Below are 57,671 nucleotides of genomic sequence, written 5' to 3' on the forward strand. Positions count from 1 at the left end.
GTCGTTTTCAAAGAACGTCTGGGAGCTAAAGTAAAAAAACGCTACGATATTGCTAAAACACCATTACAGCGATTGCTCGAAAAGGATGTGTTAACTGATAAGATGAAAATTAATCTCCTAGATCAGTATCAGAGCTTAAATCCACTTGCTCTCCATCGCCAAATCGAGAGCCTTCTGGCTGCAGAGCTTCACGGCTTTACTATTGATCTTAACCTTGATAAAGAACCAGCTCTTTCTCTTTCTTAGGGTAAGATCCTTATATGAGTGAGCCATCCGCTTAGGGTAAGATTTTTATATGGGTTTACACGGAACATTGATTAAGGTTACAATATTTTTTAGGGCTTATTTAAGAGGAGGCTGACTTGATGTATAAAGTGGTAAACAAATTTGATTTCAGGCTTACGACTGAAGATGTTCTGAAGGGTCAGGGCATAGATCCGGACCGGGCATCTGATCGGTTGATCGAAACGGCAGAATCGGTAATTGAAACAGCGGAAAGCCTTCTTAAACCGGCAGCCATGTATATACTGGCCAGAGTTTCTGATTTTGAACATCAGAAGGTTACCTTTGAAGGAGGAAGCTTCGAAGGATCATTGGTAGCAAGAGCTATGGCCGGCGCTAAACACCTGTATATTGGCCTATGTACTATCGGAGAAGATTTGGAACTGAAAGTTGAAGAGATGATGAATGAAAATCCCGTTCTGGCTATCGCTCTTGATGGTGCCGGTATTTCTGCTGTCCGGAAGGTATCAGAAACGGTTGAAGATATTATCAGTGCCGAAACCTGTGAATTGAAGCTATCATTGGGTATGAGAGCCCAACCCGGCCAGGAAGGCTGGCCCCTCGAACAGCAGCGCCAGGTTTTTGAAATCCTGCCTGGTGAAGAGATCGGGGTAAGGCTAACTGAAAGCTGCCTGATGATCCCCAGGAAATCAGTTACCTTTGTTATACCCAGAGGGAAAGAACTGGGCACCAGCGTTGTCCCCTGCGATTTCTGTTCCAAACGAAACCGCTGTGACTGGAGAAAAGAGAAGCAGGCTGGATAGAACCATTTAGATAAAAAGTGAGGCAGAACTCCATTTGGATGTTCTGCCTTATTTTTTTGGCTCCCCAGGCAGGATTCGAACCTGCAACCTACCGGTTAACAGCCGGCCGCTCTGCCGTTGAGCTACTGAGGAATCTAAACCAGCATTAGTATTATACTGAATGCAAATTGGCCCGTCAAGGACTATTTTGAATCTCTGGCCGCGATCTTCTGCAGAATCTCGTCATACTTTTCTTTTGAAATCGGATAAAAAGAAAGAATAATGATACCGGTTATGAAGAACAGGATCGGTATGGGACCGCAGAGAAGCCTGATTCCGAGCAGTGACAACTCAGTCTGGGGCACATCGGGAATATAGCCGAATGCGCTGAGTGTCCAGCCGCTCAGGGCGATGGCAAAGGCCTGCCCCACCTTGCTGGTAAATGTCCATAAACCGTAAAAGACACCTTCCCTTCTTATACCTTTTTCGGCATAATCATACTCAACAACATCGGGTACTATGGCATAGGGCATTACATACTGGGTGGCAAACCCTACACCAGCTACAGCCATGATTATATACGAAAATTCCATCGGAATCCGGTGGCCGATGAGGAAGAAAAGCAATACGGCAAGAGCCATGATAAACATGCCGCTGTTATAGCTCTTCTTTTTACCCAAACTTTTTGAGATGTGCGTCCACACGGGGATGAAAATCATGGAACTGATAAGCAGTGAGACCAGGGCCAACTGAAAACCGGTCTCATTACCGTACAGATAGACATAGTAATAGAGCAGAGCTCCCTGGATAATCGTTATCCCGGTTATATGCAGGGTCCAGGGGATCAGGCAGGTCAGAAATGTTTTCATGCCGAGAACTTCGGCATAGGATCTGAAAATATTTTGTTTGGTTGGCGCTTCTCTGTGAACCGGTTCCCTTACTGAAAAAACAGTGATCAGAGCAGTAACCATCATTATCGCTCCCATTACAGCGCCCATCAGCCTCCAGCCTGAAACCACCTCACCGGTTAAGCCGACCAGCGGAAGGACCAGGCCGGCTCCGACCAGCGTGCCGACAACTGCGCTGCTCATCCTGAAAGCATTGAGGACAGTCCGTTCGTTATAGTCGGTTGTAAGTTCCGGAGTGAGCGCTCCATAGGGGATATTGACCAGTGTATAGGCGGTGCAAAGCAGGCAGTACATCACGGCAGCCCAGGCGAAGAGGGTCCACTGGTTGATATAGCCGGGTTTGCTGAACATGAGAATCATCATCAGGAATAGCAGGAAAGAGCCGACAAACATGTACGGACGCCTCCTGCCCCAGCGTGTTCTGGTCCGGTCTGACAGGTAACCTACTGCAGGATCGGTAACCGCGTCCCACACTTTCCCGATCATCAGGGCAGTCCCCGCCAGGCCTGCAGCCAACCCGACTATATCAGTCATGAAGAAGAGCAGGTAAAATCCCATCATTGTGAAGAAAAGATTTCCGCCTAAATCACATATTCCAAAACCGAGTTTTGTCTTTAGTGGAAGTTTGCCGCTGAAAATTTCGACTCTCTCAACATTGTCGGGCAATATTGCACCTGCTTTCTTTATCAAAATTATTTACTTATGTTTCTGAAATACCTCTGCAGCCAGTTAATCTTACAGGGCGTAATTTGTCAATACAATTTTACCCCTGCAGTTGCAGGATTTTATTGATCTGAAGCGAAATAGATGATCAATTGTTAAATTATGGTTTTAGTTTATAGGTTGTGGCAGAACCTGTGAGGAGGTTGGCGTAGTGCGTTTAACAGGCGGTGAGTTAATTGCCCGGGCTTTGATTCAAACCGGAGTTCCCTGGGTGGCCGGAATTCCCGGTCACGGTTGTCTGGCTCTTGTCGATGCTTTTTATAAAAATAGAGATGAATTGCCCCTGTACATGGTCCGTCACGAGCAAAGTGCAGCCCATATGGCCGATGGTTATTTTCGCGTAACCGGCAGACCGGCTGCTGCGTTTACATCGATCGGTCCGGGTGCTCTTAACCTGGCTGTCGGACTGGCTACCTCTTTCGTTGATTCCACAGCGCTGCTGGCGCTGATCGGTGAGACCCATACTTATATGTTCGGCCGGGGCGTCCTCCAGGAGATTGAACGACGCCGGGCCGCCGATTCATTAAGCGCGCTGGCCCCGCTAACAAAATATTCACAGCTGATTACCCGGGTTGACCAGCTTCCCCACGCCCTTAACCGTTCTTTTAGAGCTATCCATACCGGGCGGCCCGGACCGGCAGTTATCGCTTTGCCGATGGATGTTCAGGCAGATGGGATGGAAATTGATCCGGAAGCTCTCACTTTTACTTTTCCCGGACCGGCCGGACCGCCCGGCCTGGAAATTTATGAAGCGGCCAAACTGCTGCTTGAAGCAAAACGGCCGCTTATTCTGGCCGGTGGCGGTGTCCTCCGCGCAGGCGCATCCGGAGCGCTGGTAAAACTTGCCGAGAGAATTGGCGCGGCCATGATCACCACCATGGCCGGGAAAAGTTCCGTCCCGGAAGATCATCCCCTTTATGCCTGGCATGCCGGTTCCAAAGGAACATCCTGCGGTAATGCGCTGGCTGCCAGTGCTGATGTAGTCCTTGCAGTTGGCTGTCGTTTCGCTGATGAAACGACATCATCTTACCGTCACGGGATCAGTTTTAAAATACCGCCGGCCAGGTTGATTCACATTGATGTCGATGGAACAGAAATCGGCAAGAATTACCCAGTGGAAATCGGCCTCTGCGGTGATGCCCGTTTGATTCTGGAAGCTCTGGTTGACGAGTTGGGGAAACCGGATAAAAATATGCTTGACACACCTTATGCGGCTGAAATAGCCAAGACCCGTGAACTCTGGTTCAAAGAGCTGGCAGAATTTAACATAACTGCTTCTCCGATTACTGTATCCGGCGCTCTGAAGGAGATCCGTTCTGCCCTTCCACGCAGCGGATACCTGGTTACATCCTCCGGGCACAGCCAGGCCCAGGTTCTGCAGGAATTTCCTTTCTATGAGCCGGGCACTCTGGTCACAACCGGCGGTTTCTCAACAATGGGCTTTTCACTGCCCGCAGCATTCGGTGTAAAACTGGCCAAACCTGAGGAAGCAGTTATAGCCCTGGTCGGAGATGGTGATTTTCTGATGACCGCCCAGGAACTGGCCACGGCAAGACAGTACGACCTGGGAGTGGTTATAGTAGTTCTCAACAACAACGGCTTTTTATCGATCCGGGATCTCCAGACTGATGTTTACGGAGAAGCCCGGCGTTATGCCACCGAGTTTACCAATCGAAAAGGAGACAGTGTTTCTCCCGATCTTACCGCAATGGCCAGCGCTTTTAGCATTCCGGCGGTTAATGTATCGGAACCCGGTGAGGTTGAACCGGCTGTTAGAAGAGCAATAGCCGAAGGTGGCCCCTGGCTGATCGAGGTCACAGTGAACCGCGAATATCCCTGGTCCGGCGGAAAGGCAGCCGGCTGGTGGGATGTACCGGTACCCGAATACCTCGTGGAACAAAGAAAGAATTATTTGAATGCCCGCCGTGAAGAACGGCTGTATCGCTGATTGAGGAGAGGAAACTATGATCAATGTGCTTTTTGCCGGATGCGGCAGGATCTCCGATCTGCATGCCCTGGGCTACGAAAATAACCCGGATGCAAAGATTTACGGACTATTCGATCCGGATACCGAAAAAGCGGAAAATAAATCTAATCAATGGAAGGCAGAAAAAGTATACCCGAGCTATGCGGAAGCTCTGGCTGACCCGGCAATTACCCTGGTTGAAATTTTAACTCCCCATCACCTCCACTGCGAGATGGCAGTAGAGGCAGCTAAAGCGGGCAAGCATGTTTCGCTGCAGAAGCCGATGGCCATGAGCCTGGAAGAAGCAGACAGGATTATTGAAGCTGCCGAAAAAAACAGGATTACCCTCCGCATCTATGAAAACTTTGTCTATTATCCTCCATATGTTAAAGCCCGTGATTTAATCATGGAAGGAGCAATCGGTGATCCGCTTTCTTTTAACCTGCGCGTTCGCTGCGGCTTTAGCCCCAATGCCTGGGATATTCCAATCGATTCCTGGCAGTGGCGTTTTAACCCAAAAACAGGCGGCGGTTGCCCGGTAATGTTTGATCACAATTACCATAACTTTTCACTGGCCCTCTTTTTGCTCGGACCGGTTGAGAAAATAGCAGCCTGGACCGGAGAGACCGAAGTTATCCAAGACAGCGGACTGACCGTGGATACCCCAGCGGCGGTGATCTGGAAATATAAAAATAAGAGCACTATCGGGTTGATGGATGTTGTGATGGCACCCGAGCTTATAATTGACAGCAACTACTATGCAGACGAAAGCAGACTGGAAATTACGGGAACCAGAGGGATAATTTTTGTTAACCGCTGTACCGGACAGCTGCAGAACCGTCCCCCGGTCGAGCTTTATGCAGAAGGAATTACTACATCATATGAGCATATCCCGGCCGGCTGGGAAGAGAGTTTTAAGGCAGCTACCAGGGATATGATCGATTCTATTATGGAAGGCCGGCAACCAAGGCTCTCGGGTAAAGAGGGCAGGGATGCCCTGGCTATGACCCTTGCCGCCGGGAATTCAGCCTCTTCGGGCCAGACAGTTTATCTCGATTCACCGGCTCCGGGAAAGGTGGATCAAGCAGATGACTGATAAAGGGAAAAAGATCAGCAATGAACTAACCGAAGGACTGGAAAGAACCGCGCATCGGGCTTTACTTCTCGGTCTGGGAATGAACCGCAGCGATTTCGGGAAACCGTTGATCGGTATTGCCAATTCACAAACCGACCTGGTTCCCGGGCATATGCATTTAAACGAACTTTCCGCTGTAATCCGTGAGGGAATTGCCGCCGGCGGCGGCATTGCCCGCGAATTCCACACCTGTGCTGTCTGCGACGGGCTGGCCCAAGGGCATGCAGGCATGAACTATTCCCTTCCCAGCCGTGAAAATATTGCCGATACTGTCGAGATCATGACCCGCGCTCACTGCCTGGACGGTCTGGTTCTCCTATGCGGATGCGATAAGATTGTTCCCGGCCAGTTGATGGCAGCCCTGAGGCTGGACATCCCGACTATCATGGTCACTGCAGGCTGCATGACAGAAGGCCGGTGCGGCAGTCATCACAGCTTAACCTTAAGCAGTATGCGTGAACTTGCCGGTGCGGCTGCTTCGGGAAAAATTTCTGCTGAAGAACTTGCAGCGGTTGAAGAAGCAGCAATACCCGGAGCAGGAAGCTGTGCCATGCTGGGTACAGCAAATACCATGTCTTACCTGGCGGAAGCGATGGGGATAACCTTACCCGGAATGGGAGCAGCTCCCGCCCGCAGCGCTTGTAAACTTCGTCTTGCCAGAAGCAGTGGTGAGCAAATCGTCGAATTGGTTAACCGGGGGATTACGACCAGGCAGATTATCAACCGCAGCGCCCTGTTGAATGCCATTGCAGTTGATATGGCCCTGGGTGGCTCAACAAACAGTATTCTACACCTGCTTGCCCTGGCAGCCGAGGGAAACATTGAATTGAAGCTAAAAGACTTTGATCATATATCCGATCTAATACCCCATTTATGTGACCTGCTTCCCGGTGGTAATTACCCCGTATCCGAATTTTACCATGAAGGCGGAGTTCAGGCTTTGCTGGCAGAACTGAAGACCTGCTTACCCGATGGGTCAGTTAAGAATGTCCTGGGCAAATCTGTTAATGAAATGGTCGGGGACTGGAAAAAAGATCGTTCCATGCTAAAAACCGGGAAAGTGATCCATCCCCTCTCCGATCCGATTCACCCCAGCGGCGGTTTAACAGTTCTTTACGGCAACCTTGCCCCGGAGGGCGCAGTTCTTAAAAAAGCTGCTGTAAAAATGGACCAGGAGATCTTTGAAGGCAGGGCACAGACCTTTGATTGTCTTGAAGATGCAATTGAAAAGGCATTGGCGAATAAAATAGAGAGCGGTTCGATCGTCGTCTTACGCTATGAAGGCCCCCGGGGTGGACCAGGAATGCGGGAGATACACATGTTAAGCGCTCTGCTGAGCGGAATGAAGAGTGGTACAGCGGTAGTCACCGACGGTCGCTTTTCCGGTTCTACACGCGGTCTCTGTATCGGTCATGTTACCCCCGAGGCTGCTTCAGGAGGGCCGATTGCCCTGGTTCGTGATGGAGATTTAATCCGCATTGACCTGAAAAAACGTGAAATTTCTATCCTGGTAGATCAAAAGATCCTGAAAGATAGAAAACCCTCTGCACCTGATAAAAATATTTCCCGGGGAATCCTGACCCGTTACGGCAACCTGGCCGGTTCTGCTTCTGAGGGAGCTATCCTGAACTAAAAACGGCAGGCTTTCTTAACAGCCTGCCGCATTTAGTTTACAGAATCATAAACTGCTTATTCGAGATAATCACGAAGCCTTTTACTGCGCATCGGGTGCCGCAGTTTCCGGAGAGCTTTAGCTTCGATTTGGCGAATCCTCTCCCTGGTTACACCAAAGTACTGTCCTACTTCCTCGAGTGTACGGGACCTTCCGTCATCCAGACCGAACCGCAGGCGAAGAACTTTTTCCTCCCGGGCTGAAAGAGTATCGAGCACATCTTCGAGCTGTTCCTTGAGCAGTTCAAAGGCAGCAGCATCGGCCGGGGCCTGAGCTTCATGGTCTTCTATAAAATCTCCGAGATGGCTGTCATCTTCTTCCCCGATGGGAGTTTCCAGTGAAACCGGCTCCTGGGCAATTTTCAGAATTTCCCGAACCCGTTCTTCGCTGATATTCATTTCCTGGGCAATTTCTTCGGGAAGCGGCTCGCGGCCCAGTTCCTGAACAAGCTGGCGCGAAATCCTGATCAGTTTGTTGATCGTTTCCACCATATGAACCGGGATCCGGATTGTTCTGGCCTGATCAGCAATAGCCCTGGTAATTGCCTGACGTATCCACCAGGTTGCATAGGTGCTGAATTTATATCCTTTTCGATAATCGAACTTTTCAACAGCCTTGATCAGTCCAAGGTTGCCTTCCTGGATCAGATCCAGGAACAGCATGCCCCGACCGACATATTTCTTGGCAATGCTGACAACCAGCCTCAGATTTGCCTCGGCCAGCCTTCTCCTTGCCTCGTCGCTGTTATGTTCAATAGCCTGGGCCAGCTCGACTTCTTCTTCTGGAGTTAAAAGCGGAATTTTACCGATTTCCTTCAGGTACATACGAACGGGATCATTAACAGCGACCCCTTCGGGAGCCGTAAGGAGATCTGCGCTCTCCGTTTTCGAATCACCTTCTGTATCACTATCATGATCTGCATCCTGAACATCGGATACGGAATCATCGGTAATGTCGATTCCTTCCTGCACTAATTTATCATAGAAAATATCAAGAGCTTCTACAGAGAGTTCGTAAGGCTGCAAGGTATCAATGATCTCCTTGTAACTGATTGAACCCTTGCTCTTACCACGCTCAAACAGCTCATGCTGTGCATCTTCCAGTGAAATTGTTTTTTCTACATCTTTAGCCATCGAAATCCCCTCCTTTTCCAGGACGGTCAGGGCTTCCGTCTTTGCTGAGTAAAAGGTGCTGATATTTATTCATAAATTCCTTAATTTCTTCTTCAGTTCCCGAGGTTTCCAGTTCTTTCAACTTTTTCTGAATGTCCCTTTTTTGACTTTTCAGCCAGGACTGACGAATTTCATTCATACAATCTTCAGCCATACGCTTCGCGATCTTGGGCTGCAGATCCTGCAACTCAGGATCGGTTACAGCTTCTGTAACCATTTTAACTACCTGAGAATCTTCAAAGCGATTTAGCAGCTTTTCAGTACTCAGGCTTAAGTCTTCTTCAGCAAGCGCCCAGATTGATTCAATCACTTCTCTGATACGTTTATCTTCAAAATATTCAGGTTCTAAGTTATTTCGCCCTTTTTCGGCAATATCCTTGCTCTGAAGCATTAAAGATATTAATATTTTTTCAGCTCTTCTAACCGTTATAGCGGGACCGGCCGCCAAAAAATCAGTCTGTTCCGAATCAGCTGCCCGCCCGGTTTTTTTGCGTCTTATCTTTAGCTCCCTGCGCAGCGCATCTTCATCAATTGCAAGTTCTTCAGCAGCCCGTTTAAGATAAAAATCCTGCTCAACCTGGTTAACAGCCGCCAGAAGAAAAGACATTAACTCTTCCGTATAGTCCAATCTTCCCCGGTCGGAAGTTAGATCAAATTGCTTTTTAAGCTGCAGGAGCCGGTATTCCATTAATGGTGTAGCCTTATCCACCAATGTGAGAAAAGCTTCTTTGCCGTATTCTTTGATATAGCTGTCGGGATCGCTTCCCTCCGGTAGTTCAGCTACATGAACCAGGCAGCCTGTTTTCTGCAGTATACTTAGACCTCTCCAGGTTGCCGCCTCACCGGCTGTATCTGAATCGTAAGCTGTAATTACAGTCTCCGCCTGGTGTCGAAGAATTCTGCCCTGTTCAGCCGTTAGCGCTGTGCCCAGTGAAGCAACTACATTTTCAATTCCTTCCTGATAAGCGGTAATCACGTCGGTATAGCCCTCCATGACCACTGCTTTCTTCTCCCGGCGAATAGCCTCTCTGGATAGATTCAACCCGTAAAGCATTGAACCTTTGTTAAATACCGGGGTTTCCGGTGAATTGAGATATTTGGGTCCGCTATTTTCATTTTCATTCAGGGAGCGGCCACCGAAACCGGCAACTTTACCGCTTATATTAAAAATGGGAAAGATCAGCCTGTCCCTGAAGCGGTCATAATATCCTTTATCCTTGCCCGGAGAAACCAGCCCGGCTTTGACCATCAGGTCTGCCGGTATACCCTTTTTATGGGCAAAATTAAAAAATCCGGTCCAATCAGCCGGGGCATATCCCAGTTTAAATGTTTCGGCAGACTGGGCGTTTATCCCTCTTTTTTGTAAATAACCCAGTGCTTTACTGCCAGATTTGGTTTTAGTAAGGCAGTAAGCAAAAAAACGGGCCGCCAGCTGATTAAGTTTATAGATATTCTCCTTTAAATCCTCTTCTCCTGCCTTTTCTTTTCTGTATTCAGGGATCTTCACACCGGCCCGGTCTGCCAGGAATCTTGCTGCTTCCGGAAAACTCAGGTTTTCCAGCTGCATAACCAGGCTGAAAACATTTCCTGAAGCGCCGCACCCGAAACAGTGAAAAAGTTGTTTTTCAGGAGATACAGTAAATGAAGGAGTTTTTTCATTGTGAAAGGGGCAAAGACCGACCATATTTTTACCTCTTCTTTCAAGTTTGAGATATTCTCCAGTCAGGTTGACCAGGTCGGTATGCTGACGAATCTCGTCTATTATCTCTTCCGGTATACCCTGTGGCATAGCAGAATTCCTCCGGTAAGCTCATTTTCAATGCCTGAGCTGCATTTGACCGCCGTTAAGTAATAAAAACCCCATCTCTATGACTGAGACGAGGTGCTCCCGGTTCCCCGGCCGGTTCGGTTATCTATAAACCCGGGCCAATGTAACCTATTCGACAATTAAGTTTTTATTCCTGCAACAATCAGCCAAGTGAACTCAATGGAAGGTGGCAAAAAAGTACCCCCCGTAATTTATTGTCCCGGGGGGTACATGGTATTTTTTTGTCTGACAGATATTCTTAAATTATTTGATCTTCGCTGCAGCTTCAGCAACGATTTGATCGAACTTTTCAATTTCAGATCCGGCAAGTTCGGTATAGGAAACTCTATCTCTTTCCATGCCTAGTGCTTCCATCATATCACAGGCGTGGCCGACCCTTTTCCCTGTCCAGAAAGTGATATCCTTGTACTGACACTTGTTCTTGTCATCCTCACCGCATCCAACTACTACTACTCCGTCAACACCCAATTCGAAAGCCTTTAGGATGTGTACAGAATCAAGTTTACCAACACAGGGATAGCGGACTACCGCTGTATTTTTATGTTCCTTGTTAACAAATTCCGGCATGGCAAAGGCTCCGTAGGCACAGGTAATGGCCAGCATCACCGGTTCGCCGTTTCGTTTTGCCAGCGCTTTCTGTACTGCAGGCTCGATAGAGTTTACAGCATCTTCAACATAAGGTGCATGGAACTTGATCGCGTAAACAGGGCAGACACTCATACATAAACCACAGGCCTGGCACTGTTCGTTTCGGACACTTACCTTCCCTTCTTCATTAAGCACCGGCACATCGTATGGACAGATGCGCAGGCAGGTCAGGCAGTGCACACAAAGTTCTTCATCCTGGCAGGCTCCTGCCGCACAGGTCAGGCAGCGGCGAGCCTCACTGATAGCTGTTGCCACATCATAGCCCAGTTCGGCTTGTTTGAAGTGGCGAACTCTTTCTTCAGGGGTCATCATCGGAATCTGGTAACGATCAATTTTGCCGACCTCTCCGGCAACCTTCGGATCGAGTTTTTCAAGTTCCGGGATCTCGTTGATATCGGCCTTGTCAAATGGAACTCCCTGCAGGTAACTGGCAATAGCCTGGGCGGCTAACCTGCCGTTCCCCATGGCCTGGACTGCAGTCCCCGGTCCCATAACCATTTCCCCACAACTGAATACACCGGCTCTGCTGGTGGTCATCCTGGAGTCATTAAAAACCACCCTGCCGCGCTCATCAATATCAATTTCGCCGCGGACCGGTTCGGGATCTCCACCCTGGCCGATGGCAAATATTACTAAATCGCCTGAAATAACTTCCTGGCATTCCTCATTCATGGTTGGATTAAACCGGCCCTGATCATCGAAAACGCATGTACATTCAACAACTTCGAGACCGGTAATTTTCCCATTATCCCGGACGATTGCCTTCGGTCCCCAGGATGTATTAAATTCAATACCCTCTTCTTTTGCTTCTTCTATTTCCCATTCAAAAGCCGGCATTTCTTCATCACATTCAAGGCAGGCCAGTTTAACTTTTCCTGCCCCTGCCCTGACAGCGGAACGGGCAACGTCCATTGCCACATTACCGCCACCGATTACAATAACTTCGGGGCTGCCTTCGAATTTAAATCCTTCTCTTTTCACCTGCTGCAGGAATGGCAAAGCATTAAGCACCCCTTCACCCTCTCCGCCGGGCAGGTTCAATCCGCGGCTAACCGGCAGACCCATGGCCAGAAGAATCGCCTGGTAGCCTTCTTTCTCCAGTTTTTCGATGGTAATATCTTTACCCATCTCCACTCCAAATTTAAACTTTACACCCTGCTCTGCAATCTCTTCTATATCCTGGTCGACTGCTTCATCAGGTAGACGGTAAAGCGGAATATAGTGCCTTACTGCCCCGCCGGCTGCATTTTCACGGTCAAATACTGTAACATCTGCTCCAAGACGGGCCAAATCATATGCAGCTGTAAGTCCGGCAGGACCGGCTCCGACAATCGCAACTTTTCCACTGATCTTTGCACCATCTGCAGGCGGGGCGGCTTTAGCCTTCCCGTACTCAACGGCAAATCTCTTTAAAGCCCTTATCGAAGGTGGTTTGTCTACATCATTGCGACGGCATTCGTCTTCACAATGATGAGCACAGATTGTTCCGCAGACAAAAGGCAGTGGATTGGTTTCTTTGATTATTGCCAGCGCACGGTCAAAATCTCCGGTAGCGATAGCCAGCAAATAATCACGACAACCCTGGTGCACCGGACAGGCCGACTGACAGGGTGGTTGAATATTGTGCGAAGCCAAATCATGGTTATGATGCTGGGTCAATTGGATCACTCCTTGCAACTATTTTAACTGATCAACTATTCGCCATAAAATATGGTTCTCCTGTTTATATCAACTGACAATTGCAAGATTGAATCTTCTTATTATTCAATCCTCAAACTTACTTACCCTTTACAGAGTCGCCCGTGCAGCTGCCAACCTGGCAACAGGTAATCTGAATGGCGAGCAGCTGACATAATCCAATCCGGCAGTGTTGAAAAACTCAATTGATGCCGGATCCCCCCCATGCTCCCCACAGATACCGACTTTCAGGTTAGGTCTGGAATTGCGTCCCTTTTCTATGGCTATTTTTATTAACTGGCCTACGCCTTCCCGATCTACTTCTGCAAAGGGATTTACCTTTAAAATTTTGTGCTGAAGGTAAAATGGAAGAAACTTGCCTTCCGAATCATCCCGGCTGTACCCGAGTGTAGTCTGGGTTAAATCATTGGTTCCGAAGGAAAAGAAGGAAGCAGATTCTGCCAGATGATCGGCAACGAGGCAGGCTCTGGGCAGCTCGATCATAGTCCCGACCAGGTAGGGAACCTGCCTTCCCATTTCTTCAAAAAGAGTCCGGGCTGTTTCATCAACCAGTTTTTTCATCAAATCCATTTCCTCACGATGACCGACCAGGGGGATCATAATTTCCGGCTGCAGCTGGTCGATGGAAATCCCTTCGTTTAACAGTTCAAAAGCTGCCATGAAGATCGCCCTGATCTGCATACGATATATCTCAGGATAGACCAGCCCTAACCTGCAGCCGCGGTGACCGAGCATGGGGTTAAATTCGGATAAAGACTGCACTTTGTGCAGCAATACTTCTTTAGCCTTTAACTCTCCGGCATCCCCGTTTTCTCTTCTTAACCGGTCAACTTCAATTAAAAGCTCTTCGCGATCCGGTAAAAATTCGTGTAGGGGTGGATCAAGTAACCGGATGGTTACCGGATATCCGGCCATTTCCCTGAGAATTCCTTTAAAATCACCTTTTTGCATCGGCAGTAACTCGGCCAGCGCAGCTTCACGTTCTTCCAGATTTGTGGAAAGAATCATTCTCTGGACAACCGGAACTCGATCTGCGGCCATAAACATGTGCTCTGTCCGGCACAGGCCGATTCCCTGGGCTCCCATTTCAACCGACCGGCGGGCATCTTCCGGATTATCTGCATTCGCCCGGACTTTCAACCGGCGAATTTCATCGGCCCACCTTAAAAGCTCGTGAAAATCATCGGTAAATCGGGGCTCAATAAGCGGAACCTCGCCCAGGATAACTTCGCCGGTACTGCCGTCAATTGATAATATTACTCCTTCTTTGTATTCAACTCCCTGAACCGTAAAGCGTCCCCCGCTGATATCTATTTTTAAATCTTCACACCCGCAAACACATGGTTTGCCCATTCCCCTGGCTACAACTGCAGCATGACTGGTCATGCCTCCCCTGCTGGTCAGAACACCCCGGGCTGCAATAATTCCGTGTATATCATCAGGCGTGGTTTCTGGACGGACCAGCAGAACATCCTTTCCTGCCTGAGCCATATCCTGCGCACGGTCTGCATCAAAAACAACAATTCCGGATGCAGCTCCCGGCGAGGCCGGCAGTCCGCGGGCGATAACTTTCTTCTCAGCATCGGGATCTATCCGCCAGTGAAGCAGATGCTCCAGTTGAGCCGGTTCTATTCTCTGCAAGGCTTCCGTCTTGGTGATTAAACCTTCTTTAACCATTTCAACTGCAATACGGACAGCCGAAGAGGCCGTCCTCTTGCCGGTCCTGGTTTGCAGCATGTAAAGTTTACCCTGTTCAATGGTAAACTCAATATCCTGCATATCACGGTAATGCAGTTCAAGCGTCCGGCAGTGCTCTACAAACTCCCTGTAAACTTCCGGCAAATCGTGCTCCAACTCATCCAATGGGTGGGGCGTTCTGATTCCGGCTACGACATCCTCCCCCTGTGCGTTCAGAAGATATTCGCCGTAAAGTTTATTTTCTCCGGTTGAAGGATCCCTGGTGAAAGCAACACCTGTTCCGCTATCCTCACCAAGGTTACCGAAAACCATGACCTGCACATTTACCGCGGTTCCAAGTGTTTCAGGTATTTTATGTGCCTGGCGGTAGACTACTGCCCGATCCGTATTCCAGGATTTAAATACAGCCTCAATTGCCATGATTAATTGTTCCATTGGATCGGTGGGAAATTCTCTGCCTGTTTCCTTACGGACGATAACCAGGAATTCTTTAACAACATTTTCAAGATCCCGTTCATCCAGTTCAGCATCGGTCTGGACATTTTTCTCGTGCCTGACCCTGGTTAGAACATTTTCAAACTGGTAGTGGCCGACTTTTAATACTACATCGGCAAACATCTGGATAAAACGACGGTAGCAGTCAAGGGCAAATCGACGGTTTCCCGCTTCACTGGCCAGATATTCAACTGTATCTGTTGTAAGCCCGAGATTGAGAACAGTATCCATCATACCGGGCATGGAAACCACCGCTCCCGAACGGACAGATAGCAGTAATGGTTTTTTCCCTCCAAATGTGCGCCCGGTTCCATGCTCAAGAGCTTTAAGGTTAGATTCTATTTCCGACTCAAGCTCCGGCCACAATCCATCCCCCAGACTCAGGTAGCGGTTGCATGCTTCGGTGGTCACAATAAATCCCGGCGGAACGGGCAGACCAATGCGGGCCATCTCGGCCAGATTGGCGCCTTTTCCGCCCAGTAAACTTTTCATCGATTTGTTACCCTCTGCAAAGGGATAAACATATTTGCCGCTGTTCATTATTTATGACCTCCCCTGATAATCTGGATAATCCTGTTGGCAACTTCTTCAACAGCTTTGTTGGAAACATCAAAAACAGTACAGCCAAGTTTTTTCATAATGCGTTGGGCATATGCCAGCTCTTCCTCGATCCGTTCACCAGAAACATAATTGGCGTCATCCTCAAGCCCCAGTGATTTGAGCCGTTCCCGCCTGATCTGCTGGAGCTGATCGGGGTTGATGATCAGGCCTATAATTTTATCGCTGGGAATCCAGAAGAGTTCTTCCGGAGGCTCGACCTCCGGTACAAGAGGCAGGTTGGCAACCTTTATTCTCTGGTGGGCGAGATACATGCTGAGCGGAGTTTTTGATGTTCGGGATATCCCGATCAAAACAACATCCGCCTGAAGCAGCCCCCGTGGATCTTTGCCATCGTCATGTTTAACGGCGAATTCCACAGCGGCCACTCTTTTGAAATAATCTTCATCAAGCTTTCTGACCCGTCCTGGTTCACTTCGCGGTTCTTTCGCCGTAATGCAACTGAAAGCATTCATTAATGAACCGAGAATATCCGCAGTGCAGATATTATAAAGTCTGGATTCTTCTTCCATAGCCTGCCGTAGTTCAGGAACGACCAGGGTATAGGCAACAATGGCATTGCTCTCGGCGGCATCCTTAATAACCTGGTAAACCTGGTTTTTATCCTCAACAAAAGGGACCCTGCGCATTTCCACTTTACCTGAATCAAACTGGCTGGCAACAGCTTTGACTACAAACTCGGCGGTATCACCGATTGAGTCCGATACGATATAGACAATCGGCTTGTCAGTAATAAAATTCATCCATAAACCTCCCGCACACCTTAAATCAATAACAAATCCTGCTGTTATTTAACATTACAAGCTTACTATACTGTATAAACCTTCGTTCTTCCTGCCTGAATAATGAATTAAGGAGTTTGCAACCGGGAAAAATCAGCAACCCGGTTGAATAGAGCTTTTATCCTCGCTAACAGGTTTAGTCTGTTGTCCCTTATGGCCCTATCCTCGACCATAATCATTACGCTGTCAAACAAATTATCAATTGACGGTTTCAAAGTCTGCAGTTCTTCCAAACTGTGAGCAGTATCCCCGTTCCCTTCAATTGCTGTTTCCACAGCCAGCATGCTGTGATAAAGTTCTCTCTCCGTATCATCAACGAATAGATTCTCATTAATTACTCCACCGGAAGTTTTTCCGGCCAGATTGGCAACACGATTATAGGCAATGACAACATCATCAAGCAGCGGACCTTTAACATATTCATCCAAAACTACTGCCCGGTTAAACATTTCGTAAATTGAATTGAAGGGAACTGCAAGTACTGCTTCAATGACATCAAAAGTAATACCCTGTTCCTGCAGGGCAAATCTGATCCGCTGAGTAATAAAATCGGTCAGGTTTCCGCTGATTTCATCTACCTGCTTCGGGGTTAGATTCAAAGTCCCGGTCAGGTTATTCAAAGCGATCCCGATGAAATCTGCAATAGAAAGATCTAATTTCTTGCCGAGCATGATTGAAACTGCCCCCTGAGCCTGACGCCTCAGGGCATAAGGGTCCTGGGATCCTGTAGGCTGTATCCCGATGGCAAAGCATCCGGCCAGGGTGTCAATGCGATCAGCCAGCGAAACCAGAGCTCCTACCATGCCGGCTGGTATATCATCACCGCTGAACCGTGGAAGATAATGCTCATATATACTCACAGCTACTTCTTCTGTTTCACCGCTCAATCGGGCATATTCCCTTCCCATTACACCCTGCAATTCGGTAAACTCCTTGACCAGGCTGGTTACCAGATCTGCTTTGCAGAGATGAGCGGCTCTTTGGGCAGCTTCTATTTGATCCCGGGGAAGGCTCAAAGCTTTTCCGAGCTTTTCAGTTAGCTGTACCAAACGATCCCGCTTCTGATCGAGAGTACCCAGGGACTCCAAAAATATTACACTGGAAAGCTGCTCCACATAGTCTTCCAGGGCCTGTTTACGGTCTTCATTAAAGAAAAAGCGGGCATCAGCAAGCCTGGCCTGCAGTACCTTGGCATAACCTTTCCTGATATTTTCATGAAACCGATTATTGCTGATTCCAACAAAATAGGGCAATAAACCCGAACCGTCTTCTTCCAAAATGGGGAAATACCTCTGATGATGCTGCATGGTGGTTATGAGCACTTCCTGCGGTAGATCGAGATAAGCTTCATCAAAATAGCCATCAACGGCTACCGGATATTCAACCAGATGAATAACCTCTTCCAGAAGATCGGGATCGATCAAGGCTTTTCCACCTTTTTCGGCAGCTTTCTGTTCAAGCTGTTTACGGATAATTTCACGTCGTTTATCCTGGCTGACCACAACGAAGTTCTCTTCCAGGGTTTTAAAATAGCTTTCTATATCGTTAATCTTCAGAGGTTCCTTTGTCAGAAAACGATGACCTAATGTGAATTTACCGGAAGTAACTCCGGCATATTCAAAGTGAATTTCCCGGTTGTCGTACAGCGCCAAAAGCCAGCGAATCGGACGGGCAAACCGAATATCTTTACCTTGCCAGTACATGGGCCGTGGAAAATTTAGTTTTTGAATCAACCTGGGCAGCAGCAGGGTTAGTAGGTTGGCTGTAGGCCGGCCGGCAATTTCTTTTTGAATTACTACATAGCGGGCATTTTTTATAACCTCTTCCCCAACCTGATCAATGGAAACACCCTGACCCTGCATAAAGCCGGTGAGCGCTTTTGTCGGTTTGCCATCTTCATCATAAGCCCTGTCTAAAGGTGGCCCCTTGACAGTTTCAACCAGATCAGGCTGTGCCGTTTCGAGATTTCCGACTACCATAACCAGTCTTCGCGGGGTGCCCCAGGTCTCGATATCCCCATGTTCCAGGCGATTATCTGCAAGCAGCGCTGCCGCTTCAGTCTTAAGCTGTTCAAGAGCACCGGCCATAAAACGGGATGGAATCTCTTCGCAGCCTATTTCAAATAAAAGGTCGGCTGTTTTTGTCATTTCGTCATTCCTCCTTTGGCCAGCAGCGGGTAGCCCGCATCTTCACGTTGTTTAAGATAGCACTCTGCACACATCCTGGCCAGCGTTCTCACCCGGCCGATATATGCCGCTCTCTCACTTACACCGATCGCACCCCTGGCGTCAAGGTTGTTAAATGTATGAGAACATTTCAATATATAATCGTAAGCGGGGTAAACCAGGTTCAACTCGAGCAGCCTCTTTGCTTCAGCTTCATAATCTGAAAATAATTTAAAGAGCAGATCGCGATCTGCATAATCAAAGCTGTAGCTCGACTGTTCCCATTCCACCCGTTGAAAAACCTCTCCATAGGTAATATTGCCGGTCCAGATAAGATCAAAAACATTATCGCAATCCTGTAAATACATCGCTATTCTTTCCAGGCCGTAAGTCAGTTCAACCGGAACCTGCTCAACATCGAACCCGCCAACCTGTTGGAAATAGGTAAACTGGGTTATCTCCATCCCGTCCAGCCATATTTCCCAGCCCAGGCCCCAGGCTCCCAGGGTAGGCGCTTCCCAGTTATCTTCAACAAAGCGGATATCATGCTCCAGCGGATCAAGGCCTAAATAGGCCAGACTGTCCAGATACTGCTGTTGAATGTCCGGTGGCGCCGGTTTGATTATTACCTGGTATTGGAGGTGCTGGTATAACCTGTTGGGGTTTTCTCCGTACCTTCCATCTGCCGGACGCCTTGATGGTTCAACATAGGCAACAGACCAGGGTTCGGGACCCATTGATTTAAGAAAGGTTGCCGGGTTCATTGTCCCCGCCCCTTTTTCCACATCATAGGGCTGCCAGATCAGGCACCCTCTCGAAGCCCAGAACTCCTGAAGTTTGATCATAATCGTTTGTAGATCCATCGCATTTCCTCCACTTCATGCCAATTATTCTGCTGATTTCTATAAAGGCCATTTTGGATATCAAAAAACCTCCTGCCCCCGGCTGTTTCTGCCATAGGGACGGGAGGTATTCCCGCGGTTCCACCCTACTTGATCCTCATTAATCAGGATCCTCTCACTTGTAAATAACTCGGGAACGCCATTCACCGGGCCTTCTGCCGGGCTTACACTCTCCCCGGCTCGCTGTGCAAAGGTCACTTCCGGTTACTTCTTTCCTTCATCGTAGATACTCTATTCAATTATAAGCATACTAACAACAGCCTGCTTTTTTGTCAAGTTTCACTCGGGCTTTAGCAAAACGATCCCTGTTTCAGTATGATCAATATCTAATTTTTGGGTTTTCCCTGATTTTTCCTGTAGGCTCTCCAGGTTGAAGCAAACTTCTCAGCATTAACCAGAGGATCCGGATCAATCTGGCCAATTGGGCAATTATGGGGTGCATTAAGAACCAGATCTGGATTGTTACAGGCTTCGCCCGCAACCTGTCTGATGATTGCGGCGTACTCATCCAGGTCATCTTTCGAATACGACTCAGGCGGCTCGGGGGTGAATGGCTCAGGAATGATTCGCGGATGATGACTCGTGAAATATGTTTGCAGGCCATAGTCCAGAATGCGGCGATTAATATCATCAGTTCCCACCCCGGTTTTATCCTTCAGATCGATCCAGCTTAACCTGGCCTGCTCTATTCTCTGCCGGCCCTCACCCATGGGACAGCTAAGGCCCGGAATATCAAGCAGCTTCGCCAACAGGTAGTTGTTATTCAAGATTGAAAGCAGCGCTGCCATTTTCAAACCATCAGCACCAAGGCTTCTGATGAAAGCATAAGCCCTGACGAAAACGGGAGGAACCCCATGAAACTTTCTCAGTTTCCCGATAGAATCCGGCCGGTTATAGTCGAGGAAGTATTTTTCGCCGTCAAATTCAACGGTCGGGAGAGGGAGGAATTTTGCCAGTTTATCAACCACTCCCTGTGCGCCGGCACCCGGCCCATGGCTGCCGTGAGGTGATGAGAAAGACTTATGCAGGTTGTAATGACATAAATCAAAACCCATATCCCTGGCTCTGACAATTCCCATCAGGCCGTTTGCATTGGCATGGTCATAACAGCAGAGCCCCCCAGCCGAATGAACCAGATCGGTGTATTCTCTGATCCGTTCATTAAATATGCCTGTATCTTCGGGGTTTGTAATGAAAAGTGCCGCAGTTTTACCTGAAACCGAGGCCTTAAGCGCTTCCAGGTCGGGTAAACCGCTTTCATCCGGCATAAGAGTAATTACTTTATATCCTGCTGTACTGGCAGCCCCGGCATTACCGGGATGAGATAGAATGGTTGTGATAACCTCGTCTCTGGAGTTTTCCCCTTTTTCCCGGTGATAGGCCCTGATCACTGCGGCATTGGCATAGATCGCCTGAGAGCCTGACCCTGCCTGGAAGGAAAACTTATCCATACCAGATAGCTCTTTCAGGTATGATTCCAAACTATGGGTTAATTCCAAAATTCCCTGTAGGGTCCGATCATCCTGGTATGGATGCAGTTCGGCTAACTTATGATTGCGGACAAATGTTTCATGTGCTTTGGGGCTGTACTTCATAGTGCAGGTTCCCTGGCCGAAATCGATAGCCAGATCGGCCCCGATTGTTTCCTGTGAAAGCCGCAAATAATGTCTCAACACCTGCATCTGCCCCAGCTCAGGCAAAGCAGGTGATTTTTTTCGTCTTAACCCGGTCGGTATAAGTCCTGAAGGATCCCCGACAAATTCTTTAACCCCGGGTTCCGCTTCGGGTACCAGAATACCGCGCTCCCCGGGAGAGCCCATCTCCATTATTATCGGTTCATCCCACATGGCTGCATGGTAAGCTCTCAACCTCTTGCTTCTATCGGTGTTTTTCATCAGGCCTTCCCCCTGTTCCGGGTAACAATAGACTTCAGGGCTTCGGCCAGTTTCTTGATATCCGTTTCGGTGATCATCTCAGTTATACAATAAAGTGCTGTCTGACCCAATTCAGGAAATTCAGATGAAAGATCTTTTCCTCCAAAAATTTCATACTCAAGTAGTCTGGTATTGATCTCCTTTACACTCAAACCGGTGGAATCAAAATTAACAGGAAATTCTTTGAAAGATAATGACTTGAAGGATGTGGTATTGATTCCACCGATACTGGCAAGAAACTCTTTTGCATAGTATGTCCGGCTGATGATTGTCTCTCCGATTTCTTTCATTCCCTGCGGCCCCATCAAAGCAAGGTAAACAGCAGCTGTAATCGCCCAGAGGCCTGCTGCCGTTCCCATATATTCTTTACCCTTCTCCCTGCTGCCATGAGAAGTACGCCAGTTAAGGGCCCGGCCCCAACCGAAACCCCGACCATTTTTGGTCTCCGCAAGCCCGATCAGGTAGGTGGGATATTCGTTGATAATGCGTTCTTCGTCACGGGAAGCAATAAAACCGGCACAACCGCCGCCAAAGTGCATATGAATACCTAAAGGTTGAATATCGCCACATACCAGATCGGCTCCATAAGAAGAAGGAGGCTCCAGAATTCCAAGTGAAATCGGATCGGTGTAAACTATACTTAAGGCATTTTTTTTATGGGCAATATTAATTATTTCCCTGCCCTTCTCTTCCAGAAAACCGAGATAAGAAGGGTTTTCGAAAAATACTGCTGCTGTTTGATCAGTTGCATTTCTTTCCAGATCCTCAATGTCGAGCTGTCCTGTTTCAGAATCATAGTTAACCAGTTTAATTACAGCATCTTTTCCACAGTAATCAACGGCCTGGGAGAGTATTTCAGGATTCATGGTCCGCGGCAAGAGCAATTCCCGCTTTCCGGTTATCCTCATGGCCATCCTTAATGCAGAACATACCGCCTGGCCGCCGTCAAATGTTGGGTAACTAACCACGTCCATATCTAGCAGTTCGGCCATCATACTGCAAAATTCAAAGAAAGCCTGAAATTTGCCATGATCAGAGTAGGTATCACCAACATAGGCAGTCAAAAACTCGGACCTGCTGTTAATTTCGTCGCAGACTGCAGGGACATAATGCCGGTAGCATCCGGCCCCCAAAAAACTTAAATAATTCGAGCAGGAAATATTTTTATCAAGTATACCGTCAACGTGCTGTTTCAGGTCTGCTTCTGCATTTAAAGGCCCGGGTATGTCCAAATGACCTTTATAGATAAGAGCTTCCGGAATAACTTTTATTAAATCTTCCAGTTTTTCCAGGCCAAGGGTTTCAAGCATCTCATCCCTTGTAGCAGGCACACTGGTCGGCATGTAAGGATGACTTTTTGAGCCGGGTTTAATTTCCAAACCGTCTCCTCCTGTTTATATACTGCATATTATTAACTCTTTTCAAAATCATCTCCAGTTCCACCAGGGGTTTGAACTGTTAAAAATACTTGCCCATATTTTCGATACATTGTTTGGTTGTCTTATCTCTTTTTGATTCTGCCCAGACGACAATATCTGTTCCGACTAAATTGGCTCCCCTTGATTCAACTTCTTTTTTCATCCTGGCGATAGCACCCGTTCCGCCGACGAAGAGCAGGGGAAGCTGCTTGGTTACGAAACAGGCAACCTTTTTGCCGCTTAACGACGGAAGCTGACTCATATAGGCAATCATTGCCGGATTTAATGAAAATGCCTGGACCGGAGCACCGAATATAACGGCTTCGTAGCCTTCAACCGCCGGTACATGGTTTAACTGAAACTGTCTCGGCTGGGCCGGGCTTTTACCGGTGATGGTGATTTCATCAAGGGTAACTTCATGACCGGAATCTACCAGCTTATCTTTAATTTTTCCTGCTACCTGCCTCGTATTCCCTGATTGTGAATAATAAACCAAACCAATTTTCATTTTCCTTCCTCCTTCACTTAATACTCAGTTGGCTATTCCGGGCCTCGATTCCATTAATTCCCATTCTGGTAAAGAAACTTATACTTAATTGAGCTCTGCGGGCAGTTATCAATACATGAACCACATAATATGCATTCACTATCATCTTCTATTCCCGATTTAACCAAATAATTAACATCAAGACTCATCGGGCATACCTTGTTACACCGCTTACAGTCATTGCATGAATCCGGATTGGCTGAAAGGTGAAGGGATGGCCAAAAGCGAAGGCTTTTTATCTTTGTCCCGATGATCATAAAAGGGGCCATCCAACACACGTAGTGGCAAAAAGCCCGTTTGCCCGCCGCTAAAGATAGAACCAGGATAAGACCGACGAAGAAGTAATAAACAAAGTAATCGCCGGGTTGGGAGACAGATATTCCTCCCGGTATATGGAATAACATATCAACTTGCGGAATGCTGCCGCTTCTGAACAGCATGATGACCATCAGAATCAACCAGGGGACCCAGATGAAGTATTTAATTAAGTTCGCTTTTCCTCCGCGAGCCGGTTTTCCCGATATATAAAAACAGGCTTCCTGAAGTCCTCCACCCGGACATAACCAACTGCAGAAGAGGCGCCCGACAAGCATTGATGTAAAAAACATCAAAATAAAAATAACCAGGCTGCCGGCAATTATACCTTCATAGGCACCCATAAGAACCAGTACCGGGGATAAAAAATAAATGGTGATGGGGAAAAAGAGAAAAGAGATAAAGATAACGGTCCGTCTGATTTTTTGCCTGGTCATTTAGACAACATCTCCAAGATTAAGAATCTTCAGCCGCAAATATATCTGCTGCAACCAAAACTATTATAACAAAAACCTTAAAGTTCAAAATACTTCAGAGCCTCGTATACCAGAAAAGCGGGCCAGACAAGCGCTTTCAGAAAACCTAAAACACCTGTCCAGAATGTAGCAGCCTGCCCGATAAAATAAATAGCCGCTCCTATAAAGCCAAGCCCGTAAACCGCACCTGCAGCACCACTATGGTGATATTCCCTGGCCATTTGCACTACCTCCTGATAATTTTATTTTTGCATTACCTTTCGCTTTTCAGCATATCCTGAAGTAATCTTCTCGATTTTATTTCTCCCAGGTCAAGATGATAATTTATAAATGAAGTTGTTATTCTGTTAAGCTCTTCTTGCTGGCGAACTGATGGCCTGATCAACTTCACCTGTGACAGAGAACTTTCAATTAGCCGTTTCGCCAGGGCAAGAGTTCCCGGCTCAATCGATATGGCATCGACGCCACAACAAAGAGAGCAAAGCATCCCCCCCTGCCTGGGACTGAAGGATGAAGTTTTCTCCACACCGCAGTTCTGGCAGCATTGTAAATTAGGGTTATACCCGGAAAAGTAGAATAGTTTTAATTCAAAAGCTCTGCATATAAGATCACGATCAACATCTTCACCCAAAGCCGTCCAGGCATCGAAGAGCAGATGAAATATATCAGGGCATGATTCCTCACCCGACAGAAGCCGGTCAGTTAACTCTGCCAGGTAAAGACCGTAGGGATATAAATCGGGGTCATTGCGAAACCAGAGGAATCTTTCAATTGCTTCCTGACCGGTTATGATCGGCCAGGTTTTACCCTGGTGGAAAGTATAATGTCCGTATGTAAATAGATCGACCCCGGCTGCCAAACGACTCTTAATTTTTCGTGCACCCTTAGCCAGAGCTTCCAGTTTTCCTTCCTGTTCAGTCAGGATAGTTATTAAACGATCAGCTTCACCTAATATCCTGGTTTTTAATACAAGGCCATCTGCTTTAAATAAACGCTCTCTCAAATAAATCCCTCGCTATTTGTCCTATAAAAGCATCTACCGGTATCCTAACCTGCGCAATTCATCTTCCCGATTGCGCCATTCGCGCTTAACTTTAACCCTCAAATCAAGAAAAATATGCTGCCCCAGGATAGCTTCCAATTCCTGCCTGGCCTGAATTCCAACCTCCCTGAGCAGCAAACCTCCCTTGCCGACAACAATCCCAACCTGCGACTTGCGTTCAACATATATTTCCGCCCGGATATCAAGTAAATTGCCCGATTCACGGGGTCTCATCTCTTCAACTACCACGGCAACTGAAAAAGGGATTTCCTGCCTGGTTAGTTTAATAATTTTTTCCCTGATTATCTCTGCGGCAATAAATCGTTCAGGTTGATCCGATATCATATCCGGTGGATAGTACTGAGGTCCTTCAGGAAAGAGACCAATTGTAGATTCGATCAACGGCTCGAGATCCAACCCTTTCAGGGCAGAAAGTTTGAATGTGGCTTTAAAGGAAAGCAGCTTTTTGTAGAGTTCACCGTTGGAATTTACTTTTTCAGGCGATGTGAGGTCCGTTTTATTGATCACCAGGTATACAGGGCTGTCAGTCGCTACCAAAATATCAGCAATATATCGATCCCCTGCACCAGGTGCTTCATTGCCTTCAACAATAAAATAAATAAGGTCCACTTCCTGCATGGTCGCTCTGGCCATGTGAACCATTGAATCGCCCAGCAGGTGCTTCGGTTTGTGCAGACCTGGAGTATCTATATAAATCACCTGAGCGTCAGATCTGGTCAAAATAGCGCGTATCTGGTTCCGGGTCGTCTGCGGACGATCAGAAATAATCGAAACTTTTTCCCCTACCAGGGCGTTCAATAAGGTTGATTTGCCCACGTTGGGACGGCCAATCAGTGCAACAAATCCGGAACGATGCATAAAATACCTTCCCTGGGAATTACCGTTTCAATTGCCCGGTAAAACCGTTTTAATATCGAGCACCGGAGTACCATTAATCAGGTCAAGCCCTTTTACCGTAATAACATTTTCCCTGACTGTGATCAGTTCAACTGTTGACTGGGCCAGAGCATTAGGCCGGGATGGAGTTCGACAGGCAAATACTCCATATGTTTCATTGCCCCGGCCACTGCGCTTATCCTTCAGGATATAGTCGCCGACCCGGTGCAGGTAAGCGATAATGATCAGCTGTTCTTCTTCATCAAGCCTGTAGAGACCCTCTTTCATTTCCCTGTCAATTACTATACTGGACAGTTTCTCCCTATAGTTCTTTGGTATAGCTGAGGGTTCGCTATATTCGTTTACCACGTATCCTACCGGATGAAAAAGAATCGGCAGGCGCCATGTTTCTTCCTCTCCGGGATCCAGATAATTAACGGGATTCTCAATCCATTTTTCGGAACCGAACGGTACGGGTAAAAGCTCCGAAAGAGACATTACAATTGAATTATCTTCAAGATTACCCATGTATACATCTATATTTCCAGCCAATTCCCAGAGAACCTGCCGACAGGCACCACAGGGACTGGGAGGCGGTTTAGAATCTGCTATAACCGCAATACTTTTAAATTTTCTGTAACCGGCATGAAGAGCATTCCAGACAGCAACTCTTTCCGCACAGACTGTTAATCCGTACGAAGCATTTTCAATATTTGCCCCGGTAACTACTGCCCCTTCTTCAGTTAACAGAGCAGCCCCCACAGCAAATTGTGAATAAGGGGCATAAGCTTTAAGTCGTGCCGCTCTTGCTATTGTCAGTAAAGATTTTGCTGTCAATTCGTCACCTCTTCTCTTTCAATCAAAACTTTTATAAGCCGGTAAAAGGATAAATCCAGACTGACTTACCTCAAAGATCAGCCCCCGTCGTGTTTCCAGATCATTTAAAATAATTTTTAAACCGCTGATCAATAAGTCAGGATCACCGACTGCCTGAATAACAACCGGATTCGATGCTATCTGCCTGTAATTGACCATAATTAGCGGGCCAGTACACCGGATACCGCTGGTAGCTGTGAGGCGTTGTCCTCCGACAGATATACCCTTTGCCCCGGCACTGAAGAGCTCATTAACGATGTCCCTGACATCAGCATCATGAACCAGCGAAGCAGAAACCTGCGTATCGGGAGCATCATATAGATAAAGTGTAATCCCCGGACCAGCCATATCAGCTAAGCCGGCCTCTACCCTGGTTTCATGCAGCTGCTGACGCAGGGCACTTAAATCTTCGTTTAGAATTGATAATTGTTCTTCGGGAGTCTGAGGCAGGGCCAGCTTGCAATCTCCTTCAAATATCTCCAGATCAATATGCTGATTACCGTAATGGCGGTTTGGAACCAGCAAAGCATTGATCCGTTGCAAAGTTGCTGATTCAAGATATTGGTCAGGATAAACGGTATAGTTGCCGTTCTCGATTCGAATAAACAGATGCATCCTTTCGACTGTTCCTCTCACCTGGTTGTCACTCCGCACCGCCTGCAGTATATTATCCCGCAGCCGGGCATCAGACTCCCGGTATATTGTCTCCTGAGCCCACTGACCCTGCTTTAAAATGACCTGGATCAAATCTTCGCTGTTCCCGGCCTGATCAAGCGCATAGTTGTATTCTGCCAGTGCTTCCCGGACTGACGAAAGATTATTTACCCCGAGATCTTTTGCCAGGCGGTGATTATAATCAGCTATATCCCTGGCCAGTTCCTGTTTATAGGCCAATAAAGTATCGGTGCTGGTCAACCGGTAGATCAAGAAATAATATCCTAAGGCAATTAATGCCGTATTAACCAGGACAATAATCAAGATAATAAGCTGTATTTTACCTGAACGGTAAATGTGGCGAGCCGAGTTATCTGACAAGACGCTCTCAATCCTTGTAAATATTTATTATTTGTCTCAAACCTGGCGCTCGTTTACTGGTCACTTCAATAGTGCCCATAAAGGAGGTCCGAGGATAATTACCCCGACAATTACTGCGAATATAGAAGTTAATAATACCGCGCCGGCAGCAACGTCCTTAGCCGTTTGGGCAAGATGGTTACGTTCCCGGGTATAGAGGTCAATTGTCTTTTCCAGGGCAGTATTAAACGATTCGGCGACCAGAACCAGAAATACTGCAGCAATCAGAAAAAGAAATTCAGCTACTGACACAGAAAGAACCAGGCCGGAAATAAGTACAATCACTCCGACTATGGCATGAATTGTCATATTGCGTTGAGTTACAAAACAGTATCTCAACCCAATAAATGCATTCTTCAGACTGTTGATTACCCCATTCATTCAGGAAACCTCCGGGGTTTCAGGATAAAATCTATGCAGAAGATCAATTTCATGTTGCTCCATCAATGCTGCATCCTGATCATTTTCATGTTCAAATCCCAGTAGGTGGAGTAATCCGTGAACGGAGAGCCTGGCGATTTCACTTTCAAGCGAATGTTTCATATCTATTGCCTGTTCAGCAGCCCGATCCAGAGAAATATAGATATCTCCAAAAGCGAACTCATCATTGTCTGCGTCTGCCAAATAATCTTCCTTTTCATTCGGCTCAAGGTAATTAAAAGAGAGCACATCAGTCGGACCAGATTTCCCTCGATATTTTTCGTTCAATTGTTCCAGGTGAAGATCATCGGCAAAGATTAACCCCAGTTCGCCTTTCTGCAACTCTCTCTCTTCAAGTATAGAACTGATCATCTCTTCAAGTTTTTCAAGAAACTGAGTGGTCAATTTTTTATCCTGATGTATGATCGCAATATTTATACTCACTTAACTCCGGTACTCCTCTCAAACTCGGCCTTAAGTTCTTTTTCAGGATACTCGATCCTGGAGTGATATATTCCGGACATTATATAGACAAAAGCTCCGGCGATCTGATCCAGCTCTTTTAAGGTCAGATCACTCTGATCCAGCTGGCCGTCGTCGAGTTTTTCTTTAATCATCCTGCGAATCATGGTTTCGACCCTGTTGCTGGATGGTTTGGAAAGTGACCGCACTCCAGCTTCGACTGCATCTGCCAGCATAATTATAGCAGCTTCCTTGCTTTGAGGCTTCGGACCTTCATAGCGGAACTTTTCTGATGCAACATCCTCACGACAGCTGTTTTCCAGCGCCTGCTGATAGAAGAAAGAAATCATGCTTGTTCCATGATGCTGAACGGCAATATCAAGAATAGTATCCGGAAGACGATGTTTTCTACCCAGTTCAACCCCGTCCTTCGGGTGGGCTCCGATGATCAAAGAACTCAAATTTGGCGACAGCTTGGAGTGCGGGTTTTCCCCGGAAAGTTGATTTTCCGAGAAAAAATATGGTCGCTTCAGCTTTCCTATATCATGATAATAGGAACCGACCCTGGCCAGAAGTGTATTGGCATTTACTCTTTCTGCTGCAGCTTCAGCCAGGTTGGAAACCATCATGCTGTGATAATAAGTGCCTGGAGCTTTCATCAGCATCTCTTTAAGCAGTGGATGATTGGGGTTGGATAATTCGAGCAGGGTAATTGCTGTTGTAACCCCGAATATACTCTCAAGGTAAGGCAGCAGGCCGATAGCAACAACCGAAGAAAAAATCCCGTTTCCAATTCCGGCAACTATACTGTAACCCAAATTTATAAGCGAATCATATTCAAAGCTTACATTGCCGTAAAAGAGGTATACAGCGACGATCACAACGGCATTTGTAACGGCAACATAAAATCCTGCCCTGGCAAGATCGCTGCGCTGGCTAAGCCTGGTAACTGCATAAATGGAAACCAGGCCGCCCATCATTGCAACAAGAACAAATGAGAAGTCCCCACCGGTTATCAACCCAACCATCAAGGCAAGGACCAAATTAATGATTACTGCAAGTTTATACCCGAAAAGAACAGTTAAGAGGATAACACCCATGGCAACCGGTATGAGATACCCTGAAAAATATATGGCTGCAATCGAAAAAATCAGGGTTATAATGAATACCAATCCCATTAATAGCAATAAGGCAGGGCTTGAATAAACATTATTGACAAATATATAAATATAGATACCAACCAGGACAAAGATGACAACCAAGAGGAAAAAAAGGCCAAAATAACCGGGGTAATCAGCCTGCTGTCCCCTGATCAAACCAAGATCTTCAAGCTGTGCGTACTGCTGCTCGGTAACCGGCTCACCCTCGCTGATGATCAGTGTATTTCTCAGGATTATAACCGGTTCAACCTGGCTCCTGGCTGATTCACGGTTCTCTTCTGTTAACTGAGCGTTGTAAAACATGTTCTGGTGAATAAGTGAAGTAACCAGAATTTCTGCTATTCTTTTTAAATCTGAACTAAAGGGATAGAGGGCAATTTCCTGGGTTAACCGCCGGCGGGCGAGATCATTATCATTTTCTCTAATGCCCTGTTCAAAGACTTCCCGAATAGAAAAATTTAAGCGCCCCTGAAGATCCCGCAGGGTGAGGCTGTCGGTAAGCAGTGAAGCCAGGGTTGATTCGGGCAGCTCTTCGTCAAGCAGAGCCTGCAGGAGATCAAGTTTTTCCTCTTGCCCAAGGTCAGGGTTATTGTTAAGCGAAATAACCTTATCGAAGAAAAGTCCGACCTCCCCAAGCGCATCTTCCAAAGCCTCGGGGTCATAATCATAAACATCGGGAACGGCATCTGCCGCTGCCTGCCTCAAACGCTCGGTTGAATATTCGTCGATTGCATCACGGGGTGCAAAGACCGTTCGCGGACTTGGTCTGCCGATAGTGAGATCCAGGCGGGCCGGCATGCTTACGAATATGAGGAGAAGGTAAATTACAACGAATAAAATGGATACCAGCACTATCTTTTGCAGGCGTACATTATCTTTAAATGCGATTGGCCGCATTAGGTAATCCCTGATCCGATTCTTTTTATTCATTGCCGTTCCTTTCTCTGAGATTTTCATATATTTCGTAAGCTTTAATAATCGACTGGACCAGAGGATGCCTGACTACATCTTTTTCTGTAAGATAAACCAGCGCTATCCCCTCGATCCTGGATAGTATACGCGGAGCTTCCTCCAGACCTGAATATCGCCCCTTCGGAAGATCGATCTGGGTAATGTCTCCGGTGATAACCGCTTTGGACCCAAAACCAAGGCGGGTTAGAAACATTTTCATCTGTTCCGAAGTTGCATTCTGCCCCTCGTCCAGGATAACAAACGAATCGTCTAAAGTTCTACCGCGCATATAGGCCAGGGGGGCGATTTCAATAATACCCTTTTCCCTGTATTTCTGAAAAGCATCAATACCTAACAAATCATATAATCCATCGTATATGGGTCGCAGATAGGGATCGACCTTCTCCTGAAAATCTCCCGGTAAAAACCCCAGGTGTTCACCGGCTTCAACAGCCGGGCGGGTCAGGATAAGTCTCTGAATCTGCTTGTTCTTCAGGGCATCAACAGCCATTGCCAGGGCGAGGTAAGTTTTTCCTGTCCCGGCAGGACCGATCGATAATACTATGTCATGACAGCGAATAGCCTCAAGGTATCTTTTTTGACCAACTGTTTTCGGACGGATCTGTTTTCCCCTGGGAGTGACCAGAATTAAATCACTAAATAGGGAGCGGATCATTGATGCTTCTCCCTGGGCAGTAAGTTTAAGCGCATATTCAAATTCACGCCCTGTCAGTAAATGCCCCTTGCGAATATGGATCAGCAGTTCTTCAAATAAGCCGTACACTGCCTCAACTTCTTCAGGCTGCCCTTCGATTATCAACTCATGCCCTTTGGGAATCAGCCTGACATCAAATTTATCTTCTACCATACTGAAATGCCGGTCATGTTTACCCAACAGTTGAACTGATTCGTCGCCACTGGCCAGCAATATAGTCCGGCTTAATATGCTTTCAGTCAATAAATGTATATCTCCCTTCAGTGTCCTGATTATCAGTTTATCCCGGTCTTCCGGTACTTCGACAGGTGGAACAATATTCCTTTCACTGCCAAGGGTGCCGGAATCCGGAACAGTGCCCATTATTTATTATATCAGTACAATTATTTTCTATCTTCTTGTTTTAGACATGTATGCTGCAAATACTTCATAGATAATTTTCAGGGCAGCCCAGGAGGTAATGTCGGAATGGTCAACCGGTGGTGCTACTTCTACCAGATCCATTGATTTCACCGGTAAATTTATAATTAACTCTCTCACTATCTCTATTACTTCCCTGGTCATCAGACCTCCGGCCTCGGGAGTACCGGTTCCCGGAGCAAAAGCTGGATCAAGAACATCTATGTCAAGTGATATATATACAGCTTTTACATCTTGCATAGCCTGATAGACTGTTTCGAGAGTATATTCCAACCCACTATAGTGGAATTGCCTGGCTCCGATGACCTTGATTGAAGGGTTTTCTTTAAGAAACTCGCGTTCCTCCGCTTCGTATGATCTAATCCCGATTAAAACCAGGTTATCGGGTGATGTATTATCAAGTTCAAGAAAACGCCTCTGCGGACAAGCATGTGACCAGTTTCGCCCATCATAGGTATCCATCAGGTCGCAGTGAGAATCCAGGTGGATCATACCCACTTTATGAGGATGGTAATGTTCGGCAAACGCTCCTGCCAAGGGTATGGTTACCGAATGATCGCCGCCCAGAAACAGGTTAAACCGTTCACTGGCGATTAAATCGAAAGCCTCTTTTTTTACTTTCCGGTAGAAAGAGCTCCAATCATCGGATGAACAGGCATTGCCCTGGTCGGCAATAATTAGATCGCGCAGGTCGGTCCCTTCCTCAGAAAATGGAGGTAATATCGCGGATAGTTTCCTGATCCGGTTCGGGGCTTCTGCTGCGCCGGAAAGATTGCTTACAGCTCCATCAAAAGGAACTCCATAAATAATGATATCGCTCTTCTGCGGAGCGCCGGTTTTTATTTCCCGCCATGGTTCTTTTTTCTCCACAACCGCAATCTCCTCTACTGCGTATTAGGGGACACGTTATTTGAACATGTCCCCGTAAAAAGTTTTAATGCTTATTAATTTCTTATTTAATTCTGACTAACTGATCAACGCTTCTTTCTTATAGCGTGCGGTGGTCCCAGTATTTCACTGAAAATAAATGCCGCCACAAGTGGATCTTTCCGGGTCAGCACATTTTTCAGGTTCAATTCCAGTGCAGAAGGCCTTACAGTTCTGCTTACCGGCAAAATTGATTCCGGCTTGCTATATTCAGGAGTATCTTCTACAATCTCTTCTTCTTCATCTTCAATAGGCTCCGACTCGATATACTCGGCTTCAATTACGGGTCTATCTTCTTCAAACTTCCCCATAAGTCGGTATTCAAGCTCTCTTAATTCTTCCGCCCATGCTTCTTTACCTTCAGGTTTGGTAAAATCCCCTTCCACCACCGGGGATTTTCTTGCAGAAGGTTGATTCTGCGCACCCTTGATAACCCTCATTATGATATTAAAAAGGTTAAAAAGAACCACAATTATAATTAAAGTTATTATGCTTTCCAAAAGAAAGCCTCCCGTTTACTTGGTTTCGCCCTGCTGTTGATCCTGCTCACCAAGTTTGCTGATGCTCTTACGCATATCTGTATCGGCCATTACATTTTTTAGCTGGTAATAATCCATAACACCAAGGTTTCCATCTCTCAAAGCCTGGGCCAGTGCCTTTGGCACTTCAGCTTCAGCTTCAACAACCTTCGCCCTCATCTGTTGAACTGCGGCGATCATCTCCTGCTCCTTGGCGACAGCCATTGCCCTTCTTTCTTCTGCCTTGGCCTGGGCAATGCGTTTGTCAGCTTCAGCCTGATCGGTCTGGAGTTGGGCGCCGATATTCTTGCCTACATCAACATCGGCAACGTCGATGGACAGAATTTCATATGCGGTTCCTGAATCGAGCCCTTTATTGAGAACAGTGTTTGATATTTTATCGGGATTTTCCAGAACCATCTTATGGTTATCAGCGGAACCGATGGTCGTAACGATTCCTTCTCCAACCCTGGCAATGATTGTTTCTTCTCCGGCTCCACCGACCAACCGATCGATATTCGCCCTGACTGTAACTTTTGCCTTGGCCTTAACTTCAATGCCGTCTTTAGCTACAGCAGCAACTATGGGGGTTTCAATTACTTTCGGGTTTACACTCATCTGAACAGCCTGTAGAACATCACGGCCGGCAAGGTCTATTGCAGCAGCCCGCTCGAAGGGCAGCGGTATTTCTGCGCGCTGTGCGGCGATCAATGCGTTAACAACACGGTCAACATTACCGCCTGCCAGAAAGTGACCTTCCAGTTTATTGACATTCAGATCAAGTCCGGCCTTAGTTGCTTTAATCAGGGGAACAACGATCTTGACCGGTGCTACCCTTCTCAGGCGCATACCGATCAGGGCAAAAATACCAACCGGAACCCTTGCCGCAAGGGCCGATATCCACAGTCCGATCGGTACAAAGCTGAAAATTACGGCTAAAAACAGGATAATCAGAGCAACAAAAATTAATAAAGTAATTAATTCAGGCATTTAATAACCTCCCAGTGAATTTAATTTGTCTATTTGTGGAGAACCGCTTAACATTTATCCGGTCTCCTTATCTATGCGGTTAACTATAACACGAACTCCCTCTACCCGATCGACTACCAGGGATTCACCGGCAGGGATAAAGGCGCCCTCGCTGATGACATCTACCCTCTTCCGGTCGATCAGGGCTGTTCCCGATGGTCTCAGAGATGTGATCGCAATTCCTTCCTTGCCAACCAGGCTTTTCTGATCAAGAGGTGCAACGTATCCCTGATCTGCTCTTTCTTGCTCTGACAGAATAATATGGCGCAGAGCACCCCGCTTTGCAAAAAACCTGAAAGACAGGTATGAGAAGACTCCGGCCAGGATAATTGAAACCAGGAGCATGACCATCCCGGTTTGAACCGAAGCTGCAGCCAAAACAATGGCCACTACAGTTGAAACCAGCCCGGAAATACCGAATACCCCAAATCCGGGCATGAACGCTTCAACAAGCATCAGGACAACTCCCAGAACAAAAAGGATCAAAACCCAGTATTCAGCCATTCCGGCAGCTATATTACCGCCAAAATAGAGAGCAAATGCAGCAATGCTGATTATCCCGGCAATGCCGAAACCGGCCGAAATCACTTCCGCAATCAGCCCCCCGATACCTATCATCAGCAATATGGTCCCGATAATCGGATTTGTGGTATAGCTGACCAGGGAATCACTGATTCTCGGCTCAATAACCTGCCTGGGAGCATCCGGCAGACCAACCGCTTCCAAAAGTCCCGAAAGATCGCTGACGGTTGCTTCACTGTAGCCAACTTCAAGAGCCTCATTGGCAGTCAGGGTTAGCAGGACTCCTTCTTCAACCAAACCTTCAATAGAAATATCGCGGCGAACCATAGCGGAAGCTATTTGAGGGTCCCTGTTCCGCCTCTCTGCCATTCCGGCCATCTCTTTTTCCCAGAATGAAACAGATTTTTCATCTGCCTCTCCTAACCCCAGGAATCGGGGTTCAGCCGCTCCCATGGTGCTCCCGGGCACCATAAATATCTCATCGGCAGCAAGAGCCAGATATGCTCCGGCAGAAATAGCGTTGGGATGAACAAAGGCATAGATCGGTTCGGAAAAATCATCCATCCGGCGCCGAATTTCTTCTGCTGAATTAATAAATCCTCCCGGGGTATCCAAATCAAGGATTATGGCAGAAGAACCTCTTCTTTCTGCTTCTGCTACTGCATAGTTGAAATAACTGACTGTTCCGGGATCTATAGTCCCCTTAATTTCTATGATTACAACTGAACTGTTAGACTGCGAATCTACCGCGCCGGGCATATAAATAACCAGCCCGATTAACAGGAAGGTTATCCAGATAAAAATTCTTTGCACTCTATTCACTATCCGGCTCTCCTTGTATAAAAACCCAGCCATGCCGGCCGGGCTTTTACTGCAGATTTCTTTCAACTATCTGACGCACCAAACCACCGTCAGCTTTGCCCTTTACACGGGGCATGAGCAGGCTCATTACTTTACCTATCTCACGTTTTGATTCTGCCCCGCTTTCTTTAATCGTTTCTATTACTATTTTTTCCAGTTCATCTTCCTCTAACTGCTTGGGAAGATAGCTTTTAATGATCTGGATTTCCTGCTTTAGATCTTCAACTATATCCTGGCGTCCTGCTTTTTCAAAATCCCCCAGGGCCTCCTGCCTTCTTTTTAACTCCCGGGTTAATACGGTGAGTTCTTCCTGGGTATCAAGAGGAGCTTTTTTGGCAATAGAACTATTTTGCAGTTCTGCCCGCAGCATTCGGATTACCGAAAGCCGAAACCGGTCTTTGGCTTTTGTTGCATCCTTTTGGTCGTTAAATAATAAATCAGCTAATGTCTGTTCAGGCATAAGCAGCGCACCTCCGTCTAGTATATACTAACGGCGCCTTTTCCGCGCAGCTTCAGCTTTTTTCTTACGTCGCACGCTTGGTTTTTCATAATGTTCACGCCGTCTTGCCTCGGACAACACACCCGAGCGGGCGCACTGTTTCTTAAACCTCTTTAAAGCCTTATCCAAGGTTTCATTTTTCCCAATTTTAACTTCTGCCATTAATGTTCCCCCCTCTCCTTGACACCATGGCCTGAGGGCTCCAGTATGTTCAATTTAAACGCCCCTACCCTTAGCTATGGTTTGCAACAAAGGCCTTCCTCCCAGGAGGTGGAGGTGAAGATGAAAAACGATCTGCCCCGCATCCGGACCGCAGTTTATTACGACGCGGAAGCCTTTTTTATCGAGCTTAAAAGCCCTGGCAACTTCATTGGCCACCCTGTGCATATGACCGATCAGGGCTTCATCGTCTTGCTCCATATCAAGCAAACATGGGATGTGCTTACGAGGAACAATTAAAATATGAACCGGTGCAGCCGGGTTGATATCTTTAAAAGCAATGACTTTATCGTCCTCATAAACTATATCGGCATCCAACTCACGATCAATTATCTTACAAAATATACAATCAGCGGACATATCAATTCCTCCTGACCGGTATTATAACATAGCCCATACCCATTGAGAAGCAAAGAAGGCACAAAATACGCTATATTCTCAAATATAGTTCGCTATAATATTCACTAACACCTTTTAACCGGTAAAAAGTTTTTACAGCCAGCGGGCTATCAGCTATAATTATAAATAACCATGAGATAGTTTACCGGAAGTGAGGCTGGAACGCAAATGGAAATTGATATAGATGATGCAATAAGGCGTTCCGATCTGATCTTTATCGATGTCAGGGCTCCAGGGGAGTATGCTTTCGCTTCAATACCGGGCGCAGTGAATATCCCCCTCTTCGATGATCGTGAGCACCGCCAACTGGGCATTATTTTTAGACAGCTTGGTGAATCAGAAGCCCGGAGGGTTGCTCTTGATTTTGTTTTACCAAAATTGCCGTTTCTTATAACACAAATAGAGAAATCCTGTGGAGGTAAATTACCACTTCTATATTGCCGCAGGGGCGGTTTACGCAGCCTGAGCCTCTACCAGGTCCTAACTCTGGGCGGCATACCGGCTATGAGATTAAAAAAAGGCTACAAAGCGTACCGACAGTATGTAAATGAACGTTTGGCCGGATTTACAATGAGCAGCAGGCTCTTTGTACTGCACGGCTTAACCGGGGTAGGGAAAACTGCTGTCCTGAAAATTTTGGGAGATAAAGGTATGCCGGTAATAGATCTGGAGGAACTGGCCCGCCATCGCGGTTCGGTTTTCGGTAATTTAGGGCTTGATGCACCTCGCTCCCAGAAAGATTTTGACGCACTTTTACTTAAAGAGCTGGATCAGTTAAGTCATGAACCTTCAATTTTTATCGAGGGCGAAGGCCATCGGATTGGCAATGTATACCTTCCACGATTCTTAACCGAAGCGATGGATCAGGGCAAGCAGATTCTGCTCACGGCGCCGCTCGAAATCAGGGTTCAACGTATTTTGGACATATACAGCCCCCTGCTGATGCCTGGAAACAGGATTATCCAGATAAGAGATGCCCTACGCTCGCTGGAAAACCGCATGGGCAGCAACAAAGTAGAACTGCTGCTCAAAATGCTGGATAACAGGGAATACGGAAATTTAGCCCGAATGCTCTGTACCGATTACTATGATCACTTTTACCATGATTCCAGGCCGGAATATTCAAGATTTGACCTGCTGATTGATGCCACAGATCTGAACCAGACTGCAGGCAATATAATCGATTATAATAATTCTTTCTACAGAAAGGAGACTGCTTATGATGAATCCTTACGATGCCGCTCACAATCTGGCTAAAGCCCTGCGGGAATCTCAGGATTTCAAGGATTTAAAGGATACACAAACAGCCTTGAAAGCAGATGAGTCAGCCCGCAAAATGCTTCTTGACTTCCGGAATGAACAGCTTGAACTACAGAAACAGAAACTATCAGGAGTTGAGGTTGCTCCTGAACAGGAAGAGAAGCTGGAAAAGTTATTTGAAGTCGTTAACATGAATACCACAATCAGGCATTTTCTGCAGGCAGAATACAGGGTTGCTGTACTTCTGCAGGATATTCACAAAACCATTGGTGAAGCAACCAGCGAAATTATTGATCCGGAACTGATGGCTCTGCCTGATGAATTCGAAGAGGATGAAGAATGAGTAAGAAAGAAAGAGAAAGCTACAAGGCATTGTTCCTGGATCTTGATGGCACCCTGCTGGATCTCGATATAGAAAAATTTATCCCGGCTTATCTTGAAGCGCTTTCAGAGAGGTTTGATGGCATGATCAGTAAAGAATCATTCATCGGACATCTTTTTGCTTCTACCGCCAAAATGGTTCAGAACAGTGATCCCGGGAAAATCAATAAGGCGGTATTTTATGAAGATTTCTGCCAAAGGATAGGTTACACATACGATAGTATCAAACCGATCATCGATGATTTTTACGAAAAGGATTTCCCCAAATTAAAATGTTGGGGGAAAGAGCATCCCCATGCTGAAAAATTACTGAATACCGCCCGGGATAAAAACCTGACACTTGTTCTGGCCACAAATCCGATTTTTCCGGCAACAGCTGTTCTACAACGCCTATCATGGGGTGGTATTTCTGATGAATATTTCAGCCTGATCACAACAATGGAGAATATGCATTTCTGCAAACCGAACCCTGAGTATTACCGGGAGATTATTGAGCAGCTGCATCTTGAACCCGAAGATTGCCTGATGGCCGGTAATGATACCCTGGAAGATACGAGCGCTTCATTGATCGGGATTGACACTTACCTGGTCGAAGATTTTATGCTGCACAGGGGTGAAAACTCCCTGCCTGCCAAATATAGCGGAAATCTGAGGGATCTGGCAAATTTCATTGATAATCTTGAATAAGCCTGACCTGATTATTACCTGACCCGGACGGCCTTGATATAAGGGCCGTCTTCTTTTTCAAGCAGCGCATTTACTATTTTGCCCCGCCAGTGGACTGCCTTCAGATCAGTATTAACCTTTACCCGTAAATAGTGTGGGGTAAACCCCTCACCGTAGGAATAAGGTTCAACTTTCTCAACAAGTACCGGTACTCTTTGACCGATGAACTGTCTTCGATATTCTGATGCCATCTTTTCACCGAGTTCAATCATTTCCCTGCTGCGCCTCTCTTTTATTTCATTCGGCAAAGGTGAAGGTAACTCTGCAGCCCTGGTTCCCGGTCGTGAAGAAAATTTAAAGACATGCAAACGGCTAAAACCTATAGCTTTAATCAGAGCCATACTACGCCGGTGATGTTGCTCAGATTCCCCGGGAAACCCGACAATAACATCGCTACTGAGTGACAGCCCGGGGATTTCCTGTTTAAGCCATTGGGCAAGATATAGGTACTCAACAGGTTCATAAGGGCGGTTCATCAAACGTAATATCTCTCCGTCTCCACTCTGAAGAGGGATATGAAGATGGGGACAAACAATTTTTGATCCGGCAATCCGTTCAACCAACTCCGCCGTAACATCAGAAGGTTCCAGGGAGCTTAAACGCAGCCTTAATAAACCGGTTAGCGATTCCATCTCACCGATTAGTTCTGTCAGGGTTGTATCAAAGAGATCAACCCCGTATAATCCCAGATGAATACCGGTTAGAACTATTTCCTTGCAACCTGAATCTATCAGGGTTTTTGCCCTTTCCAGGGCATCTGCAGGAGGGAGGCTGCGCAGCGGCCCTCTAACCGAGGGTATAATGCAGTAACTGCAAAACTGGTTACAGCCTTCCTGGATCTTGAGAAATCCTCTCGTTCTACCCCGGCGTTTTGAAGGAGGAAGGATTTCGAATTTATTTTCCGACCGGTGAGCCCTGACCAGTTCCAACTGCGAGCCGGGCAAAGCAGATTCAATAATCTGTGGCAAGTTCTCACGGTTGTTATTACCAATGATCAAGTCAACCCTGTCCAGCTTTTTCAACTCTTCGGGATTTCCCTGGGCGTAACAGCCGGTTGCAACAACAATTGCGTCAGGATTATTTCGCCTGGCTCTGCGGATTGCTTTCCTTGACTTGTGATCACTGGATCCGGTTACAGTACAGGTATTGATTATATAAACATCTGCATAGTCTTCAAAATCAATAATCCTGTAACCGGCACGTTCAAATAGAACCTGCATCGATTCAGTTTCACAGAAATTTACTTTACATCCCAGTGTATAAAAGGCGGCCTTCTTTTTCAATTACGGTCCACTTCCCCTGAATAATCGCCCCAGAAAGCTTCAATAAGCGCGACAGTGACGACTGAGGCAGTTTCGGTTCGCATGATTCTCGGACCCAGATGGACGGTTACGGCTCCGGACTGTTGAAGTACTTCAATTTCCCTGCTGCTGAAGCCTCCTTCCGGTCCGATAAAAAGCGAAACAGCCTTATCGTCAGGGCAAGGCTGTTTAAGTATTTGAGGCAAAGACTGACACTTTTCCAGCTCCCAGGGGACAATTGTTGTCGTCCCCCTGATGGTATTTACCGCATCATCAAAACCCATCAGATCTTCTACCAAAGGGATGAAAGCCCTGCGTGACTGAGCCGCAGCCGACCGGGCAATAGATTGCCACCTTTGAAGCCTCTTCAATCCCTTTTTTTCATCCGGCAGCGGGATGCTTCTTTCTGACTTTACAGGTATAATTCTGCTCACACCGAGTTCAACCGTCTGCCTGATAACCTGATCCATTTTTTCTCCCTTGGCCAAAGACTGCAGAAGCGTCAATTGGAGAGATGATTCGTTGGATGCAGTCAACTCTTTCAGCAGAACAGTTACCTTTTCAGCCGAAGCAAAAACAACCTCTGCCCTGAAGGCTTTTCCCCGTCCATCAGAAATGATAACTGGATCATTTTTTTTTAAACGCAGAACCCGAAATGCATGGTTAATATCTCCGGAATCAAGCTCAATGTCCATACCAAGCCCAAGATTGCGGTTATCAATATAGAAATAATGCATTTAAATCTCCAATCAGTCCGGAATTATGCCCCGCTGAATGCATCCTTGACACGATCAATTATTCCCTTGTGATCCAGCCCCGCTTCTTCTCCGCTTACACGGGCCAATTCAGCCAGCAGCTCCTTCTGCCTGGGATTGAGCCGTTTTGGCACATTTATCTTAACTGTTACCCGCAGGTCTCCCCTGCCGGATCCCCGCAGATATGGCATCCCATGTCCTTTAAGTCGGAAAGTTGTTCCATGCTGGGTCCCTTCCGGTACGCGCAAGTTTGCATTACCTTCAAGAGTCTCCACTTCCATTTCAACTCCGAGTGCAGCCTGGCTGATACTGATCGGTACTTCCTTCATCAGATCAGGTCCCTGTCGTCTGAATATCTTATGCGGTTTGACTCTTACAACAACGTATAGATCACCGGGAGGGCCTCCACGCAATCCTGCTTCACCTTCTCCGGCAATCCGCAGTTTTGCGCCGTCCTCAATACCTGCCGGAATCTTTACATCAATTTTCTTCTCTTTTACAACCCTGCCCTGTCCGCTACAAGACGGGCAGGGATCTTTAATAACTTTACCTTCTCCGCGGCAGGCAACACAGGGATGCATACTGACAAAACGTCCAAAGGGAGTACTGCGGGTTTGCTGCTGCTGGCCGCTGCCTCCACAGGCGGAACAGGTTTCAGGCCTGGTGCCTGCTTTAGCTCTGGTACCATTACATTCGGAGCACGTTTCAGTCCGCGGAATAGTAATCACTTTTGACTTGCCTTTAAAAACCTCCTCAAGAGTGATTTCCAGATCATAACGTAAATGATTGCCCTGTTCCGGTCCGGGAGGACGGCGTCTGCCACCCATACCTCCGAAAAATTGTTCGAATATGTCATCAATCCCACCGAAACCGAAACCGCCGAAACCCTGGCCGCCAAATCCACCGAACCCTCCGGTTCCACCGTTAAAGTCAGATTGATGGCCAAATTGATCATACTGCTGGCGTTTTTGCGGATCGCTTAAAACGTCATAGGCTTCCTTAATCTCTTTGAATCTTTTTTCTGCTTCCTTATCATCTTTATTGAAGTCAGGGTGATGCTGTTTCGCAAGCCGCCGATAGGCTTTCTTGATTTCTTCAGCCGTAGCGCTGCGCTGCAAACCCAAAACTTCGTAGTAGTCTCTTTTACTCATATCTGGAAATCATCCTCATTTTTTATGGTCAGCATCCGGTAATATAACCGTTTATTCTTTATTTTCTTCTTCCTCTTCCTGAACATCGTAATCAGCATCTACAACATTTTCACTTTCTGATTGAGCTGGTTCGCCTGCCTCATTCTCAGGTTGCTGTTGTGCTTTAGCCTGCTCATATAGCTTGGAAGAAAGTTCATGCATGAACCCGTTCATTTTCTCAGTTGCGGCCTTTATTCTTTCCAGATCTTCACCTTTGGCTGCATCACGCAGTTCTTCGACCGCTTTATTGATTTCTTCACTCTTTGCGGCATCAACCTTGTCACCCAGATCCTTAAGTGACTTCTCTGCACTGTAGGCCAGGCTGTCAGCCTGGTTACGCGCTTCCGCCAGTTCCTTCCTCTTACGGTCATCTTCTGCATGTTTCTCAGCATCGTTGACCATCTCATCGATATGATCTTTCTCCAGGCCGCTTGATGCAGTTATTGTTATATTCTGTTCCCTGTTTGTAGCCAGATCCTTGGCCGAAACATTGACTATGCCGTTGGCATCTATATTAAAACTGACTTCAATCTGGGGAATACCCCGCGGTGCCGGAGGAATTCCGTCCAGCATGAAACGACCCATTGTCTTATTGTCTGCAGCCATGGCTCTTTCTCCCTGCAAAACATGGATATCAACACTGGTTTGATTGTCAGCTGCAGTTGAAAATATCTGCTTCTTCTCGGTTGGAATTGTGGTATTACGTTCGATGATCTTGGTAAAGACACCACCCAGCGTTTCAATACCCAGGGAGAGAGGAGTTACATCCAGAAGTAAAACGTCTTTTGCTTCGCCACCGAGAACGGCTGCCTGGTATGCAGCTCCGAGAGCGACAACTTCGTCGGGGTTTACGCCTTTGTGGGGTTCCTGACCGAGCAGCTTTCGGATAGCTTCCTGCACGGCAGGAATCCTGGTTGAACCTCCGACCAGGATAATGCGATCAATCTCTTTAGCTGTCAGCCCGGCATCAGAAAGGGCTTGTTTGGTCGGCCCCATTGTTTTTTCAACCAGATCTGCAGTCAGTTCATCAAACTTTGCCCTGGTCAGTGTAACATTCATGTGTTTCGGACCATCCTGGGTTGCTGTAATAAACGGCAGGTTTATGTCTGTTGTCGTTACGGAAGATAGTTCCACTTTTGCTTTTTCAGCGGCTTCAATCAGTCTCTGAAGAGCCATCCGGTCATTACGCAGGTCTATTCCCTGATCTTTCTTAAATTCTTCTGCTACATAATCAACAACCCTCTGGTCAAAATCATCTCCTCCAAGACGGTTGTTTCCACTTGTCGCCTTCACCTCTACAACATCATCACCCAGTTCAAGAACCGATACATCGAAGGTTCCTCCACCGAGGTCAAAAACAAGAATTTTATGATCTCCCTTCTTGTCCAGACCATAAGCAAGGGCTGCAGCTGTGGGTTCATTAATGATTCTCAAAACCTCCATGCCGGCTATAGTCCCGGCATCCTTAGTGGCCTGACGCTGGCTGTCTGTAAAATAAGCCGGCACCGTGATAACTGCCTGGGTTATTTTCTCGCCCAGAAAGCTTTCAGCATCTGCTTTCAATTTTTGCAGAACCATTGCTGATATTTCCTGTGGGGTATACTCTTTGTCATCAATATGAACCTTGTGACTTGTCCCCATTTCCCGCTTTATAGACATGATAGTCCTTTCAGGGTTGGTTATCGCCTGGCGTTTGGCTACCTGACCGACCAATCGTTGACCATCTTTGGTAAAAGCAACAACTGAAGGTGTCAACCTGCTTCCTTCCGCATTGGCTATAATCTCTGGTTCACTTCCCATTAATACTGCAATTACCGAGTTGGTTGTTCCAAGGTCAATTCCTACAACTTTTCCCATTTGTTAGCCTCCTAACTTTTTTCTGTAAGTAATTAATATTTAACCACCGATTATTCGCGGCAAACTTTAACCATCGCCGGCCGCAAAATTCTTTTCCGGTGTTTATATCCTTTCTGTAGTTCTTCAATAACTGTCCCCGGTTCACTGTCTTCGGCTTCAACCTGGATAACTGCATGGTGACAGTGTGGGTCAAAAGGCATACCCTGCGCTTCAATTGCGCTGACACCCTCTTGTTCCAAAATTTGAATAAGCTGTTTACGAATCATCTCCAACCCCTCGACATAGGATGAAGGGATATTTTCATCTGCCCGGGCAGAGTCAAGCCCTCTCTCCAGGTTGTCGAGTACAGGTAAAAGCCGGCATAGAAACTCATATAACGCGTATTCCCTTGCTTCCGCCTGCTCCATTTTGCTTATTCGTCTCAGGTTATCGATATCAGCCTGTTTTCTTTTCAACCGGTCAAGCAGTTCTTCATTTTCCTGCTGCAGGGCATTTAGTTCTTCTTTAGAATCGACATCTTCAGGCATCTCTTCCTGTGTATCAACCATTTCGTCATTTACCTTCTCCGCCTCGTCTTTTCTTTTTTTACCACTCATCAATCATATCACCTGCTTTTTCTGTTTTCAGCATTTACAATATTCAGGAGCTTAGACTCTGGTTAAGATGATCAACCAATCGGCGCATTACACTGATTACACGGCTGTAATCCATTCTTGTCGGACCCAACACACCGACCGCCCCGATTGTTTTATCATGTATTTTGTATGTCCCTGTAATCAGGGTGCATTCCCTGATATCTTCAAAATCATTTTCTTCCCCTATTCTGACAACAATATCATTGTCGCTGGAATTATCTTCCAGTATCCTGAACAGGAGCGGTTCCTGTTCAAAAAGATTGAGCATCCTTCGAATCTTATTGACATCTTTAAACTCCGGCTGGTTTAGTATGTTGGTCGTGCCTCCGAGAAAAACCCTGATCTGCTTCTCTTCTTTTAAACTTTCCTCAAGCAAAATAAATGCCTGCTCCAATATTTCCAGACGCCTGAAGAGGTCACGTTTTAACTCGTTGATCAACGAAGTAGTTACCTGATCTATGGTCAGGCCGTAAAGCTTCTGGTTGAGATAATTTACAACCTGCTGCAGTTCAGATGGGCTTAACTGCTGTTGAAAATCGATAACCTTATTTTTAATAAACCCCGTATCAGTTATGAGCACAACGAGTCCGCGTTTTTCATCCAACGGTAATATGCGCAGCTGACGAAAAGCGCTTTTTCTAAACTGCGGCCCCATAATTAGCGATGTTTGATTTGTAATAGAAGATAAAACCCGGGCTGAATTGACGATAATCTGTTCAATCTCACGCATCTTTTCCGTGCTAAGTGAACTCATCAAGACAAGCTCATCGTCATCACTTAACTCTCCGGAATCCATGAGGTTATCAACATAAAAACGGTATCCAAGTTGTGAAGGTATTCTGCCGGCCGAGGTATGAGGTTGGATCAGGTAACCCATTTCTTCCAGGTCGGCCATTTCGTTGCGGATTGTGGCTGAACTAAGACCCATACGGTAAAGTCTGGCAACAGTTCGTGAACCAACCGGTTCTGCCGTTTTTATATAGTTGGCAACTACTGCTCGCAGTATTTGCTGTTTTCTTTCATTAAGTGGCGCTGACATTTCATGCCCCCCGTTTCAAATCATTAGCACTCTGACCTTTAGAGTGCTAATGCTACTAAAAAAATATCATCCTTTGGAGGGGTTTGTCAAGCGGCTAATCTAAATTCATCTGATCTATTTAACTACCTAAACTGCTTCATGGCTTTTTCGGTAATTGTTAATCGCGTCATGCAGGGCATCCGCTGCAAGATTTGAACAATGCAGTTTAAGGGGTGGTAAACCGCCTAACCGATCAGAAACATCTTTATTTGAAATCTCCATTGCCTCATCCAGGGTCTTCCCTTTGACCATCTCGGTCATCATGCTACTGCTGGCAATTGCTGCACCACACCCGAAGGTCAGGAACTTAATATCCTCGATCCGGTTATCCTTTACCTTCAGAAATATTTTCATCGTATCCCCACATTTAAAACTTCCTGTCTCACCGATAGCATCCGCATCAGTTAATTCTCCAACATTACGGGGGTTGGTAAAATGATCCACTACTTTTTCATTATACATTTCACTTGCTCCTTTCTACTGGCGTGAATGATAAGTGGGTGATATATTACGCAATCTCTCAACAATCAATGGTATTTTTTCCAGCGTATAATCCAGATCGGCATCACTATTGCCCAAACCTAAGGTAAATCGAACAGATCCATGAGCTGTTGGATGATCAAGACCGATCGCTTTTAAAACATGTGAAGGTTCCAGGGAACCGGAAGAACAGGCAGAACCACTCGAAGCGGCTATACCTTCCAGATCAAGGCTTAACAAAACAGATTCTCCTTCGATATGCCTGAAACTGACGTTGATATTTCCCGGCAAGCGTTCTTCCGGGTGGCCGTTCAAGATAACATCATCAATTTTTAATAGTCCGGCTATCAATCTATCTCTCAGTTTTTCTGTAGCCGCTCTCTTCGTGGGGATTTCGGCAACTGAAAGTTCAACTGCTTTACCCAGTCCCACTATACCGGGCACATTTTCAGTTCCCGGCCTTAATTTTCGTTCCTGGCCGCCTCCCCGGTAAAGCGGGGTTATTTTTGTACCCCGGCGGATATAGAGCGCTCCCACACCCTTGGGCCCGTTAAATTTATGCGCCGATAAAGAAAGGGCGTCAATATTAAGATCGTTTACATCCAATGGAAGCTGACCGACAACCTGAACCGCATCGGTGTGAAACAGGATTCCTTTGGATTTTGCGATTAGCCCGATCTCACTAACCGGTTGCAGTGTGCCGATCTCATTATTCGCAGCCATGATTGATATAAGAAAAGTGTCGGAGGTGATCGCTTTTTCTACATCTGCGGGGCTAACCCGACCATAACGATCAACAGGCAGGTAGGTTACCCGGTGTCCTCTCTTTTCAAGATCCTGACATACATCAAAGACTGCATGATGTTCAATGCCGGTCGTGATGATATGCCCTGCAGAGGCTCTTTTCTCAGCAGATCCATAAAGAACCAGATTATTTGACTCCGTGCCCCCTGAAGTAAAATAAATTTCTTCGGGTTTCGCACCCAGGGCAGCAGCGGTTTTTTGACGAGCTTCTTCAACCGCCCGGCGCACTTCTCTTCCGGGAGCATGAAGGCTTGACGGATTTCCATAATATTCATTGAAATACGGGAGCATGGCTTTTAGCACCTCTTCACGAACCGGTGTTGTTGCTCCATGGTCCATATAAATCAGTTTTTTTGTCATCTTATTCGTCCTTCCCTTCTATCCGGTTTGCTGATGATTTATCGTCGATCAACTCATTTAAGGTCACTTCATCAAGTACATCATTTATTTTATCGCGTAATTTTTCCCATACCTGCCTGGTCAGGCATCCGGTTTTACGATGACAGCAGGGATCGGAATTATCATCGGCAAGACAGTTGACCGGGGTTATGGGACCTTCAACCGCGCGGACAATATCGCCGACCCTGATTTCCGAAGGCGGTCTGGAAAGCATGTAACCGCCATGGACACCCCGGACGCTTGACACTAATCGTGCTTTTCTCAAGTCAGGGAAAATTTGTTCGAGAAATTTGAGGGAAATCCGCTCCTGGCCAGCTATCTCTCGCAATGGAACTGGATCTGAAAGGTAGTGGAAAGCTAATACCGCCATGGCCCGGACACCATATTCTACTCTGGCTGATAGTTTCATGGTGATTGATATAGCTCCTTATAAATTCCGACTAAAAAACTCGGGATTATCCAAAAAAAAGAATAACACCGGAGAACTCCGGTGTCAACAGGTAATTAAAATAAAAGCCGGCAATAACTGCCGGCTGATAAAATCAAACGTATTTAAGTTTATAACTATGGTCAAGCCGGAAAGATTATATCTTAACCACGTTTGCCGCCTGCGGCCCGCGGTTTCCTTCGACTATTTCGAATTCAACAGCCTGGCCTTCCTCTAATGTTTTGAACCCTTCTTCCTGAATCTCCGAATAGTGAACGAAAACATCTTTACCTTCTTCGACTTCGATGAAGCCGTACCCCTTTTCGGGGTTAAACCATTTGACCTTACCCTGCATTAAAAAACAACCTCCTAAAATGACCCTGAAAATCAGGGCGTAATTTCGATATCACATTACCATAACCTAGTATAAAAAGCAAGGTATTTAATGAATTTTCAATGTGCGTTAAAATAGTTTATAATCTTCAATAAACGGGCATTACTGGGAGTGAATTCTTTGTTGGCAGGTATTGGGGTGGATCTGATCTCTATTGACCGTATTGAGAAAGTATACAGCCGGTATGGTGAAAAATTTCTAAAGAGGATCTTTACCACAAGAGAGATAGAAATCTTCATGCACCGCGGAGCAAGGATCTCCACTCTCGCGGCCTGTTTCGCAGCAAAGGAAGCGGTTCTCAAAGCCCTTGGCTGTGGTATAGGACCGGCAGAACTGAATGAAGTTGAAATTATAACATCCTCCGGTCATCAGCCTGAAGTTAATTTGCTGGGGAAAGCCCATGTAATAGCTCAAGAGAAAGGTATTAACCAGGTTGCTCTTTCACTTACCCATGAACCGCCTTTCGCCTGTGCTTTTGCTGTCGCTGTCAGCGCTTATCCCCGCGGGTTAAATTAAGCAGCCCTCCAACCCTGATTATCTCGATCTGTCTTTCTGATAAATTGTGACCGATTTCTATTTCAGAACCGCTTTCTGCCCTGATGATTACCGTGTTGCCCCCCGATAGCTGAGCATAAACATCATCGATAACCAGCAGGTCGCCGATATTAAATCTTTCATGATCACCGGGATTCTTGAAGACCAGGGGGATAATACCGTAATTGACCAGATTGGAGTGATGGATCCTGGCAAAAGACTTGGCCACTACCGCTTTTACTCCCAGGAACATGGGGGCCAGGGCAGCATGTTCCCGACTTGAGCCCTGCCCGTAATTATCCCCGGCAATGATAATACTGCTTTTAAATTCTTTTGCCCGATCAGTAAAGCTGCTGTCCAGAGCGTCAAATACATATTCACTGAGCGCCTGTATGTTTGATCTCAGCGGCAGTACTTTCGAACCTCCCGGGGTAATATCGTCGGTTGTGATGTTGTCTCCCACAATCAAAGCTACCCTGACCTTCAAATTTTCCGGTAAAGGTTTGTTTAACGGTAGCGGTTTTATATTTGGACCACGAAGCACTTCAACCGGTGGGTCATTCTCTTTTCTTGGAGGGATTAACATCCGATCATCGATGACCGGGGGTGATTCATCAGGCAGATCAGGATAGGAACCGATCTCGCGGGGATCAGTTAAAAAACCTTTAAGTGCTGCAACAGCGGCAACAGCAGGTCCGGCAAGATATACTTGTGCATCTGCCGTTCCGCTCCGTCCACGAAAATTACGATTAAATGTTCGAACAGAAACTCCCCCTGATGAAGGAGCCTGGCCCATGCCGATACAGGGACCGCATGCTGATTCCAGAATTCTTGCCCCTGAAGATACCAGTTTTTCCATTACCCCTTCCCGGGCTAAAGTTAAGTAAGTCTGCCTAGAGCCGGGCGAGACAACTAAGCTAACCCCTGGATGTATAACATTATCACCCATGATTGCTGCCAAAAGTCGGAGGTCGCTGTACGAACCGTTGGTACAACTCCCGACAGCAACTTGATCAACTGCTATCGGCTCAACCTCACTAATTTTTTTCACCGCGTCGGGGCTGTGCGGAATGGCAACAAGCGGTTCAAGACTGCTTAAATCGATCGTTATTTCTTCATCGTAATGTGCTCCCGATTCAGGAGCAAGCGGTTTCCAAACTTCTTCCCTGCCCTGCTTTCTTAAGAAATCCAGGGTGACCTCATCACTGGGAAATATGGAGGATGTTGCCCCCAGTTCAGCTCCCATATTGGTGATTGTAGATCTGTCACGAACCGACAAATGGTCAATACCGGGACCACCATATTCGATTACTTTGCCCACGCCACCTTTAACAGAAAGCCGTCGAAGCAGCTCCAGGATAATATCTTTCGCCCCGACCCAGGAGGGCAGTTCTCCAACCAGGTTTACTTTGATTACTTTTGGTAAAGATAGATAAAATGGTCCACCGGCCATAGCCACGGCAACATCAAGCCCCCCGGCTCCGATTCCCAGCATACCCAGTCCCCCCGCCGTGGGAGTATGACTGTCCGAGCCGAGCAGGGTTTTACCGGGGACACCAAATCTTTCCAGGTGAACCTGGTGGCAAATGCCGTTTCCAGGCCTGGAAAACCAGATCCCGTAATTGGCGGCAACCGATTGAAGATAGCGATGGTCGTCTGCATTTTCAAACCCGCTCTGCAGAGTATTATGATCTATATAGCTTACCGACAACTCGGTACGGACCTTATCAAGTCCCATCGATTCAAGCTGAAGATATGCTATTGTTCCGGTTGCATCCTGAGTTAAAGTTTGATCAACGCGGATACCGATTTCACCTTCACCGCTGAAATCTCCGGAAACGAGATGCTCTTTGATGATTTTGAAAACCAGGTTGTCGGCCATTTTGAAAACCTCCAGATGTTGAATGATTAATCTTGGTTAAGAAAATAATCCATTAAGCGGAAACCTTCCCTGATATGTACTCCCGTATTGGCCGCGCTCTCTTCATCAAAACTATTCTCAGGATTTGAATCCTTCTTATTACTGCGGAATATTACAAAGGGAACGGGTTCCCTGGTGTGGGTTCCCAGGGCAAGTGGGGTGGCATGATCGGTAACTAACAATATACTAAAGTCATTTCCTTTAAATTCAAGCGCTTCCCTGAGCACTTTCAAAACCTCATTATCAATCAGTTCAATAGCTTTAATCTTATTTTCAGCTTCAAAACGATGGGAGCATTCATCGGGGGCTTCAATATGCAGGTAAACAAAGTCGGTACCGTTATCGAAGGCTTTTAAAGCAGCCTCAACTTTTCCCCTGTAGTTTGTGTCAATATAGCCGGTTGCCCCTTCAACAGCAACCGGTTTCAATCCTGCAAAAAGGCCGATCCCTTTAACAAGGTCCACAGCAGATATTACTTTTCCATACAGCCCATATTTATCAAAGAATGAAGGCAGTAAAGGTTTCTTTCCGTTACCCCAGATCCAGATCGAATTGGCCGGGTTGAAGCCTCTTTCAACACGGCTCTTATTGATCGGATGTCCGGCCAGCAGTTCGTAGCTTTGCTGCATCATCTTCACAACTGCCGGCCCTTCGGGACCTGAAGGCAGGTAAGAGCCGATCTTCTTTCCGCTAATATCATGGGGTGGAGTTACATCCCACTGATCAGGCCCACCATGCCAAACCATTATATGCCTGTATCGAAACCCTGTATGAAAATCAATTTCGCCAGTGCCGAGTTCTTTACTGACCAGACTGATCAGCTGATCAGCTTCCTCCGTTGATATTTCTCCGGAGCAGTAATCAGTCATTACTTTTTCACTGTATGGTTCATCATCTGATAGTGTTACAAGGTTACAGCGAAATGATACATCTTCCGGACTCAGGTTTATTCCCAGGCTTGATGCTTCAAAAGGCGAACGACCGGTATAATACTTTAACGGGTCATAACCCATTACGGATAGATTGGCAGTATCGCTTCCCGGAGGAAGACCTTCCGGGATAGTCTGGCAGAGACCGAGGGTGCCCTCCCTGGCCAGAAGGTCAAAATTTGGGGTCCGTGCAAACTGTAAAGCGCTCAGACCATTAAATTTTTCATGCGGGTAATCAGCCATACCGTCACCGACCAAAACAAGAAATTTCAAGTCCTGCTCACACTCCTTGAAAAATATTGATGGATTTATGTAGATAATCGTGGATAGTTTCACTGAAAATACCTTTTATCGGGATTTTTGTCAAGTATGAAAGTCGCCTATAAAGGATTTCACCTCCTTTTCGACGAATTGAAGCAACCTGTATTTAACAAGATCGAGGTGGGATAATGAATTACAAAAGTACCAGGGGAAGCACCAGTAATATCGGTTCTGCAGAAGCAATAATCAGGGGACTTGCCCCTGACGGAGGCCTTTTCGTGCCTGCCGAAAATTTGTTTCCTTTTGATCTGGAAAAAATCTATACCAGAGATTATCAAACTCTGGCCAAGACAATATTTAATAGATTTCTTACGGATTTCAATTCAACGGACCTGGAAAATGCTATCAGCGGGGCATACGAAAGAAATAATTTTACCCACTATGACATTACACCCATTAAAAAAGTAAGCGATAATCTATTTTACCTTGAACTCTGGCACGGCCCTACCTGTGCATTCAAAGATATAGCCCTGCAGGTGCTGCCCTATCTGTTACACTCAGCCTTAAAAGTAACCGGAACAGAAAAAGAAATTGTAATTCTGACAGCTACTTCGGGAGATACTGGCAAATCGGCGCTTGAAGGATTTCGTGATAAGCCCGGAGTGAAAATATTAGTTTATTATCCCCAAAATGGTGTCAGCGAAATACAGAAACTGCAGATGACTACCCAGGAAGGCAGTAACCTGAGCGTGGCAGCCGTCCGGGGTAATTTCGACGACACCCAGAAAGGCGTAAAGGAAATTTTTAACAATGCTGAACTGGCAGATTTCCTGTACAATCAGGGATACAGCTTATCATCTGCCAATTCAATTAACTGGGGGAGGCTGCTGCCCCAGATAGTTTATTATTTCTATGCCTATTTTAAATTAATTGCAGAAAAAGAAATAGTGCCGGGATCAAAAATTAACTTCATCGTTCCCACCGGTAACTTCGGTAATATTCTTGCCGGATATTACGCCAGGCAGCTTGGCTTACCGGTAAACCGCTTAATATGTGCTTCAAACAGAAATAATGTATTGTCAGAGTTTATCAATACAGGAAGCTATATGAGCAACCGGCCCTTGTACCAGACAAATTCCCCCTCAATGGATATTCTGGTTTCAAGCAACCTGGAGAGACTGCTTTTTGAGCTTGCTGAACATGAAAGCGATCGGATCAATCGCTGGATGAACGATTTAAAGATCAAAGGTGAATATAAAATTGATTCAAAAATGTTGAGCAGACTGCAGGAACTTTTCTGGTCCGATTTTGCCGATGATGCAGAATCACTGGCAGAAATTGCCATTACCTATCGCGATCATAACTACCTTATAGACACTCATACCGCAGTTGCCACTTCAGTATACAGAAAGTACCATATCAAGGAAGCAGATTCTGCTCCCGCGGTGATTCTTTCAACGGCCAGCCCGTTTAAGTTTACCGGCAGCGTTGTTGAAGCACTCTTTGGAAAAGAAAAATATCATAAATACTCCGAACTGGAACTGGTCTCAATTCTGGCCAGTGAAACCGGAACAAGTATACCGGCGAGCCTGAGCAATCTCGGAGATCGGGTAGAAATATATAAGCAGGTGATCACCCCAAACGAGATGAATGACCACCTGCTCGAATTCCTTAAGTTACAAGTTTAAGGTTATGCTCCCGGCAGCTCCTGAACAGTTTCAGCCGGATCGGAAGCCCCAAAGCGGGTTACCAATGCTGCACCAATAGCCAGGATATAAACGGTCAGGGTTACGAGCCAGCCTAAAATCGGAATCATCCCGATCAATCCGATTATCAAAACCCCGAGGGCAATCGCTCCGAGCGAATTGGCATTATCCACTGCTTCATTTCTAATTATACGGCTCCCGATGAGGCCGGTCAGTCCCGTATAACCCAGTATGGCAGCGGCAGCAAGAAAGAGGATTTCCACAATAATCAACGGTATCCCGATAATTGTAATGGCCAGAAGTATCATAAGCGGTATGGCCAGAACAGCGGCGAGGATTCCCCAGCCGATTACCGGTCCCGGTTTCACTGTTATCGCGTTACCGGCAGCCCTGACATGTTTCGGGAAAAGAGTTGAGGTTAAAGCTGCAAGCGCAAACATGATCAGCATGTTGATCACACCCCGGGCTATACTGCTGCCCGAGAAACCCATGAAGGGAAAGGGGAAAAAGACCCAGTCCCGGTTCCTGAACATGTGCGGCATGAAATTAGAATCGCGAAAAGCGCGGTTTACAGATTCTTCAACGCGACGCCCGATACTTTCTACAAAATTTTGATCTATCCCATCAAAGCGGTAACCGGTATCTACTGAACCGTTTCCGTCAGATTCTTCAAATTCCTGAAGGGTTACTTCTTCAATAATTTCCACCGGACCGGTAACCGAAGTTTTAGAAAGCTTAACAAGTCCGCGGCCTACTGAGATCTTCCCCGATACCACTGCGTTGGGTCCCAGCTCAACGACTCCCTGTTCGAGGATTACGTCGCCCTCTACAATCCCGGTTATAATAACATTACCGGCCTTACTGTTTACATCACCGGCTACTGCTCCGGCAATCTTCAACTCACCAAATCCCGAGCCGATGCTGCCACCAACAGTCCCATCAATATTGGTTGCACCCAGGTCGGCAAATACATTCCCGCCAACCGAACCTTTGATCAAGACTTCTCCCATCCGGGTTTTCACGTCTCCGGCAACATTCCCGTTGATAACTACCTGGCCCATATTGGTATCAACATTTCCATTAATGTCGCCGTTTATCGTTACCTGCCCCATATTGCTGTTAACATTACCGTTTACAATGCCGTCAACAGTTAATTCCCCCAGATTCAGGGTGATATTTCCGTTCACAGTGGTATTGCGGGGTATTTCCAGACTGCCTGCTGCTTTGTTTATATCTTCGTTAATTACTGATTCTCCCTGAGCAATAGCTGCAGCGGGAATTAACAAGCTTAAACCAAATACGAATAACGTCACAACCAACATTCTTTTTTTAAATACTTTATTGAAAATCATTTCAATCCCTCCACTAATTTTAACCTGTTTAATATTAATATTTCGAGTCCTACCAGGGCTGCCGTGATCAGGACAAGCCATAATGGTCCGAGGCTTTGCCCAAGGTAGAAAAGGCCGAGGAAAGCGTCTATAAATACTGTAAACTGGCGGGTAATACCGACTGATAACCACCACTCGAGGTACCCCGGATTCAGGAAATAAGCGCTGATAATGGCCAGGCCGAATATAACTGCGGCCACAATCGCGGCTGGAAAGGGTTTGGGATTAATTCTTGCCGATAAGATTTCAAAGAAGTTATCGGGCAGTTTATCTGCACAGTTTAACCTGTCTGCCTCAACTGATAGCTGAAGCATCTCAAGCCGGGTCTGCCGGCAGGATGGGCAAATTTCAATATGATTCAGAACAAGTTCGTCTGTGCATTCCCCATCAACAATAGATTGGATAACCAGTATGTCCGGACAATTTTTCATCTTGTTATCCCCTTCCCTTCTCCAGCGCTTCTTTCAGCATCATTCTGCCCCTGTAAAGCCTGTTTTTAACCAAACTCGGTTCCAGTTCCAGGGTTTCACCAATCTCAGCGTAACTCAGTTCACCGACATGCTTTAACAGTAAAACTTCCCGATACATCTGCGGCAGAGAATATAACGCTTTAATCAGTTCATCTTCCCCTTCCCTTTCCAAAACATACTTTTCGGGGCTCTCTTCTTCCGGAGCCTGCAGATCGTCGACCATTTCCACCGGCAGCTCTCGATTGTCTCTTAGCCAGTTACGGCAAAGGTTATTGGCAATCTTGAAGAGCCAGGGCCCGGCCGGTTTACTTCGGTCAAATCGATTCAGGTGCTTGTAAGCCCGCAGGAATGTTTCCTGTGTGAGATCCTGTGCCATGTAGCTGTCCCGGGTATAACGCATTGCCAGGCGATAAATCCGATCTCCGTATGTTTCTACCATTTCCTGCATCAGCTTTTGCAATTTAGCACCACCAGTTCGGCTTTCCATAATATATATACACAACAGGTTAAAAAAAGTCTGATCATCCAGAAAAAAACCGGCTTTTTGGGCCGGTTTATCTTTTATACGCATTGGACAAGCTTAAATTCTTGCCTCGCCGATCGATGTGATCTCTACCAGGCTGTGGGAAAAAACTGCCGAAACCACCCTGCCTGATTCAATCTTCATTTCCAGGGTAGTTATATCAGGCCCACCCAACTCTATACTGCCACCCGATTCAATTTCGAGGACAACTTTACCATCTGCTGCAGAACTTTGCTGATCAAGCTCTCCGGCAGCTAACACGGCCAGGCCGAGTGCGACAGAACCGGTTCCACAGGATGGTTCAAAGATATCATCCTGAACATAGTGGGGAAAAACTATCCGCATATTGCCTCTGCGTTCAGGATGCCAGTCGTAAAGCGCAACATTTGGTTCAACCTCTCCTGTTTCAGATAAAAACCGGTTTTGAATATCCCGCATAGTATCTCTTGTTTTCTGATTCCAGGTTATAAATTCTGTACCGGGATACCTCTTGATAAACTGGTCAGCGTTGATTACCAAAAACTTTCCGGCTCGCATTACCTCCAAACCATCAAGCATCAGCCGGAAGACCCCTCTTTCATAACACTCTTTGACGAAACATTCCATAACAGTTCTTACCCTGACGGCTTTACCTTTAGCAGATTCTATTGAAAGTGCCGTTGGGCCGCATTCTGTATGAAGCATTACCTCGGAAGTAATTCCAGATCGGTCAACACCGAATAAATCTCCCAACTCGGTTTCGATCAGCGCAGCTCCCAGAACCTGTGTAAAACCACCACAGGCACTGATAAAACATGGTATTGTCGGTTCGGCAATTTTAACATCAATTTCACCCGGGTTACCGGCAGGATATAGAATTCCTGCTTCATGGGCATGCAGGTAATTAGGTTCCATCAGTTTAACGGCGATCTCCAATTCACGTCCCACGGGAATTTGATCCCCCCTGAGCAGTATGATCAGGTTGCCGCCCATGTGACCGCGAACAAAATCAAGTTTCATTCTTCAATATCCTCGCTATCCGAATCATTTAAATTAATTGATGTATTATATGCTTCTAATAAAGCTAAAACTGTCAGGTCTAAGGAGTGAAACTCACCCCTTGAGGTGGAAAAGGTTTCAGTAGCATTTTCCAT

The 57,671-nt window shown here is 46.5% G+C and carries 55 protein-coding genes and 1 tRNA gene (1 of these 56 running past the window's edge); 10 read left to right on the forward strand and 46 right to left on the reverse strand.

The window, feature by feature from the left end:
* Nucleotides 1-246, forward strand: a 246-nt coding sequence (locus tag SCJ97_02295; protein MDW7738875.1) for a hypothetical protein, incomplete at its 5' end; no start/stop codon positions are given.
* Nucleotides 247-365: 119 nt separating this feature from the next.
* On the forward strand, nucleotides 366-1,046 hold the full coding sequence (locus SCJ97_02300) for a hypothetical protein (protein ID MDW7738876.1): 681 nt from the start codon (nucleotides 366-368) through the stop codon (nucleotides 1,044-1,046).
* A gap of 57 nt (nucleotides 1,047-1,103) precedes the next feature.
* Here SCJ97_02300 and SCJ97_02305 read toward each other — a convergent pair.
* Nucleotides 1,104-1,178 (reverse strand) — tRNA-Asn (locus tag SCJ97_02305).
* A gap of 50 nt (nucleotides 1,179-1,228) precedes the next feature.
* A complete protein-coding gene (locus SCJ97_02310; protein MDW7738877.1) occupies nucleotides 1,229-2,599 on the reverse strand; it encodes a glycoside-pentoside-hexuronide (GPH):cation symporter in 1,371 nt (456 codons plus the stop codon).
* Between the two features lie 208 nt (nucleotides 2,600-2,807).
* Between SCJ97_02310 and SCJ97_02315 the strand changes: the two genes are divergently transcribed.
* From SCJ97_02315 to ilvD, 3 genes are read left to right on the forward strand one after another with little or no spacing between them, the layout of a single operon-like run.
* The gene (locus tag SCJ97_02315; GenBank protein ID MDW7738878.1) at nucleotides 2,808-4,604 is read left to right on the forward strand and encodes a thiamine pyrophosphate-binding protein; all 1,797 of its coding nucleotides are present in this window, start codon (nucleotides 2,808-2,810) and stop codon (nucleotides 4,602-4,604) included.
* Between the two features lie 16 nt (nucleotides 4,605-4,620).
* Entirely contained in the window at nucleotides 4,621-5,718 is a 1,098-nt protein-coding gene (locus tag SCJ97_02320) for a Gfo/Idh/MocA family oxidoreductase (protein MDW7738879.1), read from the forward strand.
* Nucleotides 5,711-7,390: a dihydroxy-acid dehydratase gene (gene ilvD, locus SCJ97_02325; GenBank protein MDW7738880.1), complete on the forward strand. Its 1,680-nt coding sequence runs from the start codon at nucleotides 5,711-5,713 to the stop codon at nucleotides 7,388-7,390. The genes SCJ97_02320 and ilvD overlap by 8 nt, the downstream gene beginning before the upstream one ends.
* 56 nt (nucleotides 7,391-7,446) lie before the next feature.
* Here the strand turns inward: ilvD and rpoD are convergent, their stop codons facing one another.
* The 27 genes from rpoD to SCJ97_02460 all read right to left on the reverse strand — a co-directional run bounded on the left by rpoD (nucleotide 7,447) and on the right by SCJ97_02460 (nucleotide 37,077).
* The gene (gene rpoD, locus SCJ97_02330) at nucleotides 7,447-8,562 is read right to left on the reverse strand and encodes an RNA polymerase sigma factor RpoD (protein ID MDW7738881.1); all 1,116 of its coding nucleotides are present in this window, start codon (nucleotides 8,560-8,562) and stop codon (nucleotides 7,447-7,449) included.
* Nucleotides 8,555-10,390: a DNA primase gene (gene dnaG / locus SCJ97_02335; GenBank protein MDW7738882.1), complete on the reverse strand. Its 1,836-nt coding sequence runs from the start codon at nucleotides 10,388-10,390 to the stop codon at nucleotides 8,555-8,557. The genes rpoD and dnaG overlap by 8 nt, the downstream gene beginning before the upstream one ends.
* A 282-nt stretch (nucleotides 10,391-10,672) precedes the next feature.
* Nucleotides 10,673-12,736, reverse strand: coding sequence for an FAD-dependent oxidoreductase (locus SCJ97_02340; GenBank protein ID MDW7738883.1), 2,064 nt, complete (start codon nucleotides 12,734-12,736; stop codon nucleotides 10,673-10,675).
* A 129-nt stretch (nucleotides 12,737-12,865) separates the two neighbouring features.
* Nucleotides 12,866-15,508, reverse strand: coding sequence for a pyruvate, phosphate dikinase (gene ppdK, locus SCJ97_02345; protein MDW7738884.1), 2,643 nt, complete (start codon nucleotides 15,506-15,508; stop codon nucleotides 12,866-12,868).
* A complete protein-coding gene (locus tag SCJ97_02350) occupies nucleotides 15,508-16,329 on the reverse strand; it encodes a pyruvate, water dikinase regulatory protein (GenBank protein MDW7738885.1) in 822 nt (273 codons plus the stop codon). Before SCJ97_02350 ends, ppdK begins: the two co-directional genes overlap by 1 nt.
* Before the next feature lie 107 nt (nucleotides 16,330-16,436).
* Nucleotides 16,437-18,515, reverse strand: coding sequence for a glycine--tRNA ligase subunit beta (glyS, locus tag SCJ97_02355; protein MDW7738886.1), 2,079 nt, complete (start codon nucleotides 18,513-18,515; stop codon nucleotides 16,437-16,439).
* On the reverse strand, nucleotides 18,512-19,396 hold the full coding sequence (gene glyQ, locus SCJ97_02360) for a glycine--tRNA ligase subunit alpha (protein ID MDW7738887.1): 885 nt from the start codon (nucleotides 19,394-19,396) through the stop codon (nucleotides 18,512-18,514). The genes glyS and glyQ overlap by 4 nt, the downstream gene beginning before the upstream one ends.
* A gap of 365 nt (nucleotides 19,397-19,761) precedes the next feature.
* Nucleotides 19,762-21,330: an aminomethyl-transferring glycine dehydrogenase subunit GcvPB gene (gene gcvPB / locus SCJ97_02365; protein ID MDW7738888.1), complete on the reverse strand. Its 1,569-nt coding sequence runs from the start codon at nucleotides 21,328-21,330 to the stop codon at nucleotides 19,762-19,764.
* Complete coding sequence (gene gcvPA, locus SCJ97_02370) at nucleotides 21,330-22,748, reverse strand: aminomethyl-transferring glycine dehydrogenase subunit GcvPA (GenBank protein MDW7738889.1); 1,419 nt, start codon at nucleotides 22,746-22,748, stop codon at nucleotides 21,330-21,332. The genes gcvPB and gcvPA overlap by 1 nt, the downstream gene beginning before the upstream one ends.
* A gap of 79 nt (nucleotides 22,749-22,827) precedes the next feature.
* Nucleotides 22,828-23,295 carry a flavodoxin family protein gene (locus SCJ97_02375; GenBank protein ID MDW7738890.1) on the reverse strand — a complete coding sequence of 156 codons (468 nt, stop codon included), beginning with the start codon at nucleotides 23,293-23,295 and terminating at the stop codon, nucleotides 22,828-22,830.
* A gap of 53 nt (nucleotides 23,296-23,348) precedes the next feature.
* Nucleotides 23,349-24,086, reverse strand: coding sequence for a 4Fe-4S binding protein (locus SCJ97_02380; GenBank protein ID MDW7738891.1), 738 nt, complete (start codon nucleotides 24,084-24,086; stop codon nucleotides 23,349-23,351).
* Between the two features lie 77 nt (nucleotides 24,087-24,163).
* Nucleotides 24,164-24,346, reverse strand: coding sequence for a hypothetical protein (locus SCJ97_02385; GenBank protein ID MDW7738892.1), 183 nt, complete (start codon nucleotides 24,344-24,346; stop codon nucleotides 24,164-24,166).
* A gap of 32 nt (nucleotides 24,347-24,378) precedes the next feature.
* Nucleotides 24,379-25,128 carry a DNA repair protein RecO gene (recO, locus tag SCJ97_02390; GenBank protein MDW7738893.1) on the reverse strand — a complete coding sequence of 250 codons (750 nt, stop codon included), beginning with the start codon at nucleotides 25,126-25,128 and terminating at the stop codon, nucleotides 24,379-24,381.
* A gap of 33 nt (nucleotides 25,129-25,161) precedes the next feature.
* Nucleotides 25,162-26,046: a GTPase Era gene (gene era / locus SCJ97_02395; GenBank protein ID MDW7738894.1), complete on the reverse strand. Its 885-nt coding sequence runs from the start codon at nucleotides 26,044-26,046 to the stop codon at nucleotides 25,162-25,164.
* A 27-nt stretch (nucleotides 26,047-26,073) separates the two neighbouring features.
* On the reverse strand, nucleotides 26,074-26,901 hold the full coding sequence (gene cdd, locus SCJ97_02400) for a cytidine deaminase (GenBank protein MDW7738895.1): 828 nt from the start codon (nucleotides 26,899-26,901) through the stop codon (nucleotides 26,074-26,076).
* Between the two features lie 18 nt (nucleotides 26,902-26,919).
* Nucleotides 26,920-27,975, reverse strand: a complete 1,056-nt coding sequence (locus SCJ97_02405) for a DUF881 domain-containing protein (GenBank protein ID MDW7738896.1) — start codon at nucleotides 27,973-27,975, stop codon at nucleotides 26,920-26,922.
* A 60-nt stretch (nucleotides 27,976-28,035) separates the two neighbouring features.
* The gene (locus tag SCJ97_02410) at nucleotides 28,036-28,395 is read right to left on the reverse strand and encodes a diacylglycerol kinase family protein (protein ID MDW7738897.1); all 360 of its coding nucleotides are present in this window, start codon (nucleotides 28,393-28,395) and stop codon (nucleotides 28,036-28,038) included.
* Nucleotides 28,396-28,878 (reverse strand): rRNA maturation RNase YbeY, encoded by a 483-nt coding sequence (ybeY, locus tag SCJ97_02415; protein MDW7738898.1) that lies wholly within the window; start codon nucleotides 28,876-28,878, stop codon nucleotides 28,396-28,398. It abuts the gene before it with no gap.
* Nucleotides 28,875-30,986 (reverse strand): HDIG domain-containing protein, encoded by a 2,112-nt coding sequence (locus tag SCJ97_02420; protein ID MDW7738899.1) that lies wholly within the window; start codon nucleotides 30,984-30,986, stop codon nucleotides 28,875-28,877. The genes ybeY and SCJ97_02420 overlap by 4 nt, the downstream gene beginning before the upstream one ends.
* Nucleotides 30,979-31,953: a PhoH family protein gene (locus SCJ97_02425; GenBank protein ID MDW7738900.1), complete on the reverse strand. Its 975-nt coding sequence runs from the start codon at nucleotides 31,951-31,953 to the stop codon at nucleotides 30,979-30,981. The genes SCJ97_02420 and SCJ97_02425 overlap by 8 nt, the downstream gene beginning before the upstream one ends.
* A 159-nt stretch (nucleotides 31,954-32,112) precedes the next feature.
* Nucleotides 32,113-33,012: an agmatinase gene (gene speB, locus SCJ97_02430; GenBank protein MDW7738901.1), complete on the reverse strand. Its 900-nt coding sequence runs from the start codon at nucleotides 33,010-33,012 to the stop codon at nucleotides 32,113-32,115.
* A gap of 104 nt (nucleotides 33,013-33,116) precedes the next feature.
* A complete protein-coding gene (locus SCJ97_02435; GenBank protein ID MDW7738902.1) occupies nucleotides 33,117-33,569 on the reverse strand; it encodes a hypothetical protein in 453 nt (150 codons plus the stop codon).
* 15 nt (nucleotides 33,570-33,584) lie between these two features.
* Entirely contained in the window at nucleotides 33,585-34,577 is a 993-nt protein-coding gene (gene floA, locus SCJ97_02440; GenBank protein ID MDW7738903.1) for a flotillin-like protein FloA, read from the reverse strand.
* Between the two features lie 54 nt (nucleotides 34,578-34,631).
* On the reverse strand, nucleotides 34,632-35,960 hold the full coding sequence (locus SCJ97_02445; GenBank protein ID MDW7738904.1) for a nodulation protein NfeD: 1,329 nt from the start codon (nucleotides 35,958-35,960) through the stop codon (nucleotides 34,632-34,634).
* Between the two features lie 46 nt (nucleotides 35,961-36,006).
* Nucleotides 36,007-36,459 (reverse strand): GatB/YqeY domain-containing protein, encoded by a 453-nt coding sequence (locus tag SCJ97_02450; GenBank protein MDW7738905.1) that lies wholly within the window; start codon nucleotides 36,457-36,459, stop codon nucleotides 36,007-36,009.
* A 27-nt stretch (nucleotides 36,460-36,486) separates the two neighbouring features.
* Nucleotides 36,487-36,660 (reverse strand): 30S ribosomal protein S21, encoded by a 174-nt coding sequence (rpsU, locus tag SCJ97_02455; GenBank protein MDW7738906.1) that lies wholly within the window; start codon nucleotides 36,658-36,660, stop codon nucleotides 36,487-36,489.
* 54 nt (nucleotides 36,661-36,714) lie between these two features.
* The gene (locus SCJ97_02460; protein MDW7738907.1) at nucleotides 36,715-37,077 is read right to left on the reverse strand and encodes a histidine triad nucleotide-binding protein; all 363 of its coding nucleotides are present in this window, start codon (nucleotides 37,075-37,077) and stop codon (nucleotides 36,715-36,717) included.
* Nucleotides 37,078-37,284: 207 nt separating this feature from the next.
* Between SCJ97_02460 and mnmH the strand changes: the two genes are divergently transcribed.
* The 3 genes from mnmH to SCJ97_02475 are packed head-to-tail and all read left to right on the forward strand — an operon-like array spanning nucleotide 37,285 to nucleotide 39,444.
* Nucleotides 37,285-38,373 carry a tRNA 2-selenouridine(34) synthase MnmH gene (gene mnmH, locus SCJ97_02465; GenBank protein ID MDW7738908.1) on the forward strand — a complete coding sequence of 363 codons (1,089 nt, stop codon included), beginning with the start codon at nucleotides 37,285-37,287 and terminating at the stop codon, nucleotides 38,371-38,373.
* Nucleotides 38,339-38,719: a YlbF family regulator gene (locus SCJ97_02470; GenBank protein ID MDW7738909.1), complete on the forward strand. Its 381-nt coding sequence runs from the start codon at nucleotides 38,339-38,341 to the stop codon at nucleotides 38,717-38,719. The genes mnmH and SCJ97_02470 overlap by 35 nt, the downstream gene beginning before the upstream one ends.
* Entirely contained in the window at nucleotides 38,716-39,444 is a 729-nt protein-coding gene (locus tag SCJ97_02475) for an HAD family hydrolase (protein ID MDW7738910.1), read from the forward strand. Before SCJ97_02470 ends, SCJ97_02475 begins: the two co-directional genes overlap by 4 nt.
* A 14-nt stretch (nucleotides 39,445-39,458) precedes the next feature.
* Here SCJ97_02475 and mtaB read toward each other — a convergent pair whose 3' ends face one another.
* The 10 genes from mtaB to SCJ97_02525 all read right to left on the reverse strand — a co-directional run bounded on the left by mtaB (nucleotide 39,459) and on the right by SCJ97_02525 (nucleotide 48,764).
* Nucleotides 39,459-40,766, reverse strand: coding sequence for a tRNA (N(6)-L-threonylcarbamoyladenosine(37)-C(2))-methylthiotransferase MtaB (mtaB, locus tag SCJ97_02480; protein MDW7738911.1), 1,308 nt, complete (start codon nucleotides 40,764-40,766; stop codon nucleotides 39,459-39,461).
* The gene (locus SCJ97_02485; GenBank protein ID MDW7738912.1) at nucleotides 40,763-41,521 is read right to left on the reverse strand and encodes a 16S rRNA (uracil(1498)-N(3))-methyltransferase; all 759 of its coding nucleotides are present in this window, start codon (nucleotides 41,519-41,521) and stop codon (nucleotides 40,763-40,765) included. The genes mtaB and SCJ97_02485 overlap by 4 nt, the downstream gene beginning before the upstream one ends.
* Nucleotides 41,522-41,544: 23 nt before the next feature.
* On the reverse strand, nucleotides 41,545-42,690 hold the full coding sequence (dnaJ, locus tag SCJ97_02490; GenBank protein MDW7738913.1) for a molecular chaperone DnaJ: 1,146 nt from the start codon (nucleotides 42,688-42,690) through the stop codon (nucleotides 41,545-41,547).
* 51 nt (nucleotides 42,691-42,741) lie between these two features.
* A complete protein-coding gene (gene dnaK, locus SCJ97_02495; GenBank protein MDW7738914.1) occupies nucleotides 42,742-44,586 on the reverse strand; it encodes a molecular chaperone DnaK in 1,845 nt (614 codons plus the stop codon).
* Between the two features lie 50 nt (nucleotides 44,587-44,636).
* A complete protein-coding gene (grpE, locus tag SCJ97_02500) occupies nucleotides 44,637-45,182 on the reverse strand; it encodes a nucleotide exchange factor GrpE (protein MDW7738915.1) in 546 nt (181 codons plus the stop codon).
* Between the two features lie 43 nt (nucleotides 45,183-45,225).
* Nucleotides 45,226-46,260: a heat-inducible transcriptional repressor HrcA gene (gene hrcA / locus SCJ97_02505; GenBank protein ID MDW7738916.1), complete on the reverse strand. Its 1,035-nt coding sequence runs from the start codon at nucleotides 46,258-46,260 to the stop codon at nucleotides 45,226-45,228.
* Nucleotides 46,261-46,386: 126 nt separating this feature from the next.
* A complete protein-coding gene (nifU, locus tag SCJ97_02510; protein ID MDW7738917.1) occupies nucleotides 46,387-46,761 on the reverse strand; it encodes a Fe-S cluster assembly scaffold protein NifU in 375 nt (124 codons plus the stop codon).
* A 15-nt stretch (nucleotides 46,762-46,776) separates the two neighbouring features.
* A complete protein-coding gene (nifS, locus tag SCJ97_02515) occupies nucleotides 46,777-47,943 on the reverse strand; it encodes a cysteine desulfurase NifS (protein ID MDW7738918.1) in 1,167 nt (388 codons plus the stop codon).
* Nucleotide 47,944: 1 nt separating this feature from the next.
* Nucleotides 47,945-48,391, reverse strand: a complete 447-nt coding sequence (locus SCJ97_02520) for an Rrf2 family transcriptional regulator (protein ID MDW7738919.1) — start codon at nucleotides 48,389-48,391, stop codon at nucleotides 47,945-47,947.
* Between the two features lie 175 nt (nucleotides 48,392-48,566).
* Nucleotides 48,567-48,764 (reverse strand): cold-shock protein, encoded by a 198-nt coding sequence (locus SCJ97_02525; GenBank protein ID MDW7738920.1) that lies wholly within the window; start codon nucleotides 48,762-48,764, stop codon nucleotides 48,567-48,569.
* 162 nt (nucleotides 48,765-48,926) lie between these two features.
* Between SCJ97_02525 and acpS the strand changes: the two genes are divergently transcribed.
* Nucleotides 48,927-49,319 carry a holo-ACP synthase gene (acpS, locus tag SCJ97_02530; GenBank protein MDW7738921.1) on the forward strand — a complete coding sequence of 131 codons (393 nt, stop codon included), beginning with the start codon at nucleotides 48,927-48,929 and terminating at the stop codon, nucleotides 49,317-49,319.
* On the opposite strand, the gene SCJ97_02535 is transcribed toward acpS, so the two are convergent.
* Both SCJ97_02535 and SCJ97_02540 read right to left on the reverse strand, forming a co-directional pair.
* Nucleotides 49,291-51,219 carry an aconitate hydratase gene (locus SCJ97_02535; GenBank protein MDW7738922.1) on the reverse strand — a complete coding sequence of 643 codons (1,929 nt, stop codon included), beginning with the start codon at nucleotides 51,217-51,219 and terminating at the stop codon, nucleotides 49,291-49,293. The two genes, acpS and SCJ97_02535, sit on opposite strands and share 29 nt — an antisense overlap.
* A gap of 26 nt (nucleotides 51,220-51,245) precedes the next feature.
* Nucleotides 51,246-52,460 carry a cofactor-independent phosphoglycerate mutase gene (locus SCJ97_02540; GenBank protein MDW7738923.1) on the reverse strand — a complete coding sequence of 405 codons (1,215 nt, stop codon included), beginning with the start codon at nucleotides 52,458-52,460 and terminating at the stop codon, nucleotides 51,246-51,248.
* 176 nt (nucleotides 52,461-52,636) lie between these two features.
* On the opposite strand from SCJ97_02540, the gene thrC reads away from it, so the two are divergent.
* Nucleotides 52,637-54,136, forward strand: coding sequence for a threonine synthase (gene thrC, locus SCJ97_02545; protein MDW7738924.1), 1,500 nt, complete (start codon nucleotides 52,637-52,639; stop codon nucleotides 54,134-54,136).
* A 2-nt stretch (nucleotides 54,137-54,138) separates the two neighbouring features.
* Here thrC and SCJ97_02550 read toward each other — a convergent pair whose 3' ends face one another.
* The 5 genes from SCJ97_02550 to SCJ97_02570 form a co-directional block, all read right to left on the reverse strand.
* Nucleotides 54,139-55,506 carry a polymer-forming cytoskeletal protein gene (locus tag SCJ97_02550; GenBank protein ID MDW7738925.1) on the reverse strand — a complete coding sequence of 456 codons (1,368 nt, stop codon included), beginning with the start codon at nucleotides 55,504-55,506 and terminating at the stop codon, nucleotides 54,139-54,141.
* A complete protein-coding gene (locus SCJ97_02555; protein MDW7738926.1) occupies nucleotides 55,503-55,976 on the reverse strand; it encodes a hypothetical protein in 474 nt (157 codons plus the stop codon). The genes SCJ97_02550 and SCJ97_02555 overlap by 4 nt, the downstream gene beginning before the upstream one ends.
* Nucleotides 55,977-55,980: 4 nt before the next feature.
* Nucleotides 55,981-56,475 (reverse strand): sigma-70 family RNA polymerase sigma factor, encoded by a 495-nt coding sequence (locus tag SCJ97_02560; GenBank protein MDW7738927.1) that lies wholly within the window; start codon nucleotides 56,473-56,475, stop codon nucleotides 55,981-55,983.
* A 120-nt stretch (nucleotides 56,476-56,595) separates the two neighbouring features.
* A complete protein-coding gene (locus SCJ97_02565; GenBank protein MDW7738928.1) occupies nucleotides 56,596-57,537 on the reverse strand; it encodes a hypothetical protein in 942 nt (313 codons plus the stop codon).
* A gap of 117 nt (nucleotides 57,538-57,654) precedes the next feature.
* On the reverse strand, nucleotides 57,655-57,671 hold the 3' end of the coding sequence (locus SCJ97_02570) for a ferredoxin-thioredoxin reductase catalytic domain-containing protein (GenBank protein ID MDW7738929.1). It continues 358 nt past the right edge of the window; the window shows 17 of its 375 coding nt (coding positions 359-375); its start codon lies beyond the right edge, outside the window; its stop codon occupies nucleotides 57,655-57,657.

The organism is Bacillota bacterium, from assembly GCA_033549065.1.
GTDB lineage: Bacteria > Bacillota > Dethiobacteria > DTU022 > DTU022 > JAWSUE01.

What these genes read in the sequence shown, in the direction of transcription:
- SCJ97_02420 (MDW7738899.1), bottom strand. Translation starts at nt 30,986, where the DNA reads ATGAATAAAAAGAATCGGATCAGGGATTACCTAATGCGGCCAATCGCA.
- glyQ (MDW7738887.1), bottom strand. Translation starts at nt 19,396, where the DNA reads ATGGATCTACAAACGATTATGATCAAACTTCAGGAGTTCTGGGCTTCG.
- ilvD (MDW7738880.1), top strand. Translation starts at nt 5,711, where the DNA reads ATGACTGATAAAGGGAAAAAGATCAGCAATGAACTAACCGAAGGACTG.
- glyS (MDW7738886.1), bottom strand. Translation starts at nt 18,515, where the DNA reads ATGACAAAAACAGCCGACCTTTTATTTGAAATAGGCTGCGAAGAGATT.
- era (MDW7738894.1), bottom strand. Translation starts at nt 26,046, where the DNA reads ATGCATCGTTCCGGATTTGTTGCACTGATTGGCCGTCCCAACGTGGGC.
- mnmH (MDW7738908.1), top strand. Translation starts at nt 37,285, where the DNA reads ATGGAAATTGATATAGATGATGCAATAAGGCGTTCCGATCTGATCTTT.
- SCJ97_02450 (MDW7738905.1), bottom strand. Translation starts at nt 36,459, where the DNA reads ATGCCTGAACAGACATTAGCTGATTTATTATTTAACGACCAAAAGGAT.
- SCJ97_02550 (MDW7738925.1), bottom strand. Translation starts at nt 55,506, where the DNA reads ATGATTTTCAATAAAGTATTTAAAAAAAGAATGTTGGTTGTGACGTTA.
- SCJ97_02385 (MDW7738892.1), bottom strand. Translation starts at nt 24,346, where the DNA reads ATGGCCAGGGAATATCACCATAGTGGTGCTGCAGGTGCGGTTTACGGG.
- hrcA (MDW7738916.1), bottom strand. Translation starts at nt 46,260, where the DNA reads ATGTCAGCGCCACTTAATGAAAGAAAACAGCAAATACTGCGAGCAGTA.
- grpE (MDW7738915.1), bottom strand. Translation starts at nt 45,182, where the DNA reads ATGAGTGGTAAAAAAAGAAAAGACGAGGCGGAGAAGGTAAATGACGAA.
- dnaK (MDW7738914.1), bottom strand. Translation starts at nt 44,586, where the DNA reads ATGGGAAAAGTTGTAGGAATTGACCTTGGAACAACCAACTCGGTAATT.
- SCJ97_02470 (MDW7738909.1), top strand. Translation starts at nt 38,339, where the DNA reads ATGAATCCTTACGATGCCGCTCACAATCTGGCTAAAGCCCTGCGGGAA.
- rpoD (MDW7738881.1), bottom strand. Translation starts at nt 8,562, where the DNA reads ATGGCTAAAGATGTAGAAAAAACAATTTCACTGGAAGATGCACAGCAT.
- rpsU (MDW7738906.1), bottom strand. Translation starts at nt 36,660, where the DNA reads ATGGCAGAAGTTAAAATTGGGAAAAATGAAACCTTGGATAAGGCTTTA.
- SCJ97_02320 (MDW7738879.1), top strand. Translation starts at nt 4,621, where the DNA reads ATGATCAATGTGCTTTTTGCCGGATGCGGCAGGATCTCCGATCTGCAT.
- SCJ97_02475 (MDW7738910.1), top strand. Translation starts at nt 38,716, where the DNA reads ATGAGTAAGAAAGAAAGAGAAAGCTACAAGGCATTGTTCCTGGATCTT.
- SCJ97_02535 (MDW7738922.1), bottom strand. Translation starts at nt 51,219, where the DNA reads ATGGCCGACAACCTGGTTTTCAAAATCATCAAAGAGCATCTCGTTTCC.
- SCJ97_02410 (MDW7738897.1), bottom strand. Translation starts at nt 28,395, where the DNA reads ATGAATGGGGTAATCAACAGTCTGAAGAATGCATTTATTGGGTTGAGA.
- SCJ97_02380 (MDW7738891.1), bottom strand. Translation starts at nt 24,086, where the DNA reads ATGACCAGGCAAAAAATCAGACGGACCGTTATCTTTATCTCTTTTCTC.
- gcvPB (MDW7738888.1), bottom strand. Translation starts at nt 21,330, where the DNA reads ATGAAAAACACCGATAGAAGCAAGAGGTTGAGAGCTTACCATGCAGCC.
- ppdK (MDW7738884.1), bottom strand. Translation starts at nt 15,508, where the DNA reads ATGAACAGCGGCAAATATGTTTATCCCTTTGCAGAGGGTAACAAATCG.
- dnaJ (MDW7738913.1), bottom strand. Translation starts at nt 42,690, where the DNA reads ATGAGTAAAAGAGACTACTACGAAGTTTTGGGTTTGCAGCGCAGCGCT.
- SCJ97_02350 (MDW7738885.1), bottom strand. Translation starts at nt 16,329, where the DNA reads ATGAATTTTATTACTGACAAGCCGATTGTCTATATCGTATCGGACTCA.
- SCJ97_02300 (MDW7738876.1), top strand. Translation starts at nt 366, where the DNA reads ATGTATAAAGTGGTAAACAAATTTGATTTCAGGCTTACGACTGAAGAT.
- SCJ97_02375 (MDW7738890.1), bottom strand. Translation starts at nt 23,295, where the DNA reads ATGAAAATTGGTTTGGTTTATTATTCACAATCAGGGAATACGAGGCAG.
- SCJ97_02460 (MDW7738907.1), bottom strand. Translation starts at nt 37,077, where the DNA reads ATGTCCGCTGATTGTATATTTTGTAAGATAATTGATCGTGAGTTGGAT.
- nifS (MDW7738918.1), bottom strand. Translation starts at nt 47,943, where the DNA reads ATGACAAAAAAACTGATTTATATGGACCATGGAGCAACAACACCGGTT.
- nifU (MDW7738917.1), bottom strand. Translation starts at nt 46,761, where the DNA reads ATGTATAATGAAAAAGTAGTGGATCATTTTACCAACCCCCGTAATGTT.
- SCJ97_02555 (MDW7738926.1), bottom strand. Translation starts at nt 55,976, where the DNA reads ATGAAAAATTGTCCGGACATACTGGTTATCCAATCTATTGTTGATGGG.
- dnaG (MDW7738882.1), bottom strand. Translation starts at nt 10,390, where the DNA reads ATGCCACAGGGTATACCGGAAGAGATAATAGACGAGATTCGTCAGCAT.
- thrC (MDW7738924.1), top strand. Translation starts at nt 52,637, where the DNA reads ATGAATTACAAAAGTACCAGGGGAAGCACCAGTAATATCGGTTCTGCA.
- SCJ97_02525 (MDW7738920.1), bottom strand. Translation starts at nt 48,764, where the DNA reads ATGCAGGGTAAGGTCAAATGGTTTAACCCCGAAAAGGGGTACGGCTTC.
- floA (MDW7738903.1), bottom strand. Translation starts at nt 34,577, where the DNA reads ATGCCTGAATTAATTACTTTATTAATTTTTGTTGCTCTGATTATCCTG.
- SCJ97_02565 (MDW7738928.1), bottom strand. Translation starts at nt 57,537, where the DNA reads ATGAAACTTGATTTTGTTCGCGGTCACATGGGCGGCAACCTGATCATA.
- SCJ97_02520 (MDW7738919.1), bottom strand. Translation starts at nt 48,391, where the DNA reads ATGAAACTATCAGCCAGAGTAGAATATGGTGTCCGGGCCATGGCGGTA.
- SCJ97_02485 (MDW7738912.1), bottom strand. Translation starts at nt 41,521, where the DNA reads ATGCATTATTTCTATATTGATAACCGCAATCTTGGGCTTGGTATGGAC.